This is a genomic window from Rhizobium yanglingense, from assembly GCF_977109285.1.
In genome coordinates this window covers 1-56,188 of the sequence record NZ_CDSAWY010000002.1, presented here as the reverse complement: position 1 = coordinate 56,188, position 56,188 = coordinate 1, and the positions used below count along the sequence as shown (strand labels likewise).

Here is a 56,188-nt window from a genome sequence, read left to right as displayed (position 1 = left end):
CAGATCGGTACGGAAGACATATCCGTCGGCCGTGCGCTCCTGAAGGATTCGCACCAGCCGCCGCATCATCCGCGGAAAGATGTCGATCGCATCATCCGGATCAGGCACGATGCCGGCATGCTCGTCGAAGAAAACCACAAGATCGATATCGGACGAATAGTTCAGTTCCGATGCGCCGAGCTTTCCCATCCCGAGCACGACCAGACCGGAACCTTCGCTCGGATTTTCGGCGTCCTTCAATTGCAGTTTGCCGGCCTCATGGGCAGACAGCAGCAGATGATCGATCGCGGCTTTGACCGAGGCTTCGGCCAGGGCACTCAGCCAGGCCGTCGTCTGCCGCCCGTCGAAGAGCCCGGCGAGATCGGCGAGAGCGACAAGAAGCGCCACTTTCCGCTTGATGGTCCGCAACCGGCTCATGACGGCAGATTCGGCAGGCGAAATCCCGTCTTCGGGCTTCCAGCAGTCGCGCGCCTCAGCAATCAGCACTTCGATCTGCGGCTCGACAGGCGATGAAATCGCAGCAGCGAGAATCGCATTGTCTATATTGGCAATCTCGCGAAGATAGGGCGAAAGCGTCAGTACCGCAGCGATGAAGTCGGATAGCGGACCACCGGCCTTCAGCAGTGCCGCGACGGCCGGTTCGTGTCCGCCGATATCCTGAAGGTCGGCGAGCGCCAGCTTGAGCTCGGATTGGTTCAGCGGTCGCAATAAACCGCCACCCACGTCCTTCAGGCTATGTGTCGATATCGTCAGCATTTCACCTCCCGGTGCGGCCGCGCCCGGAATCAGCGCTGCCATACGAGCCCCTAACCTAGGGTCACAATCCGGGGCGGCCAACCCTAAGCAGGCTTGACGGGGAAAATCACGCTGACGGTAAGGCCACGACCGTCTTCATTTTCCGGATCTGTATCGGAAAGCTCCAACGTGCCGCCATGCAGTTCCATCACTGCCTCGACCAGCGAAAGGCCAAGCCCCGTGCCGGGCTTCGACCGGCTCTCGTCAAGCCGCACGAAGCGCTTGACGACATCCTCGCGCTTGTCGGCGGGGATGCCCGGCCCGTGGTCGGCGACCGAAAGGCAAATGCCGTCAGGCCGGCGCAACAGCTTCAGGCTGATTTCACCGCCCTTGGCATCCCCGGAATATTTGATCGCGTTGTCGATCAGATTGAAGATCGCCTGGCCGATCAGTTCGCGGTTGCCTTGGATGGATATGCCGGGTTCGATGCTGGATGTCAGCACCAGTCCGGCCTCATCCGCAACCGGCTCGTAAAGTTCGGCGCTGTCGGCAACAATCGTCGAAAGCTCGATTGGCGACATCTCCGCGGCGACAGAACCCGCTTCCACGCGCGAGATCATCAGAAGCGCATCGAAGGTTCGGATCAGTTGATCGGATTCCGAGATGATCCCGTCCAGAGCCAGGCGGCGCTGATCCTCATTGGCCGTGTCAATCGCATCAGCGGCCTTGTTGCGCAGACGCGTCAGCGGCGTCTTGAGGTCGTGGGCAATGTTGTCGGAAACCTGCCGCAGGCCTTCGTTCAGCTTTTCGATGCGCTCCAGCATCGTGTTCAGCGAAACCGACAGGCGGTCGAACTCGTCGCCCGAACCGGCGACCGGCAAGCGCTGCGAGAGATCACCCGCCATGATCTTCTTGCTTGCGGCGGACATGCGATCGATCCGCTTCAGCGCGTTGCGGCCGATACCGAACCAGATGATGATGGCGCCGAGGCCCATGATGGCAAGCGCGATCATCAGCGCCTGGCGCACCAGCACGCGGAAGCGCTCGGGCTCGCCGAGATCGCGGCCGACGAGAATGCGCAGGCCGTTGTCGAGCACGAAGATATTGGCGATCGCCATGTGGCGGCGGTCGACCCCGCTATCGGCGTAGCGTTGATAGAAGAAGGGAACGGAGGTCCAACCGGATTCCTCAAAGACGCCCGGCTGCACCGAGGCGACGTTGCCCGCAAGGATATCGCCCGACGGGCCGGCGATGACATAAAGATTGGCGCCCGGCTGACGCGTGCGGCGCTCCATCGCGCGCAGCAGCGCGTTCATGCCCCCCAGATCATAAGCACGCCTGACCACATCGACTTCTTGCTGGACGGCCTCGCGGATCTGCCCGCTGAGCAGCCGCTGCGACATCGCCGTCACGTAGAAGACGAGCGTTGCGGCGCAGATTGCAAAAAGCAGGATATAAAGGGCCGAAAGGCGGACTGCGGTGGACTTGAAGAGAACCCAAAAACGGCTCATCCCTCGTCCTTGATCATGTATCCCGCACCGCGGATCGTTTTCAGCAGCGGCCGGCTGAAGTCCTTCTCGATCTTCGAGCGCAGGCGCGAGACATGCACGTCGATGACGTTCGTCTGCGGATCGAAATGATAATCCCAGACATGCTCGAGCAGCATGGTGCGCGTGACGACCTGCCCGGCATTCTTCATCAGATATTCGAGAAGGCGGAATTCGCGCGGCTGCAGCGGAATTTCCTTGCCGCCGCGCCGGACTTCATGGGAAAGCCGATCGAGTTCGAGGTCGCCGACGCGGTAGACCACGTCCTGCTCCGGCGTCCCCTTGCGACGGCCGAGTACTTCGACACGGGCGAGAAGCTCGCTGAACGCATAGGGCTTCGGCAGATAGTCGTCGCCGCCGGCGCGAAGGCCGGTCACGCGGTCATCGACCTGCCCCAGGGCGGAAAGAATGAGAAGCGGCGTATGGACGCCCTTGCGCCGCAACTCGCTGATGACGGAGAGCCCGTCGCGGCGCGGCAGCATGCGGTCGATGACGATCACGTCGTAGCTGTTTTCGGACCCCATGAAGAGCCCGCTTTCGCCGTCGCTTGCATGATCGGCGATGATGCCCGCCTCGCGAAAGGCCTTCGTGAGGTAGGCCGCGGCTTCGAGATCGTCTTCGATGATGAGAATCTTCATCCGGCCGACATTACCTGCCGGTTGCGTTTGGGCAAGGCTCAAAGCGTCATCCTGTTGCAGTGGGGTCATCGCCGTCGTCCTTGAAACGGATGGGGAAAGGGAGCCGCGCGGAGGTCGGATCGCGGCTCCCTTTTTTAGGCCAAGGTGGGAGGATCAGCCTTGGCCGTTGATCGGCAGCGCAACGAAGCGGCTGCCTTCCTGGGACTGGATCTGGAAGAGAGCCCGGGTGCGGCCGTCCTTCTTCGCCTGGTTCAGAACCTTGACGACATCATCGGCGTTCGAGACCTGCTGGTTGTTCACCGAGGTGATCTTTTCGCCTTGCTTGATGCCCTTGTCGGCAGCATCCGAATCCGCGTCGATGCCGGTGATCGTCAAGCCCTTGCCGTCATCGGAGGGGCCGACCGTCAAGCCGAGATCGGCAAGCGCCTTTTCGGATGCCGGTGCTTCAGGCTGCGGTGCCGGACCACCATTGTCGTCGTTGGAAGCGTCCTTCTGGTCAATCGGCAAGGTGCCGAGCTCAACGGTGAGGGACTGAGCCTTGCCGTCGCGCCAGACCGACACTTCGACCTTGCTGCCAGGCTGCATGGCGCCGATTCGGCGGCTGAGATCGCGGGCATCCTTGACCGTTTCGCCGTTGACGGCAGTGACGACGTCGCCTGCCTTCATGCCGGCCTTCTGGCCCGGCGTTCCATCCTGAGCCGAGACGACCAGCGCGCCGTTGGCTTCCGATAGGCCGAGCGAATCGGCGATGTCCTTGGTAACCGGCTGGATCTGTACGCCGAGATAGCCGCGCGAAACCGTACCGTCCTTCATCAGGTCGGCAACGACGTCCTTGGCGGTCGAAGCCGGGATCGCGAAGGCGATGCCGACGCTGCCGCCCGACGGCGAGAAGATCGCGGTGTTGATGCCGACCACCTGGCCACTGAGGTTGAAGGTCGGACCACCGGAGTTGCCGCGGTTCACGGCTGCGTCCACCTGCAGGTAGTCGTCATAAGGACCGGAGCCGATATCGCGGCCACGGGCCGAAATGATGCCTGCCGTTACCGTGCCGCCGAGACCGAACGGATTGCCGACCGCCACGACCCAGTCACCGACGCGGACATTGTTGTCGTCAGCCCAGTTGACATAGGTGAACTTGCGGCCCTTTCCGTCAACCTTGAGCACTGCGAGGTCCGTGCGCGGGTCCCTCCCGATCAGCTTGGCGTCTAACTCGGTCCCGTCGGTCATGACGGCAACGAAGGCCGAGCCGTCGGAAACGACGTGATTGTTGGTGACGACATAGCCGTCCTCGGAAATGAAGAAGCCGGAGCCCTGCGCGACTGGGCGCAGGCGGCCCTTGCCATCCGGCGGACCAAACCTTCTGTTCGGACCGCCCTGCGGACCGTTCGGGCCTTGTTCGCCGAACTGCCTGAAGAAGCGCTTCAGCGGGTGGTCGTCGGGAAGATCGTCGAAACCGCGGCCGTTGAAATCGAACGCGAAGCCGTCCGTGCTGTCGGAGGCCGCATTGATGCGGGATTCGACGCGCACGGAAACGACGGCCGGGGAAACGGCGTCGACGACATTCGCAAAGCTCGGGACCGACGGAGCTTGAACATTGACAGCTTCGGCGTAGGAGCGCGTGATCTCAAGCGGCACACCGGTTGCAAACACGGCGGCAGCGAGACCTGCGACAGTGGACGCCTTCAGCATCGTTTTGAGGGAGGGGGTCTTGAACATTTTAGGCACCTTCTCTTCTTCTTGTCTTCGTCCCGGCCAATGCCGGATCGGTCGATGGATGAAGATATAGGATGCCGCACCTTACTGCGAACTGTCCGCATAATGAAAAATTCGTAATGTAGGAATAAGCGCTCTATAAGTTTCAATGTCCGAGGCAGCCTCGACGGGTTGAGCGCCGTACTTCTTGCTCCCCTAGATATATTCATGATATCTTAAATATTCTTCCGATCCGGCGAGGATGCCTTGGGGCAAGGGTCATGCGATGAGGGTTGTCGGAACATCTGCGTTGGGTGTCTTGCTTGGGATCTCGCTCGCCTGGGCTGGTCCTCTGCACGATGCGGCAAGGGACGGCAATCGCGAACATGCCGGCCAGCTTATAGATCAGGGCGCGAATATCACCGAGCCGGATGCGGCAGGAGAGCCGCCTCTACTGATCGCAGCGCTTGCCGGAAACAAGGATATCGTCGCACTTCTGCTCGAAAGAGGCGCCGATATCGAGATCAGAAACAAGGGCGGTCTGACGGCGTTGCACGCGGCAGCCTATGGCGGGCACCTCGATGTCGTTGAACTGCTCGTATCGAAGGGTGCGCTGATCAATGATGAAAAGAACTTCTACCAAATGTCGCCGCTTCATGCTGCGGCCGAAGAAGGTCATGCCGATGTCGTCGCCTTTCTCGTCGCGCACAAGGCAAACATAGAGGCGAAGGAACGCAACGGCTACACGCCGTTGACGCAGGCCGGATGGCGATCCCACTGGGATGCCGCAGACCTACTGTTGAAAGCGGGCGCTGTTTGCCAGCAGGCCGACCTGGTCGGCGACTGGCTGTACGGCGAGTGCACGAAGCGGAAATAGCGCTTGCTGCATCTCATCGCCCGAACTGGGAGAATGGACACATGTCATATCGCAAGCAGACAGGCGGCACTGCCGCCTATATTATCGCTGGCGCCGCGATGCTCTTGGCGTTTGTGCAGCCGGCATCGGCGGAAGAGCCGGTGAATACCGGCTATTTCGGGGACGTGGCGATCAAGGGCTACGATCCGGTGGCCTATTTCACCGAGAACAAGGCCGTGGAAGGATCTCCGGTCTATTCGTATCGGTGGCTGGGTGCCGAATGGCATTTCACCAGTTCCGAAAACCGCGACCGCTTCATTGCCGAACCCGGAAAATATGCGCCTCAATACGGCGGCTATTGCGCTGACGGCGTTTCCTTCGGAACCGTCACAACCAATATCGACCCGAAGGCATGGCGGATCATCGATGGCAAGCTCTATCTGAGTTACGATCCCGGTGCCGCGGAAGGCTTCGAAAAGAAGCCGACCAAGGTCGTCGACTCCCAAAAGCACTGGTCGGAGGTGCAGAGCACCCTGATTTCCGACAAGGTGCGCAAGGACTGGCAGCATATGTCGGCCGAGTGAAATTCAGGGGGTCAGCGAGAAGAACTTCAGCGCCTGCGGGGTTACGTGAACATACTGGGCGCCGGCTTGTCCGGCGTCCTTGATTCTGTAAACCTGCCCGCACACCATGCGATCGAGAAAATAGCCGCCGAACCGCTCGCAGAGCCTGTTACCCTGCACCTCCACCGTGCCGGTGATGTTGGTATTGGCGCTGCGGTAGGCGGTATTGCCCGCCTTGTCGAAATACTGGACAAACACCGTTCCGTTTTTGTGTTTTCCGCTCCACGTCTTGTCGCTGATCAGGTTGCGCAAGGCGTCTGCATCAAGCTGATCAGCTTCCGAACCGACGAACCCAAACGGCCATTCCGGAATCCCGGCCGCACGCAATCCCGCTAGATGATGCTCCAGGTCGTCTTCGCGCCAGTAGTCGTAGAGATAGTTGTAGTAGGTAAGGTTGGCGTCCGGAAACAGTTCCAGAAGCTTGGCCTTTTCCTTCGCGCCGCGAACCCGGTCCCCTTCATACGCATAGGCTGCCGTCAGGTACTCGCGCGCCGGCTCCGCGTTGGGCAGCGCATCTCGCGCCGCCTCGATGAGCGGAATTGCACGCCTGTTGTCCCGCGCAGTGTAAAAGACGATTCCGGCCAGCAGCCGGAAGCTCGACGGTGGAGCGGGATCGAGCCGCAAAGCCCTTTCCATCTCAACCACCGCTTCTTCGTGACTTCCCGTATGGACGAGGATCAAAGCCAGGTTGCCGAAGGCCTCCGCACTGTTGGGCTGCACCTGTACCGCCCGGTTTGCCGAGTCCCGCGCCTCCGCGGCCCGACCGTCAACCAGCTGCAGCAGGGCGAGAACGGTGTGGGCGCGCGCATTGTCGGGGTCGAGCTTGAGCGCTTGTCCGGCCGCATCATAGGCGATCTTGCGCGCCACAGCCGCCGACCAGAGGAAGTTGTAGTCGTTGCGCCAGACGTCGACGGCAACGCGTGCAATGCCGGCATGCGCATCGGCAAAGTTCGGATCGAGATCGATCGCCTTTTGATAATAGGACAGCGTGCGCCGATAGGTTTCCACGTCGCTGTAGGCGAGGCCCTCCTGCTCCGCCCGCATGTAGTAATCGTAGGCTTCCAGATTGTCGCTCGGTATCCGCTCCAGCTGGGTGCGCTCGCCGTCGCTCAGTTCCACCGCGAGCGCGGAGATGATCTTGCCGGTGACGTCGTCCTGAATTGCGAATAGATCGGCATATTGGCGGTCGTAGCGCTCGGCCCAAACCGAAAGCCCGCTCAGCGCGTCGATCAGCTTGACGTTGATCCGCAGCCGCGGCCCCGCGCGCTGCAACGTGCCCTCGAGCACGTAGTGGACGCCGAGCTCGGCGGCGACATCCTGAATTTTTCCTGCACCGTTCTGAATGGCAAATACTGAATGCCTGGCGATGACGAAGAGCCCCGAAACCTTGGACAGCTCCGTGATCAGGTCGTCGGTCAGCCCCTGCGCCAGATGATCCTGCTCCGTATCACCGCTGACATTGATGAACGGCAAGACCGCCACCGAAGGTTTGTCCGGCAGGGGATAGGCGAAGCGCTCGACCAGCGTTGGCGTCAGGCCAAGCTCCCACGGCTGCCACCAGTAGGCTGTGAAAGCGGCCAAAAGCAGGACGGCAACGGCACCCGCTAGGCCGGCAGGCATCCTCAACAGACGCTTGAAGCTTTTCGGCGAAATCCGGGCTTTATTCGGATCCAGCACGACCCGGTAGACGCGGATCGGCTCGACGATGCTCTTCACTTTTTGCCTGCCAAGCGAGGTGTAGCCGACATCAAGCTTGGTTTTTACCTGATCGTAAGTCGTGCCGGAGATCGCAATCCCGCCCGGCTCGGCCAGCGCCTGTATGCGGTCCGCGATATTGACGCCATCACCCTGAATGTCGTCGCCCTCGACAATGATGTCTCCAAGGTTGACGCCGATGCGGAAATCGAGTCGCATCGCTCCATCGTCGGATGCTTTTCGCAATGCCTTCTCGCGCTGTACGTCTATTGCGCAATGCAAGGCATCGACAACGCTGTGAAATTCGACAAGCAGGCCGTCGCCCATGGTCTTCACCAGCCGGCCGTGATGTTCGGTGATCTTGGGCAGGATGATGTCGTCCATATCCGCCTGGAAGCAGCGGCGCGTGCCCTCTTCGTCGATCTGGCTCAAACGGCTGTAACCGGCGACGTCAGCGATCAGAATTGCTGCAAGACGGCGCTCCATGTCTTCCCCGCATGCTGCGATGGCTCCCGGGCGGGCATCTTACCGCAGGTTGATTGGCGAAGCCATTATGCTGTCAGGAAGATGCGGGCGTGATCACTTGCCAAGCAGTTCGTCGAGCTTTGCCTGCTCCTCCGCCGTCAGCGGGCTACCGGTGGGCTTTCCCGCACGCCGCCGCGCGAATACCAGCAGCGAGATGCCACCTACGATGATCAGGAACACTGGCGCGCCCCAAAGCAGCATGGTGCGGGTACTGAGCCGTGGCTTCAGCAGCACGAATTCGCCGTAGCGCGAAACGATATAGTTCAGCACCTCCTCGTCGGTGTCGCCATCGGTGATGCGCTCGCGCACCAGCAGCCTGAGGTCCTTGGCAAGGTCGGCATCGGAATCGTCGATCGACTGGTTCTGACAGACCATGCAGCGCAGTTCAGCCGACAACGCCCGGGCACGCACCTCGAGCGCCGGGTCGGCCAGCACCTCGTCGGGATTGACGGCAAAGGCTGGTGCTGCAGAAAGAAACAACGCGATGGCGAGGAGGATCGGCCGGATCATTCCGCCGCCTCCATGACCGGTTTTACCGGTTTTGCCTTGCGGCGGGGGGCGCCGACGCGCAGCCGCCGGTCGGAGAGCGACACGAAGCCACCCACCGCCATCAGCAGCGTCCCGCCCCAGATCAACAGGATGAACGGCTTCCACCAGATGCGCACGACGATGCCGCCGTCCCTGGTCGGATCGCCGAGCGACACGTAGAGCTGGCTTGCCCCGAAGGTGAGGATGCCGGCTTCCGTCGTCGGCATCTGGCGGGCGGCATAAAGGCGCTTCGCCGACCAGGTCTCGGCGACCTCGGCGCCGCCGCGCCGCACGGTAAAATGCCCGCGCTCCTCGCTGTAGTTCGGCCCTTTCGCCGGCTTGAGACCGTCGAAGGAAAGCGTGTAGCCACCAGCCTCGGTGGTCTCGCCCGGCTTCATCTCGAGCACATGCTCGGTCGAAAAGGCCGACACCGCAACGATGCCGATGACGCTGACGCCAAGTCCGGCATGGGCAAGTGCGGTGCCGAAGGCCGAGCGTGGCAGGCCTGTCAGCCGCTTCCAGGCGACATGCGCCTTCACCTTGCCGATGCCGGCGCGGTACCAGAGATCGGCAGCCGCACCTGCGACCAGGAACAGCCCGGCCGCCAGCCCGAGCACCGACAGCACCGGCCCGCCGTGCTCGATGTAGAAGACGGCGATCGCCGCGGCGAAGGCAACCCCTGCCACGACATAGAGCCGCTGCAGGACGCCCAGAAGGTCGCCGCGCTTCCAGGCAAGCAGCGGCCCGAACGGCACGGCGACGAGCAACGGTGCCATCAAGAGCCCGAAGGTCATGTTGAAGAACGGCGCGCCGACGGAGATCTTGTCGCCGGTGAGCGTCTCCAGAAGCAGCGGATAGAGTGTCCCGGTCAAGACGGTGCCGCAGGCAACCGTGAGGATCAGGTTGTTCAGCACCAAGGCGCCTTCGCGCGAGACCGGCGCAAACAGGCCGCCCGCACTCAAACGCGGTGCGCGAAACGCAAACAGCGACAGCGCCCCGCCGATGAAGAGCATGAGAATGCAAAGAATGAAGACGCCGCGGCTCGGGTCGCTGGCAAAGGCATGCACCGAGGTCAAGACGCCGGAGCGCACCAGGAAGGTGCCGAGCAGCGACAGCGAGAAGGTGAGGATTGCAAGCAGCACGGTCCAGATCTTCAGCGCCTCGCGCTTTTCCATCACCAGCGCCGAATGCAGCAGTGCGGTTCCGGCAAGCCAAGGCATGAAGGAGGCGTTTTCGACCGGATCCCAGAACCACCAGCCGCCCCAGCCGAGTTCGTAATAGGCCCAGTAGGAGCCCATGGCGATGCCGAGCGTCAGGAAGGTCCAGGCCGCCAGTGTCCAGGGCCTGACCCAGCGCGCCCAGGCAGCATCGATCCGGCCTTCCATCAAGGCGGCGACGGCAAAGGAGAAGCACACCGAAAAGCCGACATAACCGAGATAAAGCAGCGGCGGATGGATGGCGAGCCCGATATCCTGCAGCACCGGATTGAGGTCGCGGCCCTCGGCCGGTGCCGGATCGAGGCGGACGAACGGGTTGGAGGTCAACAGGATGAAGAGGATGAAGGCGGCGGAGATCCACGCCTGAACCGAAAGCACATTGGCCCTCAGCCTGTCCGGCAGATTGCGGCCGAAGAGCGCCACCAGGGCGCTGAACAGCGCAAGGATCAGCAGCCACAGCATCATCGAGCCTTCGTGATTGCCCCAGACGCCGGAATATTTGTAGATCAGCGGCACCAGCGAATGCGAGTTCTCCCAGACGTTCCGGACGGTAAAGTCGGAGACCACATGGGCATAGGTCAAAACGCCGAAGGAGAAGGTCACTAGCGCAAAGAGCACGATGGAGCCGAGCGGCGCGACATCCATCATCGCCTGGTCAAGCCTTCGCGCGCCGATTGCCGGCACCAGCGAAACAACGATCGCTGCCGCCAGGGCCAGGACAAGTGCGTAGTGACCGATCTCGATGATCATTGCGTACCCTCGCCTTCCTGCCACAGACCCTGCGCCTTCAGCCGGTCGGCAACGTCCTTCGGCATGTATTTCTCGTCGTGCTTGGCAAGCACGGTGTCGGCGATGAACTCCTGGCTGCCGGCCGCAAACCGGCCCTCGGTGACGACCCCCTGCCCTTCGCGGAACAAGTCGGGCAGGATGCCGGTATATTTGACCTTTACCGCATCGCCGCTGCCGTCGGTGACGGCAAATTCCACCGTCGAGCCTGCGCCGCGCACGACGCTGCCCTCGCCGACCAGCCCGCCGAGGCGGATGCGCGTCTCCGGCGCCACCGGTGTTTTGGCAAGATCGGCCGGCATGTAGAAATAGGCGACCGACTGGCTGAAGGCGAACATGACGAGCAGCACTGCGGCGAGGATGAAGCCCATGCCGCCGCCAATCACCGCCAGGCGCTTCTGCTTGCGCGTCATTGCGTTCCTCCTTCCGCCGCAATGCCGAGTTCGCGCGCCAGCGCCATCAGCTGCATGCCCTCGTCGCCGTCGGCAGGAAAGGCCCCCAGGGCGCGCTTCAGCGCGCTTGCGGCACGATCCTTGTCGTTCAAGACGGCATAGGAGCGGACAAGCCGCATCCAGCCCTCGAAATTGTTCGGGTCTGCAACAAGCTTCGCATCGAGGCTTTCCACCATGCCGCGGATCATCTGCTGCTGCTCACTACTGTTCATATCCTGCGCCGCTGCGACATCTTCCTCTGTTGGATTGCCCGGCGCCTTGCCGTCCGCCACCACCGGAGCGCCGCCGTTTTTGGCGATATGCTCGTTGACCAGCGGCAGCCATGGCGCATCGGCGGGCGAACCTTTCGCCAGCGCCTCGAAGGCCGCCTTCGCCTGCCCCGGTTGCCCCGCCTGCTCCAGGCTAAGCGCCACGTAGAACCTCGCACGCGGATTGTCAGGCTCGAGCGAAAGCGACTGCTCCAGCACCTTGCGCGTCTCCTCGGTCACGACACCGTTGGCGCCCGCCATCAGCGTTTCGGCCAGCCCGTTAAGACGGATCGGGCTCGGCCCGAGCAGCCGGATGGCATTGCGGTAGGCCTTCTCCGCATCGGCGATGCGCATTGCATTGTAATAGATCGGCGCCAGCACGTCCCAGCCCCTGCCGTCTTCCGGATCCTCCGCCAGATGCCGCTCCGCCTTCACAATCAGCATCGCCATGTCGTTGCCAGGTTCCGCCAGCCGATCCGCCAACGGCCGCGACGGCACATCAGGACGGCCGAGCGTGATGTAAAGACAGAGCCCGAGAACTGGCAGCAGCAGGAGAACGAAAGCCTCGCTGAAACGGTGCGTGCGAACGGGCTTGCGTTGCGTCTTCGGCTCGGCAGCCGAGACGGCAATCAGCCTGCGGCCGATTTCGGCCCGCGCATAATCCGCCTCGTCGGCCGAAATCAATCCGCCAGCCAAATCGCGATCGAGTTCGCGCAGCTGATCGCGGTAGACCGCCGCTTCGCCGGCACGGTCGTCGTCAGCCGCCTTCGCGCCGCGCAAAAGCGGATAAAGCAGGAAGGCGGCAACAGCCGCGGTCATCGTGGCCACCAGAATCCAGAACATCATACCGGCTCAAATACTTGAAGCGCGGGGCCATTCCAACTGGCAAAGTCGCAATGACGAAGATTTGAGGCGTTTGGCCGCAATATCAGCAGGACGTTATCTGCAGCACCGGCCGAAGTCAGCCGAGCGGCGACCAGCTTCCGTCACTGTTGCGGCAGGCCGCGCCACGCGTGACGGTGTCCTTGCTGTCCGCAGTCAGCGTATGCGTGTATTGACGGCAGTTCTGCGAACCCACCTGATAGGGTGCGGCCGCCACAACCTTACCGCTTACATTGCGCCCGCTCCAGACGACCGGCTGGCCGACGCCAGCGCCTTCGAGCGCCCGGTATTCGGCCTCGAGAGCCCGCTGCTTGTCGCTGTCGCTCAGCTGCACGCCGCTGCGGCCGGCGATTCCGCCCTGCAGCGCCGTGATGAACGCCGCCGATGCCGAAGGCCTGGAGGTCGTGCACGACGACAGCGCAACGGCAACAAGAAGCGAAGAAACGATCAAAACATTCGGTCGTAACATCATTCGGTCAAACCAGCATCGGGGTGTGAATCAGTGCCGCCAGATGCGCATCGCCCCATGTCGGCATTAAGGCAAAGCATGCTATGCAATTGCCTATGTCTTTGTGACATCAAGCAATTGCTCATGCAACATCCTTTGTGACGCCGGGCAGGATTAGCCGCGCCTTCAGGCCGCCCCACTCCCCGCGGGAGAGCTCGAGCCGGCCCTGATACTCGTTGGAAATCTCCGTGACGATCGAAAGCCCGAGGCCCGTTCCCGGCTTGCTCTCGTCCAATCGCCGCCCGCGCTTCAGCGCCTCGCGGATCTGGTCGGGCTCCAGTCCCGGTCCGTCGTCCTCGATGACAAGCTCCACCCAGTGCCGCCGCGCGCTTGCTTCGGCACCCTTCACATCCTCGGCCGCTTCGGCTGCGCTGAGCCGCACCTTTGTCGTGGCAAACCGCGACGCATTCTCCAAAAGGTTGCCGACGGTCTCTTCCAGATCCTGCTGCTCCATGGCAACCGCGAGGTTCTGCGGCGTCACGTTGAGCTCGAATTCCTTGTCGCCATTGAGCCGCCGCATCACGCGCACCAGCCGCTCCAGCGCAGGTTCCGCATCGGTTCGCGCCAGCACCGATTCGCGCTGTGCGGCGATGCGTGCCCGGTTGAGGTAGGATTGCACCTGGCCCTGCATCGCTTCTGCCTGGCTGCGCACCAGCTCGCCGTGCGAGCGCTCCAGCACCCTCGCCTCGTTAAGCAGAACCGCAATCGGCGTCTTCAGCGAATGCGCCAGGTTGCCGACCTGCATCCGGGCGCGCTCGACGATGCGCCGGTTGCTGTCGATCAGCGCATTCACCTCGTTGGCAAGCGGTAGGATTTCCCGCGGGAAATCGCCCTTCAGCAGTTCGCTCTCTCCCGCCCGGATGCGCTCCAGCGCCGCGCGCGCCTTGTCGAGCGGCTTCAGGCCGTAGAGAATGGCAAGCGCATTGACGATCAGGCTTCCGACCCCGAAGCCGGCCAGCGCCAGATAGAGACTGTGGGAGAAGTTGCTGACGTCGCTCTCGACGACCTCGACATTGCCCGACACCCTGAAGCGCGCAGCGCGTCCGTCCGTGTCAAGCACCACTTCGGTTTCCGCCACCTGCACGCGGTTTCCGGTCGCATCCGTCACCTGGTAATAGCGCTCGTAATTCTTGTCGAAGGGTGCTTCCAGCACGGAGGGAACAGGGATCGTCGCCGATCCCAGCGAAGGCGAAACCAGCGGCGCCGTCGTGTAGGTTCCGAGCGGCTCCACCACCCAGTACCAGCCGGTCCTCGGCTGGGCGAAGCGCAGGTCGCCGAGTTGGGGGCTGCCGCTCAGCGCGCCCTGATCGCCGATCGTCACGGAATTGATGACGTTGTAGAGCTGGGCGCGCAGCAGATCCTGGAAACCGCGCTCGGCGCTGCGGCGGTAAAGCGTGGAAATCAGCAGGCCGATAACCACAAGCGCCACGGTCGACCAGACGGTCGTCAGAAGGAGAACGCGTGCGGTGAGCGACTTAATGCGCATTGTTCGGCGCTTGGATGCGGTAGCCGAGACCGCGCACCGTTTCGATCAGGTCCACGCCCATCTTCTTGCGCAGGCGGCCGACGAATACCTCGATCGTATTGGAATCGCGATCGAAATCCTGGTCGTACATGTGCTCGACCAGCTCCGAGCGCGAGACCACCTCGCCCATATGATGCATCAGATAGGCAAGCAGCCGGTATTCGTGCGAGGTGAGCTTCAGCGTCACGCCGTTGACCATCGCCTTGGAGGTCTTGGTGTCGAGCCGCACCGGGCCGCAGACGATCTCGGACGAGGAATGCCCGGCCGCACGGCGGATCAGGGCGCGAATGCGCGCCAGCACTTCCTCGACATGGAAGGGCTTGGTCACGTAGTCATCGGCCCCGGCATCGATGCCTGCGACCTTGTCGCTCCAGCGGTCGCGGGCCGTCAGGATCAGAACCGGCACGCCGCGGCCCGCACCGCGCCACTTTTCAAGGACGGTGACGCCGTCCATCTCCGGCAGGCCGATGTCGAGGATGATCGCGTCATAAGGCTCGGTTTCACCGAGGAAATGTCCTTCCTCGCCGTCGAAGGCCTGATCAACGACATAGCCCGCCTCCTTCAGCGTATCGGCGAGCTGCCGGTTCAGATTGACATCGTCTTCGACTACCAGAATGCGCATCGGTCCGCTTTCACCTCAAGTGTATCACTGGTGTTTCATAGGCCGATTCCGCCTACATCGGAACCCTGACGGTCACCTTGCGTGGACGCTGGCCGTTGCCCTGGACGAGAACGGTGATGATGCAGGTGTTGCCTGATGGCTGCACGGAAAGAAGCTGCCCGCCCGTCTGCTCGACGACCTGCTCAGCCGCCGCGCTGCAATCGCCTGCGACGCGCACGATCAGATCGCGCGGTTCGTCCGGTGAGGGCGCCGATACCGCCAGCCCGGCGGCCAAAACTACGACGCTCAAGGGAGAGGCCATGTGCATGCTTCCAACGTAATTCCAACTTGGTCCGACTATGTACTCACGTGACCTGAATGGCAAATGAATGCCCTGTAACGCCGGATGTTTATAACAATTCTGGACTGTATTTTTCTTGAATTTCCACAGCCGAAAGACGAGAGGGCGGGATGCGTGAAAACACAGATGTCCCGCCCTGAGATTTCCTCAGCGAACGACCTGCCGGGCCGCCGGATGGCAGGTCCCGAAGGGATAGGCTGCCTGGTCTGCGCCGCCGTCAAGGATCGGGCAGCGCATTTGCCTCGGTCATGTCCATCGTCACGAAGGGAGAAAGGAAGACCTCAATGCCCGAGCCTTCAGATCGGCAAGCGCCAAGACCACACGCGCATCGTCCGGCGTCCCTTATAGGCCGGCCCACAGTCCGATCGGCTCATAACATAGGCTCGGCCCGCGAGACATCGCAGCGCGCAGCCTCCAAGGATGAGGGCGGAGTGATGAGCGTGGTTTTCCTTGCGCCCTTCATAAACGACTTGACGAAGGCCGACGATACAAAGCCACACCTCTTACCGGTCAGGCGAGGCGCCGTTCCGCAAATGGTTGCCGCGGCTTTCGCCGCACATGCGAAACTGCTATGCCCCATGTCCTCAGCTCTCAAATCCGTTTCAGCACGAATGTTCAAATTCCCCTTGCGCTCGGCGCAGACGATCGCCGTGCTTGCCGTCAGCCAGCTCATCGGCTGGGGCACCACCTTCGAGATGCTCGGCGTCATGGGCCGCGTCGTCGCGCCCGATCTCGGCCTGCCGAACGAAGTGGTCTTTGCCGGCCTCACCGTCATGATGGTCGTCAGCGCCATCGCCGGCCCCGCGACCGGCCGCTGGCTCGCGCGCTTTGGTGCAGCCCGCGTGCTTGCCGCATCGTCGGTCACCTTCGCGACGGGCCTGCTGATGCTTGCCGCCACGCATGGGGTCGTCCTCTATGCGGCTGCCTGGATCGTCATCGGCCTTGGCGGCGCGCTTGGCCTTTCAGCGCCCGCTTATACCGCCGTCGTCGAGCGAGAAGGCCTGAACGGCAAAAGGATCATCGCCATCCTCATGCTCTTCACCGGCCTGTCGGCAACGCTGTTCTGGCCGATCCTGACGCTGGTGACGGACGCCCATGGCTGGCGCATCGCCTTCATCTTCTCGGCGGCACTTCACATTTTCGTCTGCCTGCCGCTTCATCTTTTCGCCCTGCCGAAGCCCGCCGCAACGCACACGCAAGGCACTGCAGCGGATACCCCACCGATCGCGCTATCGCCGCGTGAGCGCCGCAAGGCCTTCCTGCTGCTTGCCACCTCGACGACGCTCGGCACCTTCATCAGCTTCGGCATTGCGCCCTCGCTGATCGAAATCTTCCGCCAGTCCGGCGCCTCGCCGGCGCTTGCCCTGCAGCTCGGTTCCGCCCGCGGCGTCATCGGCATTTCCGCCCGCGGGCTCGACATGCTGCTCGGCAAACGCGGCAACCCGATCCTCACCTCGGTCATGGGCATCAGCCTCATGCTGGTAAGCTTCCTCATGCTTTTGCTGTGCGGCACCTCGACGCCGCTGCTTGTCGCCTTCATCGTGATGTATGGCTTCGGCTCCGGCGTGCTTGCCGTTGCCCGTGCGCTGCTGCCGCTCGCCTTCTTCTCGCCCCGCGAATACGGCCTGCAAGCCGCCCGCCTCTCGCTGCCGCAAAACCTTGCCAACGCCATCGCCCCCGTCATATTCACCGCCACCCTCGACCGCGTCGGCACCGGACTGACGCTCACCATCTGCGCAGCGCTCGCCGCCCTCGCCATGGTCTTCGTTTTCATGCTGGCGGGAATGGTCAGATCGGCAAAGCAGCTGGTTCCGTCACAGCCCTGAACCGCGTCTCCGCTACGTGCAGCTTGGCCTTCGCCTCCCGGTGCGTGCGCGTCAGCCGTCTTTCGTCCGCCGCAAAGCCCCACGGCAGGAACGATCGGATGTCCATGGTGTTTTCCCTGAGGGTCTGCCGCCGTCCCTCTTCCCGTCTGCCACCACCTTCTGCTTGTGATCACGGGGAGAATATGCCGCGCCCTCTTACACGGCCGGCAGCCGGCGTGGGCCATGTCCCCTCGCCGCAGGCGGGTGAGGGGTGAGGGGCAAAATCCGGGTGAAGGGCGAAACTTCAAACGATCCGCAATCAAAGGCTTTCATAGTGAGGAGGCCCCGCAGGACCGTCGCAAACCGCCAATCGCAATCAGCCGAGCGGCTGCCTTACCGCTGTGTCAACATCGTAATCCGCCGCGATCCGCATTTCCCGGACCGGCCGCACGAGTTCGATCGAGCGCTGGTACTCAGGATGCGCCTTATAAGCTGCAAGTGCCGCCTCGTCGTCGAATTCGCCGTAGACCACCAGGTCGACATCGGTGCCGAGCTGGTCGGTCTTCACATTGGTGCCGATCTCCAAAAGCCGCGCATGCGGAATCGCCGTCAGCACCGAAAGCCCGACGCGCACCGTCTCCAGGTTTTCCGCGCTTGCGGTGAAGAAAACGATATGGCGGATCACCGGGGCACTCCTGATCTTCAACAAAGCCGCGCGATAGCACGCCCAAGCCACCCCTTCAACCGCTGCAGAATGCCCGGCGCCTCTTCGCGGCGCAGGGCCGCATGGAAGGTCCGGCCGTATTCGGCGAGCTTCTCGGCCCGGTCCGTGCCGTTGACGATGCGGCGTGCGTTTACCCAGTCTTCCTTTTCGGCGTTCAGGTGGTCGGCAAGCCTGTGCCCGGTGAAACTGCCAACCAGCATGCCCTCGATCAGGATCGTCACGGCGGCCGCCATCTCCATCGCACGGTCCGGCTCTGCGACGAGGTCGATGCCGATGATCGCACTCATCGCCTCGTAATTGCGCTTGTGGGTGAGCTGAACCAGTCCGCGGCCCAGCCAGCACTTTCCGTCCTCGTCCGGCTTCCAGTATACGGTCTTCACCCAGGAAAGCTTGCCTGCCGCATAGGCGCGGTCGAGAATCTCGATCGCCTTTGCGTCGCTGCCGGCCAGGGTCTCACGCACCGGCTGCATGGTGAAGGCCGTCTCGTGGAAAGCCGTCGCCAGGATGTAGGCCAGCCACCGCCAGTCCGCCTGCGGCATACGTTGCTCGAAGAAGTCGAGAATCGCCGTCATGCCCTCGACCTGCCCCTCGGAAAGGGGCCCTCTGAACAGGCTTTGCCGCACGGCATCGAAGAAGAATGTCCGGTCGATGTGGATAACCATGAAATCTGACCTGGTCCTAATCGATTAAAATAATTTCAATCGTTTAAAGCGTTTAAACCCCTGATTTACACCGCATTTGGCCTATGTCATGCGTTTCCCGTCGAAGCTCGCCGAAGGACAGGAGACCGAATGCAAACGCCCGCCAACAGCCAGCCTACCATTCCACAGCACCTCGTCGACCAGATGGAAAACGAGTGGCGCCAGATCCGCCCGGCGCGCGAAACGCAGCGCCCGGCGCCACAGCCGCCCAAGCAGCGATAAACCCATAAAACGCAAAAGGCGAGACGGCGGATCCTTCAAATCCCCCGCACCCTCGGCTCGCCGCCGCCGTCCAGGATCAGTGCCGTCAGCGCCAAGACGAGCGCATCCAGCCTGTCGGGCGAGCAGCCACCCGAAAGCCCGTCGACGCGCAGGGTAATCCTTGCCGCCGGCAGCCGTCACCAACTCCGTCGCCTCCTCGACCGTTTCCGGCCTTCCATATCCAATTGCTGCTCTTTGTCGCGCGACCAGTCGCGCCCGCCGCGCCGAGTTCCACGGCGATCCCGCGTCCGGAGCCGCGCGCGCTTCCGGCAACGAGTGCCGCCTTTCCCTTGGGGTCTGCTGCCACTTTCCCGACCTTCACGTTCGAAAGCTTCGCCGCCGCTTAGGACCTACCTCTTCGCCCGCTCGCCGTCGCCCACCGTCAGCGGCCAATCGACGATATAATCTTCCAGGTCGTCGGGATCGATCTCCGTCTCGCTGATCGTCCGCCCGCGGGCGGAAATGCCGGCCTGGTGAACGGTTTCAGGGTCGCCGGAAACCAGCCGATGCCACCAGTAAAGATCGCGCCCCTCGTTCACCAGCCGGTAGCCACAGGTCGGCGGCAGCCAGGCGATTTCCTGCACGTTCGCCTTCGTCAGCTGCACGCAGTCCGGCACGAAATCCCGCCGCTTCTCGTAGTTCGAGCAGCGGCAGCTTTGGCCGTCAAGGAGCTTGCAGGCAACGGAGGTGAAATAGACGTCGCCCGAATCCCACTCCTCCAGCTTGTTGAGGCAACAGAGCCCGCAGCCGTCGCAGAGGCTTTCCCATTCCTCGCTGTTCATTTCGTTCAGCGTTTTCCGCTTCCAGAAGGGTCGTTCGTTCATCATTCGTTTTCTTGCAACAGCGTCCGCAAATCCGCGTGAGACGCCTTCAATTCTCTTGTTATCGGCCGCCAAATCAATCAATTATTCAGCATGCTTCGTTTATCGAAGAGCGCAATGCCGAAGAATGGCTGTGCTCTGACGCCTGGCTCGCCAGCCGTCAAGCGCGATCGGGCGGGAATATAGAACGTGCAGGATCCGGACAATCCAGAAGAACGCCCGCGCAGGAGCCGGCACATCCTGCTGAAGATCGATTCATGGATCGATTCCACCCTCTGGAACGCCGGTTTCCGCTCCGCCGAGATCTGGGAAGACGTCACCATCTTTTTCCGCCGCTTCCGCGTGCGCGGCTGGAAGCGCTTAGTGTTCGAACTTAGCGGCGAAGCGTTGACGCTCGGCGCTGCCGGGTCGGTTCTCATGCTCCTCCTCGCCCAGCCTGCCTTCGAGGCTACCAAGGAAGATTGGCGCAATCGCGGCGATTTCGCCGTCACCTTCACCGACCGCTACGGCAATGTCATCGGCCACCGCGGCGTCATCCATCAGAATTCGGTGCCTATCGACGAATTGCCGGATTCGCTGATCAAGGCGGTGCTCGCCACCGAGGACCGCCGCTTCTTCGACCATTTCGGCATTGATTTCATCGGCCTGTTCCGCGCCATGAGCGAGAATGCCCGCGCCGGCGAAGTCGTCCAGGGCGGCTCGACGCTGACGCAGCAGCTTGCCAAGAACCTTTTCCTGTCCAACGAGCGCTCGATCGACCGCAAGATCACCGAAGCCTTCCTGGCGCTCTGGCTCGAAGCCAACCTGTCGAAGAAGGAGATCCTCTCCACCTATCTCGACCGCGCCTATATGGGCGGCGGCACCTTCGGTGCGGCGGCGGCCTCGCAGTTCTATTTCGGCAAGAACATCACCGATGTGAACCTCGCAGAATCGGCCATGCTTGCCGGCCTCTTCAAGGCGCCGGCGAAATATGCGCCCCACGTCAATTTGCCGGCGGCGCGCGCCCGTGCCAACGAAGTGCTTACCAATATCGTCCAGAGCGGATTGATGACCGAGGGCCAGGTGATTGCCGCCCGCCGCAGTCCGGCGACGATCGTCGACCGCAACGAGCAGGAATCGCCCGATTTCTTCCTCGACTGGGCCTTCGAGGAGGTCCAGCGTCTTGCCGCCCGCTTCCACCAGCATTCACTGATCGTGCGCACCACGATCGACATGGGTATCCAGAAGGCGGCGGAAGATGCAGTCGAGACGTCGCTGCGCGAATATGGCGAGTCCTTTCACGCCAAGCAGGGCGCGATGGTGATGCTTGAAAACGGCGGTGCGGTGCGCGCCATGGTCGGAGGGCGGGACTACGGCGAAAGCCAGTTCAACCGCGCGACGCGGGCGCTGCGCCAGCCGGGCTCCTCCTTCAAGGTCTATACCTATGCAGTGGCGATGGAGAGCGGCATGACCCCGCAGACTACCATCGTCGATGCGCCGATCTATTGGGGCAACTGGAGCCCGCACAACTACGCGAACCGCTATGCCGGCCGCGTCACGCTCGAAACGGCGATCGCGCAATCGATCAACACGATCCCGGTGCGGCTTGCCAAGGACAAGCTTGGCATCCAGCCGATCCGCGCCATGGCCAAGGCGATGGGCATCGAATCGCCGGTGCGCGACGACGTGACAATCCCGATCGGAACGTCGGAAGTCACCGTTCTCGACCAGGCGACGGCTTATGCGGTGTTTCCCGCGGGCGGCTATCAATCACGTCGCCACGGCATCGCCCAGATCCTCGATTACGGCGGCGACGTGCTCTACGATTTCGACCGCGACGAGCCGCCGGCAAACCGCGTGCTGTCGGAAAAAGCCGATGCCTACATGAACCAGATGCTGACCCGCATCCCCTATTTCGGCACCGCCCGCAAGGCAGCGCTCGACAACGGCATCCTCACCGGCGGCAAGACCGGCACGACGCAGGCCTATCGCGACGCCTGGTTCGTCGGCTTCACCGGCAACTACACCTGCGCCGTCTGGTTCGGCAATGACGACTACACCTCGACGAACAACATGACCGGCGGCTCGCTTCCCGCCATGACCTTCAAGCGCGCCATGGATTACGCCCACCAGGGCATCGTGCTGCGTCCCATCCCCGGCGTCGAAAACCCGGCGCCGCCGGCCAAAGACACCGCCAAGACCGCCGCCGCCAAACCCGAAGACAGCATCCCACAGCTCATCCGTCCCCGCATGCTCTCGGTGGAATCGACCAGGATCCTCAAAGACCTCGGCGAAAAGCTGAAATCCGCCCCGCCGCTCGAAGCGCAGAAGGTGGCGAGCGCGGGGTAGGTAAGTGCAAGACCGAAGGGTGGCTGCGTGTTCACCCCCACGAACCTCATTCCTGCGCTCGTCACAGGAGCCCAGCCACGGTGCGTCCGCGCGGCGAAGAGCCTCATTAGACCTTGCAGGCAATGCGAAATGTCGCCCAGTTCGGATGTCATCTCGCACCTGCCGTCCACAATGTCAGCGGTCCGTTCCGATGACACTGCGACAGCGTCTGCCGATGCATCTCCGTCGAGCTGCACCGGCTTCAAGAACTCCTCTCGAAGTCTTTCGCCCGGATGCGGATTGGGCAGCAAATCGGCGCTCGTCTTTTGGCGTGGCAGCTTCTCCTTCCTCCACACATCACCCCAATCCTCCACCGCGTATTCGGTCGAGCCCGCGCCCGCGCCATTCCACCCCGCCGGAATCAATGCTAACCCTTTCACCTGATTTGTTTCCAAGGGCATGCAGTGTTTCGATTCCCGCTTTTTATCGCAATCACGCTGATTGTCGCTTTCGGCGGCGGAATCGTGGTTTCGCTCTATGCGCTGAACGCGACGCAAGGGTTTGGCGCGATCAAGCTCGGCGCCTGGGAAGCCTTTCCCGAATTGCAGACGGCCGATGCCGATCCTTATGCGAAGTCCCACCGCGCCCGAGCCGGCAAGCTGCTTTATGGCAGCGCCGAGGGGCTGACGTTCACGGCGAGCGTCGACGACAGCGGCGAGCGGCTGAACGCGGCCTGCAGCTACCGCATCAGCGGCCAGACGCCGCCTGCCCGGCTGTGGACGCTGTTTACTTCGGACAACAGCGGCAATCCCGCCTCCATCCGTCCCGGGCTGCCGGCGGCGCTGAATTCCTGGACGATCCTGCGCCAGGCCGACAGCAGCTTCACGATCGACATTTCCGCCAATGCAAGACCGGGCAACTGGCTGGCGCTTCCCGCCGCCGGCACGTTCCGGCTGGTGCTGACGCTGTTCGACACGCCGACTGCCGGAAGTTCGGGCGTCATCGATCTCGCTATGCCGAGGCTTACGAAGATCGGATGCGGCAATGCTTAGGCTGATATTCTCAATCCTGACCGGCCTCTTCGGCGCCGCACTGCTGCATCTCGTCATCATTCTCGCGCTGCCGCACTACACCGGCAGGGACGCCCAGACGCGGGTGCTTGCTGAGGGCGATCAGAACCATTTCTATCTGCTCTCAGCACAAAACGACGACGCGGGGCTAGCAAACAGCGATCCTTTCCTGCGCACCGCCGTCTGCGCCTTCGATCTGGAAGACAACCCCGTCCGCTTCACGGCAAAAGGCAACGTGCCGTTCTGGTCGATCGCCGTCTATGACGGCGCCTCGAACGAAGTCTTCAGCATGAATGACAGAACGTCTGTGGGGGGAGCGCTGGATGTTCTCGTCGCAACCCCGATCCAGCTTACCGGTTTGCGCAAATCGCTGCCGGCGGAGCTGCAGCCGACCATTCTTGTCGAGATGAGCCACCCGCAAGGCTATGCGGTGCTCAGAACGCTTGCCCCGCAGGCAAGCTTCGATGAGGCAGCCAGAAGCTTCCTCGCGGGCGCCGGCTGTGAGGCCTATGCACCCGCCGACTGAGGCTTGGCCTCACTCGTTCTCCACGCGGTTCTCCACACGCGATGCGTGCTGCGCCGGGCGCTTCGGCATCTCCGGGAGGCGCTCGTAGCGTACGCCCGTGAACAGCAGAATCTGAGCCTTGACCGGCTCCTTTTCCTTGCGGCGTGGCACCTGTGGCCGCCGGTCCGCCAATGCGACTACTATGGCCATTCTCGTCTCCATGCACTGCCCGAGACGGATGAACGTGAGCGGATTTCACCCTGCCCGCCTGCACGGGCCAGCGCGTCCTGCGGTGCCGGATATTCCGGACCGAGGGCATTCGCGCCTTTCTCACGGCACCTATTCGAAATACCGTGAAGCGGAATCTTGACGACCGAAGCACTCAATCGCGCCGTTCCTATCCGAATTGAGACACACGATAGTTAACAGTTTACTAATATTGCAGGCTCGCGGCGTCTGCACGACACCGGTTATTAAACGCGCTTACCAACCGTTTGGTTTCAATCCGACGGGAGCAAAAACACGAATATAATTTAACAATGATTTCAATTACTTAAAATCACCACGTGGCGAAACTCCCGGAAAGGACGACTGTTGCATATTTGCGGCACAAAAAATATTTAATTGCAGCCGCCTCATTTGCGCGTATCGTGTTTTTGCCAGTCGAGTTTCAGGGCAACGGCCGGTTGGGAGACCATGTATGCTCTTGCCGCAAGAACGGAGGGCAGATGATGTCTTTGATGTTGAACTCGTCATATTCTCCGGAAGACCTCGATGTGCTGAGATGCGTATTGGACGCATGGTGCGCGGAAAAGCGGATCGATATCAAAAGCGCCGAAGCGCGATTTGCCGCCTCTGCCGCGCTCGATCTTTACCAGGCAGGCCATACCGATAGCGAAAAGCTGCTGACAGCCATGCGTTCGCACAAAGGCCTTTGAACTGCATCCTGAGGATGCGTCCGGGAGCGCCTTGCCGCTGCAAGGCGCTTTTTCATTGCGCTGGCGATCCTTCAATGCACGTTTTGCGTGCGTCATCGTCTCGCATTTGATTAAAATCTTCAGCAACCGTTAACCGTGCCGGTGTAGGATTTGTTCATCTTCGCATGGGTTGATGTGCGTTCCGCCAGCGCATGAAGGCCTGAGTTCCGCGTTTTCCAGGGTGTTCGTGTGCGTGACCGGTTTCGAGACCTAGAGGGCCCCCTGGCCATCCGGAAAAAGGATGTGGTATTGATGGCGACAGTCAGCAGCTTCGAAGGATTGGCGCATCCCACCCGATCCGAGCTGCGCCAGTTCGCCGAACTGTTCATGCCGCTTTTTCAGGCTTCTTCCGACGAGGCTCGCCGCCAGGCGGTTGCCGCACTTTCCCAGTGCAAGACCATACCATCAGCCGTTGCCCTCTTCGTCGGCAGCCAGCCGATCGCAATCGCCGCGCCGTTCCTGACGGCCTCGCAGGCGGTCGACGACGATACGTTGATCGTCATCGCCCGGTCGCAGGGAGCTGCCCACGCCCGGGCGATCGTCAGCCGCGACAGCCTTTCACCCAAGGTCATCGATGCGCTTGTGGCGCTGCGTCAGGCCGAGCCGCGACAGATTGCGCCAGCCGCCGTTGCCGAAGAGCCGGCAGAAGCGCATGCGCTCCCGCCGACCGCTGCCTCGATGGAGGCGGCCGATTTCGTCGAGCGCCTTGCCAGCGAAGAGGCGATGCGCGAAAGGATCAAGGGGCTGGCACGACATCTCGGACGCAATGACGGCAACCGCCTCGGCCTGCGCACGCTGTCCGACATCCAGGAGGCGCTGCTCGTCCGTTTTGCCCGCGCACGGGAGGCTGGGTCCTTCGCAACAGCGCTTGCCGACGCGCTTTCGGCCAGCCGCTGGCTTGCCGAGCGCATCATGCTCGATCTCTCCGGCCAGCAGCTCGCAACGACCCTGACCAGCCTCGGCATGGGCTTTCTCGACGCCGTTTTCGTGCTGGAGAGACTGTATCCGCATCTTTCCGAGCCGCAGCACAACGTGACTCGCGCCTGGATGGTGCTGGATGCGCTCGATCCGGACGAATGCCATCAGCGGGTCGAAGCCTGGCGTCGCGCCGACAGCTATACCTACAAGCCGGAAGACCAGGTGCCGGCAGAGCGAGCCGCCGCTTCCGCCCCGCGCGCCGTGCGCCAGGAGCCGCCGGTACGCGATATCCGCATCGTCGGCCGCCGGTAAGAACTTCAGAGGGGGTTCTTCCGCTCGTCGGCCAGCGGCACGATCTCCGCGACGTCGTCGGCTTCGAGCTCGACGATCCAGAGGTCCGGATCGAACTTCCGCTCGCGGTCGAGCAGTTCGCGCACCTTCTCGGCCTCCGCTTTGTCAAGCCTGATTTCAAAAAGACGCATGCCGCTCTCCTCCTCATCGAAGACGCTTTGCGGCGCAGGCGCGTAGAGCGTTTCGAGCCCGTCGCGGAAATGCTGGCGGATGAAGATGGCCCCCGCTTCCTCCGCCCCCTTCTTCTCAATAGCGGCGAAATCGCCCCTGGCGAAAACGCGGCGCAGGAGGGCGGAAACGAAGATGTCGGTGCGCAATCTCATGGGCGCGGTATAGACCGGCGGAGTGCGGGCGGCAACGCTAGACCTTTACCGCCAGCCTCAGCCCGCCCCAATGCCGCCCGCGGACGGTGATCGGCGCGGAGATGTCCTTCATCATCACGAAACTGCCGCCGCCCATGTCGCGGCGATAGGTCTGCACGAGGAAAGGCGCTGTGCTTTTTCCCGCGGCAAGGCCGACGCGATCGTTGAAGATGCGCCGGTTGCGGCAGTTGGCGGTGTTCCACACCGTATCGCCCGGCCGCTGGGGTTCGGAGAATTTCCGGTTGTGCGTCGGCAGATAGCCGTTCTCGTCGACCGCCGCGCAAAAGGCGATGCGCTCGTCGCAGACTGCGACAGGCTCCTGGATCGGCGGCAGCAGGCGGTCGGTGAGTTCCGTGAAAGCCGCCATGAGCTGCACCGGATCGGTTCCCGGGATCGGCCGGTACTGCCGGTTGAACAACGCCTCGAAGCCGATGCGGCCCTCGGCGACGGCATGTTCGAAGACGTCGGAAATCGCGGCGGCCACACCTTGCGCCTTGGCGATCCAGAGGCTGTCTGCCGTTTGCACACCGGCGCTCGCTGTCAACTGCACCAGTTTCTCGGAAAGGCCGACGACGCTGTCGACGCGCTTTGCAGCGTGCTGGAGCTTCACGTTGGAATTCAGCACTTCGGCCGACATCTCGCCGAGCTTGGCGACGAAACCGGCGCATTGCTGGTCGACAGCCTCGGTGGTCCTTGCCATGACCGTGGAGCTGTCGAGGATCTGGGTAATCACATGCTCCATCTTGGTGAATGCGCCACGCATCGCTTCGGACTTGTCCTTGACGCCGGCGGCACTTTCGCGCGCGCCGCTGCCTGCCGCCGAGAGACGGTCGATCCTGATGCGCAGCTCGTCCAGCGTTTCCTGGATGGAGCCAGTCGCCTTGGAGGTCTGCAGCGACAGCGCTCGGATTTCCGAGGCAACGACGGCAAAGCCCTTGCCCGCTTCGCCGGCACGTGCCGCTTCGATTGCGGCGTTGAGCGCCAAAAGGTTCGTCTGCCGCGCGATGGTGCTGATCTCTGCGGCAACCTTGTCGACATCGGCAAGCGATTTGGAGAAGGTATTGATTTCGGCGCTGATCTCCTCAGAGGACTCCACCATATGGCCGATCTCTTCGACCGAGCCCGACAGGCGGCCGGCCGATTCCTTCAGCATGTGCCGGGCCTCCGCTGCCGTCCGGTCCGTCTCGTTGAGCGACACGGCAACTGCCCGGTTCGTCTCGGCGATCGAAAGTGCTGTCCGCGTCACATCGTCGAATGCCGTCGCATGGCGCGCCGACATCGCCGCCATGTCCTGGATGGCGCCGGCGATATCGACGAGATCGATGCCGAGCGTGGACGCCTCTTCCGCGAGCCTGGAAAGAACATGCCGCAACGCCTCCGCGCTGTGCCCATGCGGCTCGTCGGCAACCTCCTCCACAGTCTTCAGCGCATACATGACCTCGGCTCCCCCAAGAAATTAGGAAAGCTTCAGGTAATATGGTTAATAAGTTGCAAACGAAGGCAGCGGCTTAGACTTAGGTTGTAAGGCGTATTCCGAATCGGGCAAGTATCCTAGTTCTTGCGCTGCGCATCCGGCTTTCTGGTGGTTGCCAAAAGCTCAGACCTCAGCGTCTCTGGATCGGTGATCTTGATCTTATAAAGATGGGCGAGCCAGATGCCGTCGGCAGCCAGGCGCGCGATCTTCAAGCGCGTATCGCCATCCGTCTCATTGTGGCGCTGCGCCCGTTCCTCGACCCAGCTTGCCATGAGATCGCGCAGATACGGATCCGTCAGCGCCGAAATCGTCAGCGGCGCCCACTGGCCGCCCTTGGCGCAGAGATTGTTTTGGAAGACCGAGTTTATGTAGGCGCGCGTAAAGGCGCCATAGGGCTCGGAGTCCTTGGCCATACGGGCATCGATATCGTCATCGATCGCTTCAAGGAGTTCCCCGAATACGGCGTCGATCAGGTCCTTCTTGCTCGGAAAATGATGGATGAAGCCGCCCTTGGTCACGCCCGCTGCGTCGGATACGGCCTGAACGGTCACGGAGGCAAGCCCTTCCCGCACGGCAAGTTTTGCCGCTTCATCTATCAGGGTCCGCTTGACCAGCTCCGGCTGTTTCCTGCGCCTGTACGAACTTTCCATCGTCTGTCTCTTGCCCCCCGGCACGCAATCAAGGCACGCAATCAGAGCGTGCCGCGCGATGGCAATGTGTGTCGCACAAAATAACATCTGTATTGCTTCGGGCAAATTCTTTTGAGAAGCTTGAGATCGTAACGCAACGGTGACAATGCGTGAGCTGGGCGTGAGGGCCGCGCGTCGGATGAGCGGGTCCAGACGGCCTGTACCCGCCAGGCCGGTTCATGTATCAGTCGAAGCCGGGGTGGAAAAATTTTAAGCGATGAGGGATCGTGAGTTCAAAAACTGGGGAAAATGTAAAGAGGCCGCGCGGGCGTCCTAAGAGCGTGGACACCGATCAGCGACGGGATGAGATAATCGGCGTGGGATGCGATGTCTTCATCGAATACGGATACATCAATACGACGGTTGATGTGATAGCGGCCAGATGCGGCATTTCCAAAAGAACCTTCTACGAGTTCTTCAACGGAAAAGCTGACCTTCTGCGGGATATACTGAAATCTCGAGGCGATTCCATTTTCTTCGTACCGGAAATTGATGACCAGCTTCCGTTGGAGGAACAGCTCGCCAGAATCTTCTTCATCGATGAAGACGGTGCGGCAGACGCGGCCGGCATGAATGACTACTTCATGATAGAAGTCGGCTGGGAAGCGGCGGAACACGTCGCGGAATTGCGGGACGATTTCAGCCTCGCGCGTGCAAAGCTCGCCGAGTGGCTCAGGCAGATGAAGCAGAAGGGCCGTATAACGGTTGCTGACGCAGACGCTGCAGCCACCATGCTGATCGGCATCGTCTTCGGAAGCTTGAGCATCGGCCGGGCGGAAATGGATTTGGAAGAACGCGCAAAACGGACCCGAGCCTACCTTCGTTCGAGCCTTATAATTTTCGCCAAGGGGCTGACCGCCTGAAATGAAGAAGAGCCCGGCTGGGATACCGGGCTCTTCCCTCGAAACTGATCAGAGGTCAAATTCAGATCAGCTTTATCGCGTTTGATTAGAAGTCGCGCTGCAGGCGGAAGAAGCCTTCGACCCAGTCCTGATCCGCCGCGTTGTCGTGATCGTCCGAAACATAGGTTGCAGTGAGCTTTGTGGAAAGGTTCTCTACGACCTTGTAATCGAGCGTAACGCCAGCGCGCAGCTCGCTACCGCTGTCCCAGCTGCCACTCGCGTCGGCATCGATGTTGTCGATGTACTGAACAGCAGGGGTGACCGTGAACTTGTCGGTTGCCTTGAGCGCGTACTGAGCAGCCACGGACCATTCGCCGGCGTCGTAGTAGCCGTTGAAGCCCTGATCGCCCAGACCGGTGGAATAGATACCGGCAACCGAAAGCGTGCCCGGGCCAACGTCAACGCCGACCTTTGCGAGGACGGCGCCTTCCTGGGCATCGGTGTCGTAAGCGCCGATAATCGCATAGGTGAAGCCGCCGACCTTGCCGCCGATGGAACCGTCGATACCGAGGTTGTTGGCATTTCCGCCCTCTGTCTGAACCAGTTCTTCGAGAGCGATACCGGCATAGAAGTCACCAGCGTCGTACTGGTAGCGGATGGAGTTCTGCTTCGTCGAACCGTCGAGGGTCGTCATGACGTCGGTTTCGCCCGAGAAGTCATCATCCCACCAGTTGGCGAACTTACCAACACGGAAGCCGGCGAGATCGATGTAAGCCTCGTCGATGCCAGTGCTGTCCTGAGAACTGCCGAACGTAGAAGATGCTCCAGCCGAACGAGCGTCGCTGTCAACTTCGTTCGGACGGAAATTGGATTCAAGAATGATCGCACTCGTCAGAACGCCGTATTCCGTATCACTCTTTGCGATGACGTTGATGTGCGCACGCGTGCGGGCATCCCAGTCCTCAGAGTCGTTGTTCTTGAATGCGTCGCCAGCACCGAAGCCAACGTCGAAACGGACGTAGCCGCCGATACTGGAGGCAGGTTTCGGTGCCCGGGATGTAGAAGTAGCCGGTGCCGTAAGCGTCGCAGACGCGGACGTACTCAACCGGTTCCGGTTCGGCAGCGACGATGGCGTCGGCGGCCTGAGCACCGGAAACTACTGCAAGGGCAGCAGCGGAGCCGAGAAGAAGGCTCTTAATGTTCATTTTTGTCTCCGTTCCAGAGGCCAACCCCAAGGTTGGCTCTTGCTAGCGCGATGGATGCGGTCCCCTGAAATTTCAGTCCGCCAGGAGTTGCCGGGGCAATTTGCTACGGCAACGCAACCTTTAGAACAGTCGATGCGCCAGCCCGTCAATTATTTAATAAACGTCTTCGTACCAAAAATATTCTAGAACCAGCGGACGTTGTATTTTTGCCACAAGGAGAGCTGCCAGAGCGACCGTTTCGCGGTCAAGATTGTGCTGCCCGGGCAAGCTAGAGAGGCCGCTGCGAGAGATTCCAACAAAGAAAGTCGAGCTCCACCGCCACGCAAAAATGGGGTGGTGAACAGCAGCCGGCAGTGCCATATCCGACGCTTCCGGTCAGGCGGCCGCTTTGCAGCGGCAACCTCTGACGAAGAGGTGGATGCACCCTTTGAGATAGCCAATAAGGCTCGATCTGTCCGGCAAGCCGCCACCTGCGGCCATGCAGGATGCCATTCCTCCAAACATCATCGAGATGAGCATCGTTGCCGCGTGGTCCGGGTCTTCGATGTCAAGCACGTGCTTTGCATCCTGGAACGACAGCCAGTCGGCGAGCTGCGCTATTGCTCTTTGGCCATTATAGTCCTGCGCCTCTCGCTGCAATCTCGGACCGGAGGGATAGAGCGCGCTGATGCATGCCATGATCTTACGCTCGGCTTCGACCGGATCGGCTTGATCAAGATGGAAGATCATCATCAGCGCATCTTCAGGGACCCGCGTTTCATCCAGCGGACGAGGAAGCTGCAGAAGTCCGCGCGGAGGGGCCACGCGCGAAGTGCTCCACTGAAGAGCAAAGCCCGTGATGTATTTTCGTGCTCGTGAATTCAATGATCGGGTGATAGAGGCGAACCGGGAAATATCGGAGTAGACAATCTCGAAAGTGAGGTCCTTCGACCCTCGAAGGAGCCGAAAAGTCTGATCGCCCCCTAAGTGAAATTCAGCCACGCTCGATTTGGCTATTGCCGGATAGAGCGACGAGAAATGGTCGAAAAGAACCTTGTAAAGCCGCGGGTTGTCCACGCTGCTCAGGGAGGCGATTGATTTATACATGGCGCGATCAGAAATATGTGTTTCGGATAGAGCGCTGCCGGAATCTTCAAACAACATTCGGGCTATCCCGGCAGGCAAATATCTTTGAGCTGGCCGGCCATGGGCCGTCGGCCAACAGTATCAGACAGGAAAAAGATACCATACGGCTGGTATCTTTCAAGCGAAGTTGACCACCGTCTCAAAACGTACCTCTTCGCCAACCAGCGGCCGATCACAAACAAAATTACATTTCGATATTGCCCTAACGAATTTCAAGGCCCTGCAGGCACATTGCCTTCGCAATTTTCTGCGGTGCGAAAGCCGGTCCGCCACGGTCAAAGCGCCCCAATTTCCTTCAGGTTTCGAGGCTCCGTCACGTTGGCTTCACACGCACGAGAGAACGGGACGCGACAACTCGCCGCAATTGGCGCGCACCAATCATCTGATCGATGGGCGTCGATGGGGGAGCCGGCGTGCCGGGCGTCTCGGATCGTTCAAGCAAACGACTCCGTGCCAGCGACCTTCTCGAACGTGCTGAACTGGAATTGCTGCACCGATCCCGATGGGGTCGTGTGCTCATGCCGGCGCGTTGCGGCAAGCTTGAACCCGCTGCCGAGAACATCCTGCAGGCCTTGCGCATCGTAGCGGGCGACCGGCAGGCCGCTGCATTTTTCCGGTCCGTCGGGCGCAAAGGTTCCGATTACGGCTTTGCCGCCATTCTTGAGCGCCTGCCCCAGCACCCGAACATAGGCCTTTTGGTCGGCCGCCTCCGTCAGGAAGTGAAAGGCGGCGCGATCGTGCCAGAGATCATACTGGCGGCCGGGCGTCCAGGCGGTCATGTCCGATACGATCCACTGCACACGCGTCGCATCTGTCAGTCGCGACTTCGCCGTCTCGATGGCTGCGGCAGACAGATCGAGGACGCTGATATGGGCCTGGCCGGATGCCACAAGAGCATCGACCAGCCGCGAGGCCCCGCCGCCGATGTCGATCACCGACATGTCCGGCGTCAGCCCGGCTTGACGCAGCAGAACCATCGACAGTTCCGGCGTATCCTCGTACCAACTGACTTCGCTCTCCGCCTTGGTCTTGTAGACAGTCTGCCAATGGGCTTGCCGGTCACTTGTGGACATACCCACTCCTTTTTGAGGAAGAAAGTTTACCAGATTTCGAGCGAGCATGCCGAAGGAAGCGTCAACCCCATCGCCAAGCTTGATCGGCCCGCATCCCAGCCTATCTTGCCTCTCCGTGAAGATGTCCGCAGTGCCGTTTCCCTGCAACGAAGGAAAATACGATGCCCACTTTGAGCAATGGCAGTGAGCTTAGCGTATGGGAAGACATCAACAACGAGAGCCCTGATGCAATCCTTTTCAGCATAACGGAAACGGACGGCGACGTCCTCGGACCGGGGGCCGCGCATACAGATTATCCGTACGGCTGGGTCGATCTTGCCTCGGTCGACGTGTTCGACGGCTTCTTTACCGTCACCACCTTCACCAATGACGGCAGGACCGAGATCTTCACGACGGTGGAAACTTTCGTCTTCGACAACGAAGGCCGCTATATCCGCTCGCTCTCCGACCAGGCGGCCTACCTTTCGACTGAGATTATCTCCGTCACTGCCGAAAGCCCCGACGACATGGTGGTGACATGGCAGGGCGCCAACGAATATTTCGGCGGCGAAAACACCCAGTACGGCCCGCACCAGATCATCCTGGAAGGCGGCGCGCTGCAGCCCGACTCCTTCGTCAACCATGCGCCCACCGCCGCCGACATGAGCTTCACGCTTTCTCCGGGCCAATCGCTCGACGACATCAAGTTCAGCGCGTCGGATGCCGATTTCGACCTGTTGAGCTTCGTCGTCGTGGACGGGCCGGACCATGGCACGCTGCAGCAGGAGACGCGATATGAAGCAGGCTACTATCCGTTTCATCAGGGCCAATATGTGGGCAGCCTGCACTATCACCAAGACTACCTGAACGGCAACCTCTTCGACTATTCTCCGTCGGCCGGCTTCACCGGCACCGACAGTTTCACGGTTTACGCCACCGACGGCCAGGGCAACAGCAATCTGGCGACGATCACCATCATGATCGTGCCGCCGGCCGAAGAGATCACGCTCACCGATGCGAAAGACGTCGCCAGCTATGAGGCGTACGATCACCCGGTTCTCGTCGCCGCGATGGACGGCAATGACCGGATCACCGGCAGCCGGTTCGACGATACCGTTGATGGCGGCGCTGGCAAGGACCGCCTGCGCGGCGGCGGCGGCGACGACACTCTCAACGGCGGAACCGGCCGCGACACACTGTCGGGCGGAGCGGGCGGCGACATCTTCGTCTTCGACACCGAGCCCGGCCGGGCGAATTGCGACAAAATCCTCGACTTCAGCTCCGCTGACGACGTCTTCCGGCTGGACAGTTCCGTGTTCGCCGGCGTCGTGGCGGGCGCGCTCGACCCTAGGGCCTTCGCGAAGGGCACAGCCGCGCTGGATGAGGACGACCACATCGTCTACGACACATGTTCCGGCCGCCTGCTCTTCGATTCCGACGGGAGCGGCCATGCGGCCGCGGTGGCGTTTGCGGCCGTGAGCCACGGCACATCGCTTGCCGCCGACGACTTCCATTTCTTCTAGGCGCGGCCCCAACCGGCTTTAGAACCGGCGCGCCGCCCGTTTGTTGCCACATACATACGGGCGCAGCTTCGTTGTCCGCGGGGACTCAGTGTCCGAAGTTCTTTAATTTATTCAATTAGTTATTAACCATATAGCAGACTGCAATTCCCATGCTGCATTGCATCATGATCTAAAACCACCTACCGTGGGCCTGGCGCCACGGGGAAAACGCCATGGGAAAACCATGTTCGAATAAGGATGTCAGATGCTTGATGCGCCAAAGTCTAAGCCGAAAGACCTCGAAGCCATTGCCCGCACAGGCGGGCCCCTTCGCCGCATGGCAGCGCGCGTACCAACCTATTTAACCGACCTCAAGGAAAATCCCGCCTGGCTGCCGATGTTCCTGCTGGCCCGCACGATGCCTTTCCGTCGTGCCCATTGGCTGACCGCCAGACCTATTCCGTCTTCGGCAACAGCACCGTCAATGTTTGGCGGGATCAAGGCGGAGAAGGCCGCTGCGGAATTGCGAAGAAATGGCATCTTCACCGGCCTCACTTTGCCGCCAGCCATCCAGGAGGAAATCGCCCGTTTTGCACGCGAGACGCCGTGTTTCGGCAATTTCGAGCGCAAGGTCGAGTTTCTCGCCGGAGAGCATGCCGAAGCCGAACGCCGGTTCGAGCGCACGATATTGAGCGGCCATCATTTCGAGCGGGTTCTGCAATGCAAGGCAGCCGTCGCCGTGCAGAAAGACCCGCTGCTCCTCAATATCGCGCGGCATTATCTCGGCGGCGAGGCGAAATTGATCACCACGCGGACATGGTGGAGTTTCCCGACGAAGTCTGCCTCGGAAGCCGATCTGAGCCGCGCCTCGTTCAAGTTCCACTTCGATCTCGACGACTGGCGGATGCTGAAATTCTTCTTCTATCTGTCCGACGTCGATGCGGATGCCGGTCCGCATGTCTATGTTCAAGGCAGCCACAACCGCCGCCGAATGAAGCATCAGTTGACGCTGCTTGTCGGACATTCGGCCGAGGACGTGCTTGGCTTTTACGGCAAGGAGAGCGCAGTTACGCTGACAGGAAAGGCGGGCACCGGCTTTGTCGAAGATCCCTTCGGCTTCCATATGGGAACGCTCGCCAAGCATACGCCGCGCCTGATGATGGAAGTCGGATTTGGCGTATCGAAGCCGTCAAAGCGCCGGTATCACGGCGAGCCGGTGATCAGATAGCCGTCCCTTGATTTCCGAAGCCGGCCCGGCTGGACCGGCTTCGGTGATTGGATGTTCCTCTTGGCAAAGCGGCCTGCCGTTGCACTTCAGGCCTCCGGGCAACCGTCCCGCAATTTACGCCATGTCGTGACGTTCAACTCCATCTCGCAGCGTGCGAGATACGACGCCCCGCCCACCCTGATGCAGGCAGTCTGGCCAAGCTCGTACCTCGTGCCATCCCGATTGCGGCAGGTGCAGCGCGAATCCGGGTGGGCCGCAGCGACGCTCGCTGCGGCCACGGCCAACGATAGCGTTGCAATCCATTTGGCGTGCCGGCGTTCCATCGACCGAGCATAGCGCAAATATTCGCAGTTGGCACGAAGCAGAGGTGGCTTCCTACCGCGCCGATCACTTGCCGCAAGATTCCCTCCCGGCTCAGCCTTGCCGTTCAAGCGCTCCCAGCGAAGGGAGAAGCTGGCAGAGCGCCGCAATTGCCCGGGAGCGGTCAGCGTATTGCGCCACGCTCGTGACAACGCCGGATCGCCTCGTCGAGCGCCGGGCGCAGAACGACGTCGTGAAGCGGTGCTGAAAGCGCCCTCAAACGACGCCCAGAGAATCCAGAGTCGTCGGAGCAAAGATGCACATTGGACGAGCTTTGATGCCAGCTCTCACCCAGCCTTAAATCGCGCCGATTTCCTTCAACTTCTTCAGGACCGCCTCGTTGGGCTCGCCGGTTTCCGGCAGGTTGTAGTGCTTTTGGAAGCGGCGGATGGCGGTGCGGGTTTGTTCGCCGGCGACACCGTCGACGCCGACATCGGCGTAGGCCATGTTGGAAAGGCCCTTCTGGATTTTCAGCACCAGATCGACATTGGTAAGCTCAGATGATGGGACCTGCTTCGGGCCGGCGGGCGCGGTCTTGATCCTGCTTTTCGGCGCTGCGGATGGCGGCGGCGACCCGGATCCTCGGCCGAGGCTTTCGAGGTCACATCCTCGCGCGGCTTCTCGGCGGGAACGGTCGAGGGGCCGATGGAATCGGTCTTGAGGGCGGCAAGCACATCCGGCGTCGCATCGCCGCTCGGCGGCATGCCGACGGTTTCCTCGAAGAAGAGGATCGCGGCGCTGGTGCGCGGGCCGATGATACTCGTCGGCCGTGCCGTTATAGAGGCCGCGGCGGATGAGCTCCTTCTGGATGTCCATGACCAGCTGACTGGGCTCTTGGCCGGGTGCTGCAGCCGGCGGCGTCGCATTGGTGGTCGAGGCAGCGCCCTCCTCGCCCGGACGTTCGATCTTGAAGGTCGTGACGTCGCCTGGGGTGCGGCTCTTCCACGGCCGGACGGCCGATCGAGAAGGGCGCTGGCACATCGCGGGTGCGAAAGAAGGGATGCGGATGCGTACCCGGCTGATACCAGAGTGCATTGGCGGCGACGAAGCTGAAGATCACGACAAAGGCGGTGGTCCCGCCTGCGACCGACGGATTGCGCGCAATGACGCCGCCCGAGCGCGGGATGCGCCCGTCATGCCCACGCCGCCGAGGGCGGCAGCCCCTGTGAGAAGCAGGCTCGGCTGCTGCCGGCCTCTCCTTCCCTTCGGCGATTTTCGCTTGCGCGCGGCCATCGAAAAGCCCCTCTTCCAGTCCGGCGACGTTCGTCGCCGCAATTTTCAGCCGCGGCGGGAAATCGACGGCCCCGTCCTTTTCCGCATGCGCGGCACCGGCGCCGGAACCATCCGCGGCAATCGAAATGGTGATGATCGTGCCATCGCCGGGAACGCTGGCAATCGCGAAGTGGCCGCCATGCAGTGCCACGAGGCCCTTCACCAGCGACAGGCCGAGGCCCGTGCCCTCGTAACGACGTGTATAATCGTTCTGCACCTGCATGAAGGGCTGGCCGAGCGATTCGAGCCTGTCGGCGGGAATGCCGATGCCGGTGTCGCTGACGCTGATCTGCAGGATGCCGTCCCGCACCGCCGCATCGACGTTGACGGCGCCGCCGGCATCGGTGAACTTCACGGCGTTACCGACGAGATTGATGAGGATCTGCTGGATGGCGCGCTGGTCGGCGACAACCTCGTCAAGGCCGCGCTGGATGCGGCTCGTCAGCGTCACACCCTTGCCCTTGGCCTGCAGCGCAAGCATCGCCTCGCAGGAGCGGATCGAGGCGCCGATATCGAACGGTTCGAGCAGCAGCTCATAGCGGCCGGCCTCGATCTTGCTCATGTCGAGCATGGTGTTGACGACGGAAAGCAGGTGCGCGCCGGAATCGCGTACCAGGGTCGACGTATTCGCGCTGGCGCTCATTGTCGAACTTGCCGAAATATTCGCCGAGCAGGATATCCGAGAAGCCGAGGATGGCATTCAGCGGCGTGCGCAGCTCATGGCTGACGGCGGCCAAGAAGCGCGACTTGGCATCGTTGGCGGTTTCAGCATCGGCCGCCCGGCTTTGGGCTTCCATGCGCAGCTGCTGTTCGACCGAGACGTCGCGGAGCTGGGCGACGACGGCCAGGAGCTCGCCGTCCTCATCGCGCCGCGCCGTCATGTCCATTCTCAGATGCGCAAACTGGCGAAGATCAAGGGAAACGCAGGGGCGGTCGAGGCGAAGGTCGACGCTGGCGCACTCCTCGCCCTGGCGCAGCCGGTCGAGCGCCTGCAGGACGAAGATGCGGTCGGAGACATGCACCTGCTCGATGAAGCCCCTGCCCTTCGGATCGCGCATCCAGGCGAGGAACTCGCGGCAGTCGCGGCCACCGGCGGTGGTGACGTTGCCTTGCGGATCGAGGAAGAGAACGAGGCCGGCGCTGTTTTCCAGGAAGAAGTCTTCCGCGGGCGCCGCGGCGACGGCCGACACAGCAGCGCTCTGGCGGGCAAGCGCGATGCTGCCCACGGCTGAAAAGAGGAAGGCAGCGCACACCGTCGCGACACCTGCAGGCAGTGCCACGGCCGGGCTGGTGACGAAGGAGAGGCCGAAGGGCGCAGCGATCAAGGCCGCGGAAGAGAGGAAGACGAGGCGGCGCAGGATCGCAAGCTCGCGCTCGGCAACAGCTTCGCCGCTTCCCGTGCGGGAAAGCCAGCCTGCCGCTGCTCGGTCCACGAGGGCTGCCGCCCGTCCGCCAATGTCACTCAATACGCGCACGCAATACCCGCCGAAAAGGCTCTTTACACAGTGCGGACAATAGGCCCCGGCGGCTTAAGGAAAGGATAAGGCAAAGCGGCCCTCCACAGCCCAAAAGCTCTAAAAATCCCATTTTGAGCCATCCGCAGGGCCCTTTGGTTTTTGTGGTTAATAGGGGGTAAGCGATGGATTTTCGCTCGCATTTCGGCTTTGTGTTAACCTTTGCGGCGCGCTCGGCCCTAGGGAATCCCTGCAATTCCAGGCAGCCCTTTGCGCTATGCTTAACCCCGATGGCTACAATTTGACTGAAATGCGCTCAGAATGCCTTTATTTAAAATTCGAATTAAATTTGCCGCAAATGCCGTCGAGTTTCGAAAAGTGGCATTCGCATTTCCCCGCTAGGGTGAAAGCACACCGGAAAACCGGGCCTGATTCGGCGAGAAGACCGGACGGGAAAAACAGGATGGGCAACGACAATGTGGCTTCTGATCAAAGGATCGTTCTGGTTCGGCCTTGTGCTAGTCCTCTTGCCGCTCTTCAGCTCGGAGAGCTCGACGCGGCTTGCCAACGACCCGCAAATCCAATTCTTCGACGCCTTCACCGCCGCAAGCGGCGCCTATGCAATATCTCACCGGCATGTGCAACGAGAAGCCGGAGGTCTGCGCCAAGGGCGCCGAAACGCTCACCGCCCTCGGCTACCGGGCCCGCGGAAGGCGCCCGCGTCGCTTATGAGCTGCTGGACAGCCAGTTCTCGGACGAGAAGGCACCGGCCCTTGCGGAGGCGACGCCGGCCGCACCGCTTACCGAAGCTCCCGTCGCAGCCGATGCTCCTTCCGCAAAAGAGCACCGGGCCGCCGCACTGAACCAGCCGATGCCCTACCGCCCGCCGGCGGAGGACGAATCGGTTTCCGACAAGGTCGTAACCGGCGCCATTCCCTTGCCGACACCGAAGCCGGTCCTTTAAGAGTTCCGCGGAGCTCTCCGCCCCAAGCTTGCACCGGCGATCCGCATGATACGCAGATGCCCGTGCCTGACGTGCCTGCCCTGTTTGATTTCAGCATTGCGCTGCGCCGTGAGGGTGCCCATCCTTCACGGCGTTTTTTCTATGCGTTCGAGGGATAGGCGGGCAGGCGACGAAGGTGCCTTTGATCTTGAGGCGACGAACAGGGCGGAAGGAACGATACCCTGAGCGGCGCGCCCCCCGCAATGCTGCCGAACTTCACCGACTATCCTTCGCGCCTGCTTCACGGCCTTGGCGCCCGCCGGCTTGTTGCGCTTTTGGTGTGCCATGGCGAAGCTGTTCTCTATCCACCAGTTCATTCGCAGCGATGGGCCGCTCCGGCAGAAGTGGTGCGGCCGACCCCATGGCGTTTACCGCCTGGCAGACGTTTTTCTTTTTAATGGTTCAAAAGCGGCGGCAGTTCACCTATATCACTCACAATAGTGAAAGGCCCGCTTATGGCATCTCTCGACGAGATCATCGACGACTTCTCCTTCCTTGACGACTGGGAGGACCGCTACCGCTATGTCATCGAACTCGGCAAGGGGCTGCCGGACCTGCCGGACGACAAGAAGACGTCCGCGAACAAGGTGATGGGCTGCGCCAGCCAGGTCTGGCTGGTGACGCATCCCGAGGCGGATCCTGAAAATCCGGTGCTGATCTTCGAGGGCGATTCCGACGCGCATATCGTGCGTGGCCTCGTCGCCATCGTGCTTGCCACCTATTCCGGCAAGAGGGCCTCGGAGATCGCGAGCCTCGATGCGTTCGATATCTTCTCGAAGATCGGCCTTGTCGAGAACCTGTCGTCGCAGCGCTCCAACGGGCTGAGGTCCATGGTGAACCGGATCCGGGAAGAAGCGCGGGTGAGGGTCGCGGCTTAAGCGCGCCGTCATTCGTTTGGCAGTACACTCGTCTCGCGTGGAAACAGCCTGATCAAGTGCGTCCGCTCCATCTGCAGCCGTGAACGGCCGGACATGATATTCTCTTCGAGACATAACGTGATGTCGCTTGCCAGAGCCTCAGGGATCTCGATGCCTCCGGCCTTGAGGAGCCGATGCTCCATCGCCGAAAGGGAGCCAACGGCACCATTGCAGCCGTCTGCGGAAAGTTCCGCCAGTCGTGTTCGGCGCTCGGCAGCATCGGCGGTTTGAATGCGCTCCCGCTCCTGATAGGCAGCGATCTGTCCCCACGCCAGATAGAAGAGCCGCGGAGGTGCAAAAGAACGCGATGAGAAGGCCGCTCCGCATGCGTCAGGCCTCCCGAACGGCATTGCAGTTGGCCGCAATCGGCATCTCGTGGGTGCCAGCTGCGAGATGCATCACGTAGCGCTCGGCGGCGTCAGCGAGGGCCAATGCAACCTCGCTCTGCAGCCACCCCGCGTTTGCGGCTTCAATCGCAATCTGCGTCGCCAGATGGTCGAAGAGGCAGGCGCACTCGTTCGCGCGCCGGGCATCGTCGACGTCGAAGGTGGGTGGCCCTATGTTCATGTTCAGTGGACGATCGCGGAAAGCGAGGACGGAAGGCCCTGAATGGCAAAACGGTGAAACGGCGGAACGCTAGGAGGCATGGCGACGACACGCTTTGCCTTGCCGAAGTGGCGGTCGAGTTCACTTGCAAGCTCGGCGGGCGAGGTCGTGCCTGCCTGGAACAACTGGATGAGCAGCCGTGCCGCAGCATTAAAAGTGCGAGGCTGATCGAAACGAATGTCGCCGGTATAGCCGGCATCGCTCAGCACCTGCTGCAGTATGCCAAGGTCCTCGCTGTTTAGGTATTTCATGATGACTTCGGAAGACATGCAGTCCTCCTTTCGGTCGGGGCTAGGGCATGACCGCCCTCAGACAGCAGCGCCCGTGAAATGGCTGCTGGAGGGCGGACAGTGCGCTTTCAGGGAATACAAAGCAAACGATATCTTTCGCACTTCCTTATATATAGTCAGGCGTTTCGCGGCGCCGGAACGAGACCGCTGCGCCATGCCCTCAGTCGCTTCAGACAATTGACCATGGATGTACTTGCACTGGTGTGAAAAGCGATGACGAGGAAGGTCCGTGCGATTTCGCCGGCCTTGTTTATTGCCTGCATTCTTCGGCGCGACGTATCCCGCCGGCCTTTCGAGCGACCTTGAGGGCGGAAACATGTTTGGTCCAGAAAATAGCCTCGAAGGGTCAATTCTAGGAATGCTCCATCGCTAAAGAGCAGTGCGCAGGCTTTGCCCATCGCTTGGAGGATTCTTCGGCAAGCGCGGCCAATGTGACCTTGCCAAATTTCGTAAGCAAAACGGCTTCCGCCTCATGCATCGCCCCGGCAAGCGAGGCGTTGACGGCCTGTTCGATAACGCACTTCGGATTGTCGCCCGCCAGTCCGATCGAGAAGAGTTGCGGCGCGCCCAAGGCGTTGTGGATGTCGAGCAGGGTGATCTCCCGCAAAGGGCGCGCCAGCATCCAGCCGCCGCCGTGCCCCTTCTCGGATCGGACATACCCCTGATCGCGCAGGCCGGCCATGGTTCGGCGCACGACAACGGCATTGGTGCCCAGCATCGCTGCAATGGTTTCGGATGTTGCGGCGCCTTCGTGGCGATCCATGTGAACAAGCACATGCAGCATGCGGGATAAGCGGGTGTCGTGTCTCATGGCCTGGTTCAGCTGGTTTGCGGATCACAGATGTAACAGATACATGATCATGCAACAATATTAGTTGCATGATCATTGACAAGCTATTTCACGTAACTTAACAAGTTTCATGACTCAACGTTCGGCTGTACCGCCGGGCGATGAACCGGAACGAAGGTGAGAGGATTATTTATGTATTTCGACGTCATCATCATCGGCGGCAGCTTTGCAGGCATTTCAGCGGCGCTGCCGCTCGCCCGTGCCAGACGGAAGATCCTGGTGATCGATGCCGGTGAGCGCCGCAATCGCTTTGCCGCAGTCTCGCACGGTTTTCTAGGGCAGGACGGCCGTGAACCCGGCCTGATCGTATCCGAGGCCCGTCACCAGCTCGAACGCTATCCGACTGTCCACTGGCTGAATGCCAAGGTACAAGCCGCAGAGAGGACCAGCAATGGATTTGCCATCGAAATCGATGGCAAGCCTATGAAGGAAGGCAGGCGTCTGATCCTGGCAGCAGGGGTTGCCGATCGACTGCCCGCCATTCCGGGCCTGCAGGAACGCTGGGGAAATCTGTCTTCCATTGCCCCTATTGCCATGGTTACGAACTGAACCAGGGGCGGATCGGCGTCATCGCATCCGGGGAACATTCCATGCATCATGCCCTAATGCTTCCTGACTGGGGCGAGACGACTTTTCACCGACGGTATCGTCGTCCCGAATGCCCATCAGGCGGCGCAGTTGTGTGCGCGCGCGAGTCAAGGTCGAGACGACACCAGTGCGCAAGATCGCAGGAGACCGTGCGGATGTTTGCCTGGACGATGGCAGGATTGTCGCAATGGACGGTTTGTTCACCCTGACGCGGACTTCAGTGCAAACTCCTTGGGCTGAGCAACTGGGCTGCGTGCTCGAAGAGGGGCCGCTCGGCCAGTTCATCAGGACGGATGCCTCAAAGCAGACGACCGCGAAGGGCATCTTCGCCTGCGGCGATGTAGCAAGGTCCGGCTCGGTGGCTCTCGCCGTTGGTGATGGGGCGCTGGCCGGAACGGCAGCCCATGAGTCGCTGATGTTCGGGAGTGATTGACGGCATTTTCATGTCCGCGGCATGAACAAGAAACGTTTCAAACCGGCATGCCGCGGGGCGGCACAGCACACTGCAACTGTTCGGGTCGTTAATTGCTTAATGACCAAACGCGCCCTTGTTGTCATCGACCTCTTCAGGCGCCCATCTTCATGCTGGCCACAATTGGGAGCCAGGCGACTTGCCGCCGGAAGCCGCAAGCAGCTTCGATGCCACCAGGACTTCGGTGCCTGCGAGGCCCGCCGAGCAAAACAACGTCGTTTGATCGTGCGCCTGGCGAACAGGCAGCCTGCCGCTGACGATCGCTGCCAAATCCACCAGGCGCACGGCATCGGGCGAACCCGTGCAGGAAGAATGGAGCCTTGTAGGCTTCTGTCTGCTCCAGAGAGTCGGTCGCGATAAGATGGGCGGCCGCGGCGATATCCAAGCCCAACTCATGCTCATCCACGGTCTTCGGACCGAGGGTGTTGATGTGAACGCCGGGCTTCAGCCAAGCTGCCTCCATCACCGGTGTTCGGCTCGTCGTTGCACAAATGACGACATCGGCCTCGCTTACAGCGCGCCGTGGGCGAATCCACGGGCTCCACGGGGATGCCTAAGCGCTGCTCCATCTCCGCTGAAAATGTGCGGCGGTTCTGTTCGTGGCGGCTATAGACGCGGACATGATCCAGCCTGCGGACAACTGCCGCGGCCTCCAACTGTGTCCGCGCCTGTTGCCCGCTTCCAATGACGCCTACCGTCCTGACGCCAGGCGATGACATATGACGAATGGCGATGCCGCCAATCGCGCCGGTTCGGATATTCCCCAACCGGCTGCCGACGACAAGGCCTTGAAGCTCTGCCGTTTCAGTCGACCAGACCCGCGACGACCTGTTCGTGGCGCAGCCCTTTGAATGTTTCATAAACCCTGAAGCCCGCAATGGAATCCTCGCCGATCGTGCCGCCGATGGTGAAGACAAGGTCGCCTTTGCCGCCAAATGACACGTTATGCCTGGGCGGCGAAATCAATACCCCTGCTGATCGCCCCGTCATTGCTTCCTCGATCGCCTCGATGGCGATCGGCATAGCCGTGCTTCGGTCCAGGTCGCTGTCGCTTAAAATGATGACCACCGGCGCCTCCTTGACTGACAGACTGCATCAAGTTCGCATCTCAACATAGATTGAGGTCAACAGGGATTTTACCGGTTCCGGCAATAATGCAGGCGCCAAATTCGATCAGGACGACCGGAAAGCATCAGGTGCAACTCTTTTTTGTTTTCAATTCGCCTTTTTCGCCACGGGCTGAATATACTGGGATTATTTTCCTCCATGTCCGCGCAAAGAAAAAGCCGGGCTTTGGGCCCGGCTTTCGCGCTTAGGAGCGTGCGAGGCTCAGCCGCGGCCGCGTTTGCGGCGCTGGCCGAGACCCATTTCCTTGGCGAGGCGCGAGCGCGCCTCGGCATAGGCGGGAGCGACCATCGGGTAATCGGCGGGGAGATCCCACTTCTCGCGGTACTCTTCCGGCGAGAGACTGTGATGGGTCATCAAATGGCGCTTGAGAGATTTTGAAGTTGCCGCCGCATTCCAGGCAGGTGATCTGATCATCCTGTACTGACTTCCGTACCGAAACGGCGGGCTTCTGCTTTTCGATGGTGGCTGCGGCGGGTTGCGGTGCAGACGTGTTGCTCAGTGCGGAATGCACGTCGGAAATCAAATTGGCCAGGTCACTCACCGGGACCACATGATTGCTGACATAAGCCGCTACGATATCGGCCGTCAGTTCTACCAGCAATTCCGGCCCGTTGCCGGTCGCGGTATCCGTCATATTCTGTTCTCCTGTTCGCATGCGTGGATGACCCTCTTTCGGAGGATCGCCTTCGTAGAGGCAAACAGTAAAAGGCCCAGACAGCGGCATCATGTCCTAAAACGCGAATCCACCCCCTAAATTCTTGAGACCGAAACCTGTTCTAATACTGCCCGAATACGAATCACAATCGCCGCACTCTTCGACCACAGCCTTCATTAGACATTCGAAATCAAAGCTAGAGATGGAATAGGCGAAACGATTCTAATTCGAAATCAGAACTCTACTTACACTTCAATTATCACTGTTTTACCGAAAGTCCAATTCTTATTTGCGGTTTTTCTACTTAAAAAGTTCAAAACACTAAGATTTTGCAAGCAAGGCTGCGGCTTTAGTTCACGATCGCGTGCATAACTTGCGTAAAGCGAGCTAAATCGCTGAAAATTATACTCTCATCGGCCTTCCATGTCGTCTCGAACCGAGAGTTCCCACAATTTATGCCCCGTTTCATGCGCCGCCTTGGCCAGGAGGTGCGCTGCGACCGGGGCGGTCAGCAGCAGAAAGACGACGCCTGCGAAAGCGCGCGCGAAAATTGCAAGTTCGCCGGAATAAAGGCCGGCAGCGAGCAGCAGCAGGCCGGAGCCGACGGAACCCGCTTTGGAGGCTGCATGCATACGCGAGTAAAGGTCCGGCAAACGGACGACGCCGATCGCCGCCGAGAGCGCGAAAAACGCACCGGCAAGCATCGTGAGGGCGGTTGCCGTGGCGACAACGTATTCCATCATCCCGTCTTTCCTTCCGTATCGCCCGGCGCCGGCGCCACTGCCTGTTCTTGCCCGGCCGGCGACGGCCCGGCTCCCGGCCCACGGCGCGACAGGACGAAGCGGGCGAAGGCAACCGTCGCGAGGAAGCCGACCAGGCTCAGTGCGATCGCGATATCGATGTAAAGCGCAAAGCGCGTCTTGACGGCGATCACCGCGATGAAGCCGATGGCAATGCCGGTCAGCGTATCGAGAGCGAGAATGCGGTCCGGCAGCGTCGGTCCGATGATCACGCGATAGGCGGTGAGCACGAAGGCGATCCCGAGGATCGCAAGCGTAACCGCGGCGGCGGCCGAAACAAGCGTAAACGGCGCGATCATCGGAAAGCCTCCATGATCTTGCGTTCGAAGCCGCTCGCAATGGCGCGCTTCGTCGCTTCCGGGTCGGCGCAGTCGAGCGCGTGGACATAAAGCGTCCTGCGGTCCTCCGAAACATCGACAGAGAGCGTGCCGGGCGTCAGCGTGATGAGATTGGCAAGCAGCGTGATCTCGAGATCACGATCGACGGTCAGCGGAAAGGCAAAGATGCCGGGCCGGATCTCCATCCTCGGCCGCAGCACCGTCCTCGCGACGGTCCAAGCCGAAAGCGCCAGTTCCTTCAGGAAAAGCAGCGCGAGTGACAGGACGAGGCGCGTGCGGTGAAGATAGCCCTTGCTGCCGGAAGGCTCGCGCACGATCGCCAAAGCGACGGCCCCGAGAACGAAGCCGAAGACAAGATTGTGCAGCGAGGCGCTGCCGGAAACGGCGACCCAGGCAATGGCAAGCAGCAGATTGACGAGGAAGGCGATCATTGCGCCGCTCCTTCCGGGAAGACAGAATGGATGTAGGCGCCCGGATCGGCCAGGCTTCCGGCGGCTGCCTGCGCCAGCGACAGCAACGGCTCCGGCAGGATGCCGAAACCGGTGACGAGTGCGGTCAGCGCCAGAAGCGGCAGCGCCGATTGCCAGCCGATCGCGACCGCCTCGACAAGGCGCCGGCGCCGGGCGCCAGTAGGCGAGCAGGAAGACGCGGCCGAAACAGATGGTCGTCAGGAACCCGCCGGCCAAAAGGGCAGCGGCAAGCCACCATGCGCCGATATCGAGCGAGGCCTTGACGAGGATGACCTTCGGCCAGAAGCCGGAAAACGGCGGCAGGCCGCAGGCGGCGAGGAAGAGGATGAGCGAGACGGCGGCAAACCAGCCGCACTCGCGATAGAGCCCGCCAAGCGCGCTGAGCTGGAAGCTGCCGCCGAGGCGGGCCGCCTGCCCCGCCAAGAGATAGAGTCCCATCATCAGCATGACGGAATGCAGCGCGTAGAAAACCGAGCCGCTGACGCCACCCGGCGTGCCGATTGCGATACCGGCAAGCATGTTGCCGATGCCGGAGATGACGACATAGCCGAGCATGCGGCGGATATCGGTCTGCGCCAGCGCGCCGAGTGCGCCTATGAGGACGGTTGCGGCGCCGACAAGCGCGATCATCAGGCTCAGCGCCTCGCGCTCCACCGGCAGCAGCATCACCACCACCCGGATCAACGCGTAGATGCCGACCTTGGTGAGCAGACTGGCAAAGAGCGCGGAGACGACGATGCGCGGCGTATGATAGGAAGCCGGCAGCCAGAAGTTTACCGGGAAAGCGGCGGCCTTCATGGCGAAGGCAAAAAGGAAGAGGGCCGCCAGCGTCATCAGCGGCGCGGTATCGCGCAGGCCCGCGACCTTCAGGGCGATGTCGGCCATGTTGAGCGTGCCGAAGATCGCGTAGAGGTAGCCGACCGCAATCAAAAAGAGCGTCGTGCCGATCAGGTTCAGCACCGCATATTTCATCGCACCGTCGATCTGCTCGCGCTCGGATCCGAGGATCAGCAGGCCGAAGGACGAGATCAGCAACACCTCGAACCAGACATAGAGGTTAAAAATGTCGCCGGTCGAGGAACACCCCGGACACGCCTGCCATCAGGAGCATCAGGAACGGGAAGAAGCCGAAGCGCCGCCCGCCCGCGTCGATGTCGGTGAGCGCATAGAGGCTGCCCGCAAGCGCCGCGATCGCGGCTGCAAGCGCCATCAGCGCGCCGAAGAGGTCGACGGTGAAGGCAATGCCGAAAGGCGGCAACCAGCGCCCCATCACCATCGTGACGGGGCCATCGTCGATCACCCGTTTCAACAACACCGTGTCGACCAGCACCAAGGCCGCCAGGCCGAGGACGGCGATCAACGCATGCAGGCGGACATGGGCGCGAAGCATCAGCATCAGCGCGCCGAGCACGATGCAAGTCACAACCGGCAAGAATCACCAGCCAATTGCCTGGGGGGACGGGTGCGGTGAGGAGCGCGGCGGAAAGGTCGGTGCCGATGGGGGCGGCCATTAAAAGCTTCCTCCTCTTCTCCCCAGCGGGGAGAAGTGCCGCGCGGAGCGAGGTGATGAGGGGGGCGGGCGGCGAGCGTCGGGAGCGCAAGCGACGGATACCATGTGCCGGGCCCACCCCCTCATCCGACCCTTCCGGGCCGCTTCTGCCCGCCGGGAAGAAGGGGGAATAGGCGGTAGCCCCAATGCAAAAAGCCAGCGCCACCAGCCGATTTCCCTCCCTGTAGGGGCGATGGCCGGCAGGACGGAGGGGGGTTATCATCCGCACCATCCTCATCTCAATACCCCACTGGCGGAAGCGGCGGATCGTCGGGCTCGGCGACGCGCATCTCGTCGGTGTTGTCCGTGCCGATGTCCTGATAGGCGCGGTAGGTCAGCACCAGCAGGAAGGCCAGGAAAGAGAAGGAGATCACGATCGCCGTCAGGATCAGGGCCTGCGGCAGCGGGTTGGCTGCACCGGCGGGCAGCGCGTCGAGGCCCGCCGGAATGATCGGCGGCACCTCGCGCGTCAGGCGGCCGGCGGTAAAGAGCAAGAGGTTCACGGCGTTTCCAAGGATCGCGATACCGAGCATGATGCGGATCGAGAATTTCGACAGCAGCAGGTAGATGGCGGCGGAAAAGAACAGGCCGACGAGGATCGCAAAAAGCGGCTCCATCACTCCACCTCCCTTTCCTCAAGGGCTAGCGCAATGGCGGTGATCGCGCCGACGACGACGAAATAGACGCCGATATCGAAGAGCATGACCGTCGAGAGCGGCACCTCGACGCCGAAGATTGAAGGATAGACCCACAGGCCGGTCATGAAGGGCACGGCAGCGGCGATCGAGACGCAGGCCGGCGACCGCCGACATCATCAACCCGGCACCGGCGATCGACAGCGGATGAAAGAGGATCGCCCGGCGCACAGCCGGCACGCCGGCCGCGATGCCGTAGATCGCCAGTGCCGAAGCGGCGATAAGCCCGCCGATGAAGCCGCCGCCCGGCTCGTTGTGGCCGCGCAGCAGGACGAAAACCGAAAAGAGCAGCATGAGCGCGACGAGGAAGGGGGCGATGGTGCGGAAGATGAGGGTGTTCATCGGGCTGGGCGCTCCGCTTGGCGGCGAGCGGCGGACGAGGCTACCTTCTTCGCCCATCAAGTCAGTCGATGGGGCACGCACGGACAACCGTACCTCATCACCCGCCCTGATCCTCGAAGGACCACCTCCACGTGCGCCACCCTGGCGATATGAATCCCGCTGAATGCGTGCGCTTTGCCACCAGCGCTCATCCCATACTCCCCTCATTCCTGTGCTTGTCGAAGGAATGTGGCCACGGCGCGTCTGCGCCGTGAATGAACCGCCTTTGGCACGGGAATGAGGGCGGTTGAGGCAATGCCGTCTCCAGACAACAGTACCAGGCGCTGCAAACCTGCCGGAATGGAAACCTTCGAGATGGAAACAAACGCCTTCACTCCGCCACCTCCACTCGATCCGGATCAGGCGCGACCAGCTTCCGCTCTCCCCCTGCCCGCATGCGGATCAGTGCGATGATGGCGAGGCCGGTGATCGCACGACGGCGATCTCGCCGAGGGTGTCGGTGCCCCGGAAATCGACGATGATGACGTTCACGACATTGGCGCCGTGGGCAATGGTTTTCGAATAGGTGTTGAAGAAATCCGTCAGCGCCGCATTGAACGGCTCCCTTCGTCGCCCGCATCAGGAGCAGCGCAAAGCCGAGGCCGCAGGCAAGCGCGATCGAGCCGTCGCCAAGGCGCTGACGCAGCGGACGCGGGTCGGTCGGCGAGAGGCGAAGCCTCGTCATGACGAGCGCCAGGATGACGACGGACAGCGTCTCGACCATGAACTGGGTGAAGGAAAGATCGGGCGCGCCGAACAGCAGGAAGATCAACGCCACGGAAAAGCCCTGGATGCCAAGCGAGATGATTGCCGTCAGCCGGTCGCGGGCGCAAAGCACTGCCGCAAGGCCGATCACGGCGAGCAGGAAGACCGCCCATTCATGGAGCTGGACGCCGCGCGGCCAGACGGGAAACGACGGCAGTTCGACCGTAAAGCAGCGGCGGCACGAGGAGTATCAAGGCGAGGCAGAGAAAGGTGCAGGTCACGTAGCATCTTCCAGCCGTCCCGGCTGGACGATGCGGGTGACGCGCCAGGCAAGGCGGACCAGCCCGGCGATGAAGACCTGATCGAAGCCGCGGTCCGGCCCGGCCCTGCAGCCTGCAGGAAGGTGCACCATCAGCGCCGCGGGCCAGCTCAATCTGCCAATAGACCGCAACGCCAAGGACCACGGTCGAATACGGAAAGCGCGAGCGGAAGGCCGAATATGCGGCATCGGCGAAATCGCAACGTCGATTGCATCGCCGGAATGGCCGAAGCCATCGGCGACGAGACGTAGTGATGCGCAATGCCGGAAAAGAGCGCGCTAGCAAGGCCCAACACTGCCAGAATGCCGGGACCGAGCCAGAGCAGGACGGGCGCCTCGTTCGGGATGTTTCGGGGTTTCGCCGCCTGACCGACGAAGGGCTTCAGGCCGACCGCAAAGGCAATTGCGAACATCAGCGCATTGCCGAAGATCGCGACTGCCGGTGAACACCAGCGAGCGCAGGTTGCCACCGGCGATCGCTGCGTAGATCTCCTCTGGGCGAGGAAGCCGAAGACGGGCGGAAGGCCGCCCATCGAGACGCTGCGGCGAGCATCGCAATCGCAAAGGTCAGCGGCATGGCGCTCATCAAACCACCGAGCTTCGTGATATCGCGGGTGCCCGTCTCGTGGTCGAGGACGCCCGCGATCATGAAGAGTGCGCCCTTAAAGAGCGAGTGCGCCACCAGGTAAAGCACCGCAGCTTCGATGGCGTATTCCGAACCGAAACCGGTAAGCAGGACGAGAAGGCCGAGCGAAGAAACCGTCGTATAGGCGAGCTTCAGCTTCAGGTCGGCATGGGCAATGGCGAGCGCCGAACCGGCAACCAGGGTGATGCCGCCGAAGAACGGCAGCAGGATCTCCCAGGCCGGTGTGCCGCCCATCACCGGGTTGAGCCGCATCAGGAGATACACCCCGGCCTTCACCATGGTTGCGGAATGCAGGTAGGCTGATACCGGCGTCGGCGCCTCCATGGCGTTCGGCAGCCAGAAGTGGAATGGAAACTGCGCCGATTTGGTAAAGGCGCCGCACAGCACGAGACCGAGCGTTGCCAGATAAAACGGGCTGCGCACCGCGACGACATCGCCGAAGGGCGAAAGCAGCGACATCTGCGTGACGCCGGTGATGTTCCAGAGAAAGAGCAGGCCGGCCAGCAGGCAAAGCCCGCCACCGCCCGTCACCCACCAGCGCTTGAAGTGCCGCCCGTCGTGCCGCCTCCCGCTCATGGTCGAAGCCGATCAGCAGGAAGGAGGTGATCGAGGTCAGCTCCCAGAAGATGAAGAACATCAGGAAACTGTCCGAAACGACGACGCCGAGCATCGCGCCCATGAACAGGAAGCAGAAAGGAGAAGAAACGCCCCTGCTGCGGATGTCCCTTCAGGTAGCCGCCGGCATAAAGCACGATCAGCGTGCCGATGCCGGTAATCAGCAGCGCAAAGGTGAGCGACAGGCCGTCGAGAAACCAAGAGAAGCTCAGATCGTAGAACTCGGCACCCAGGAATATCCGCCAGTCACCACCTCGCCGCGGGCGACGCCAGGTATGAAGCGGAGGAAGTGCAGGAACGAGCAGGAACGGCACGGCCGCCATGCACTGCCAGGCGCCGCTTGCGCCGAGCCGGCGAATGACGAAAGGGGAAAAGCAAGGCGCCGAGAAGCGGCAGGCACAAGGCCAAAAACGTCCAGACCAGTGACACCGGCCATGTCCCCTCCCTCATTGCCAGAAAGTGATGCGTTGTGCGCGAACTTAGGGTAATCGGCAAGCGCCCTCAAGCAATTTCGGCGGAAGGTTTGCAGGACGAATGATCGCAGGCGGGACCGATCAGTCCTGGCGGAGCGTAGCGGCAGACGCAAACATGTGAAACAGCAGGACAACCACCGTCAGCGGCCAGAGAATGCATGCCACCGCGCCTGCGAGGCGGGCCAACGTCCAACCATCGTGGTTGGCCGCAGCCCTCCCAGCAAAGTCATCGTCAGAAAGAGCACAGCCACAAGGCAATAGGCCCACGGCAGAACAAGCAGACGAACACGTCCATATCCCCCGCCTGGCATCAGCCGCCATGGCTGAAGAGTACGTTAACGGCGCGGTCGGGATCGAAACCATCAATTCGGATTAGCTACAGGCCGCGCATTTCACAGCCGACTGCCGATCGCCCTTACCTTGCCCTCTCCCCGAGGGCCTGTCAGCGACGCCGCAGCCTTTCCGCGAATCTCGCGGATGCACACTGGATGAGCCTTGTGCAGATATTTCGAAGGCCCCCCACAGAACATGATCGCCGGGCTAATCCGTCCTGTCTCGATCCCGCTTGTCTTGCGCCCCACATTCTGGCCGAGACCAGAGCTCGCCTCCCCGGCGCGAAAGGAGCATGCCTGATGTCCGACACCACGACCGCCAAAGTCCGCAAGACCGATGCAGAATGGAAAGAGCAGCTGACGCCGGAGCAGCTACCCGCATCACGCGCCAGCACGGCACTCGGAACCGCGCCCTTACCCGCCCCGACCGGGATAGCTTCGAGACCGGCCTCTACCGCTGCGTCGGCTGGAAATGCCGCGCCGCTCTTCCGCTCCGATACCAAATTCGATGCCGGCTGCGGCTGGCCGAGCGATTTCGAACCGGTCTCGCCGGATGGCGTGACAGTATGCATCGCGAACAGCTCCTACGGCATGGTGCGTACGGAGATCCGCTGCAGCAGATGCGATGCACATCTCGGCCACGTCTTCCCCTGATGGCCCGCCGCCGACGGGCCGGCGCTGATCCTGCATCAACGGACATTCGATGGCGTTCGAGCCGGGGAAGAGAGGCAACGCACCGGGGGCTCGATCACCACCGCCAGCGATCTTCCGGCAAGGGAAACGCATCCACCGCCGCGCCCTGTCACAGGGATCAGGGGCAGCGCAAGACAGCCATACGTCGTTTGCCGCTCCCTCGCCTGCGATTGAAGCGCCAAGAATGCCCGCCTGAACGCCGAGGGGTCACTTCGAAAACCCTGAGTTCCATGCAGGTGAGATCGAGCCAGCGGCCGAACTTGGTGCCGACCTCGGAGAAGGTGCCGACGATGCGGAAGCCGAGGCTTTCGTGCAGGCGGATCGAGGCGACGTTTTCCGACTCGATGCCGGCGATCATGACGTGAACGCCGTTCTCTTTGGCCTTCTCGATAAGCGCCTGCATCAAAAGCTTGCCGACGCCGCGGCGCGGCAGTCCTTGTGACATAGACGGAGTGCTCGGCCGTATGGCGATAGCCGTCGAAGGCCCGCCAGTCGCCGTAGGTGGCGTAGCCCGCGACCTGCCCCGCCTTTTCCGCGACGAGAACCGGAAAGCCCTCGCCTTGCGCGCCCGGAACCATTCCGCGCGGTTTTCGAGATCAACAAGGGTTTCGTTCCAGATCGCCGTCGCGTATTCGACGGCGTGGTTGTAGATGGCGCGGATCGCCGCAAGGATCGGCTTCGGTGGCCTCGCGCACGAGGACGGCGTCGGTCATGTCATGTCCATTCCGGTTCGTTCGGCCCAAGCGCATACGCCCGGCCTTCGGCGATGTAAACCGCGAATTGGCGCTGAAGAAGAACGATCAGAGCCTGCCAGCGCCGATGCTGAAGCAGGTGAGCACCGCCGAATAGTGTACCGCTGCGGCAGCAACCACGAAGCCATGCCAGATGGCGTTCTGGAAGCGCAGCTTTTCCCAGACGTGGAAGATCGACACCTGCCGAATAGATGATGCCGCCGATGACGATCAAAGAGCATCGAAGCGAAGGGAATGCGCGAGGCGACCGGCTCGGCAACCAGATGCCGCTCCAGCCCATGGCGAGATAGAGCAGGATCGTCAGCTCGCTCGTAGCGTCCCGGAAAGGCGCATTCGCAGCAGGATGCCGGCGGCCGCCATCGCCCAGATGGCGATCAGCATGGCGAAGAGCAGCGGGTCGTCGGCACCGCGTTCGAGGAAGGGCGTATAGGTCGCGGCGATCAGGATGAAGATCGCCGAATGATCGAGCCTGCGCAGGTACCATTTGGTGGGCGACACCGGCCAGGCATTGTAGGAAAAGGATATGCCGAGTGTCAGCACAAGGCCGATGCCGTAAATCCAGGCGGCCGCGATCTCGCCGTAGGTAGCTCCAGACCGTCGCATAGAAGATCAGCACGGTCGCACCCACGAGCGCAAGCGCCAGGCCGACGCCATGCACGATGCCGTCGGCGATCAGCTCGATATCTGTCGTAAGCCCAGCGAATGCCGTTGAACCCGCCCATTAATGCGCACCCATTCCTCGACCCTTACCGATGCTCTCACTGTAACGGCCGGCCGCGCAACGGCCCGGCAGCACCGTGCGCGGTAGAAAAACTTCATGAAACGCTTCGGTACCTTACCTGATCCACCAGCACCGAGCATTTGGCGTGGCGTACCACCCGGTCAGCGGTCGCACCGATGGAGTAGCTTCGAGAAGTCCGGAGACATGCGAGGCGATGATGATGAGGTCGGCGCGGCGCGCCTCGGCGGCGGCGAGTATGCCGTGCGCCGGCGGGCCGCGGCCGATCTCCACCTTCGCCCGGAGTCCCGGCTCCTTCAGCCGCAGCTGCTCCAGCTGCGCGCGTGCTCAGATCATCGATCGCATTGTCGATCAGTTCAGCCCGGTAGGTCGACGGCGATATAGGTCGGCACGTCCTGCACGACATTGAGCAGGATCATCTCACCGCCGGCATCAGAGCAGCGTCCTGGCCGCCTTGCGGGAATGCCCTTTCCCCCTCCTCGACCGTACCCATCTCGATAGGGACGATGATCTTCTTGTACATGGTTTCCTCCACAGCGGGCTTGCCTACCAAAAGAAGATAACGCGCGGTGGACAGGTTCAAGTGGGCACAAGCGATCGTCGACATTCGCTCAACGCTTCATCCTCAAAAACTGATCTTCTGTGAACAATCGGGATCCGCCATATAAACTACAACGTACAGCGGCTCGAGAGGACTTGAAGGCGAAATGGACCGGCGAACATTCCTCGAGCTTGCCGCAGGCAGCGCCTTCGGCTGCCACCGCCGGGGTGCGCCTTTCCTCTTCCATGGCAGGAGATCGACATATGACGACCGAAACCTCTTATGCGCTGACACGGCCTGCCTATGTCGGCCAGTCGCATCTGGTCGCCACCGACCTGCCGCTGGTCTCGAGCTTCTATCCAGTCCATGCTCGGCCTCACGGTGATCGAGAAGGCGCCGAGCGGCGAGGTGCTCGGCGTGAACCGGCTGCCACTCCTGACGCTGACGACGGACAGCAAGGCGCAGATCGCGCCGCGCAATGCGGCTCGCCCTTCGACACCGCCTTCCTGATGCCGAACCGCACTCGGGACTTGCCCGCTGGCCGCGCCATGCGGCCCATAACCACGTCCGCGCTCGACGGCGCCTCCGATCATCTCGTCGAGCGAAGCCATTCTATCTCTCCGATCCCGAAGGCAACGGCATCGAGATCTACGCCGACCGGTCCCGAGCACGAGGCCTGGAACTTCCACCAGGACGGCCAGGTCGAAACGGCAACGATCCGCCTCGATCTGCAGGCCCTCTACGTACAGTGCGCCCGAGGACGCCTGGGGGGCGGGGCACGGCCGACGGCACGCGCGATCGGGCATATCCACCTGCAGGTCGGCGACATTCCGCAAGCCGATGCGCTTCGATCGCGACGTCCTCGGCCTGAAGCCGACGGCGCGCTATCCCGGCGCGCAGCTTCTTCTGCAACTGGCGGCTGACCACCATCACATCGCCGCCGACATCCCGAACAGCCGCGGCGCCGGCACTCGCGCCGACGGTATCTGACCGGGCGCTTTCACGACTGCACGCTGCGCTTCAACGACAAGGCGGCGCTCGACAATGCGGTGGCGGCAATCGACCGGCTGGAGATCGAAGAGCGCAAAGCGCGACGGCGGCGTGTTCCTCAAGGATCCGTGGGGCATCGGGCCGACGCTTTCGGCTCGAGGCAACGGCCCCTCCCCCGATCCTGCTCGGAGCCGCCACGCCCGCGCCTCGAACACCA

The 56,188-nt window shown here is 61.8% G+C and carries 45 protein-coding genes and 17 pseudogenes (1 of these 62 cut by a window edge); 17 read left to right on the top strand and 45 right to left on the bottom strand.

The annotated features are described in order from the left end of the window. The 4 genes from ACW4PC_RS01370 to ACW4PC_RS01355 form a co-directional block, all read right to left on the bottom strand. On the bottom strand, positions 1-756 hold the start of the coding sequence (locus ACW4PC_RS01370; RefSeq protein WP_455872624.1) for a bifunctional [glutamine synthetase] adenylyltransferase/[glutamine synthetase]-adenylyl-L-tyrosine phosphorylase. Its footprint begins 2,199 nt before the window's first position; the window shows 756 of its 2,955 coding nt (coding positions 1-756); the start codon lies at positions 754-756; the stop codon falls past the left edge of the window. Between the two features lie 83 nt (positions 757-839). After that, positions 840-2,246: a sensor histidine kinase gene (locus ACW4PC_RS01365; protein WP_455872623.1), complete on the bottom strand. Its 1,407-nt coding sequence runs from the start codon at positions 2,244-2,246 to the stop codon at positions 840-842. After that, positions 2,243-2,920, bottom strand: a complete 678-nt coding sequence (locus tag ACW4PC_RS01360) for a response regulator transcription factor (RefSeq protein ID WP_194730100.1) — start codon at positions 2,918-2,920, stop codon at positions 2,243-2,245. Before ACW4PC_RS01360 ends, ACW4PC_RS01365 begins: the two co-directional genes overlap by 4 nt. Before the next feature lie 153 nt (positions 2,921-3,073). Continuing rightward, positions 3,074-4,636: a Do family serine endopeptidase gene (locus tag ACW4PC_RS01355; protein ID WP_455872622.1), complete on the bottom strand. Its 1,563-nt coding sequence runs from the start codon at positions 4,634-4,636 to the stop codon at positions 3,074-3,076. Between the two features lie 262 nt (positions 4,637-4,898). Between ACW4PC_RS01355 and ACW4PC_RS01350 the strand changes: the two genes are divergently transcribed. Then, on the top strand, positions 4,899-5,489 hold the full coding sequence (locus tag ACW4PC_RS01350) for an ankyrin repeat domain-containing protein (RefSeq protein WP_455872621.1): 591 nt from the start codon (positions 4,899-4,901) through the stop codon (positions 5,487-5,489). Positions 5,490-5,530: 41 nt separating this feature from the next. Then, the gene (locus ACW4PC_RS01345) at positions 5,531-6,052 is read left to right on the top strand and encodes a YHS domain-containing (seleno)protein (protein ID WP_455872620.1); all 522 of its coding nucleotides are present in this window, start codon (positions 5,531-5,533) and stop codon (positions 6,050-6,052) included. Positions 6,053-6,055: 3 nt separating this feature from the next. Here the strand turns inward: ACW4PC_RS01345 and ACW4PC_RS01340 are convergent, their stop codons facing one another. The 9 genes from ACW4PC_RS01340 to ACW4PC_RS01300 all read right to left on the bottom strand — a co-directional run bounded on the left by ACW4PC_RS01340 (position 6,056) and on the right by ACW4PC_RS01300 (position 15,380). Continuing rightward, complete coding sequence (locus ACW4PC_RS01340; RefSeq protein WP_455872619.1) at positions 6,056-8,272, bottom strand: adenylate/guanylate cyclase domain-containing protein; 2,217 nt, start codon at positions 8,270-8,272, stop codon at positions 6,056-6,058. 93 nt (positions 8,273-8,365) lie between these two features. After that, positions 8,366-8,821, bottom strand: a complete 456-nt coding sequence (locus ACW4PC_RS01335) for a cytochrome c-type biogenesis protein (protein WP_455872618.1) — start codon at positions 8,819-8,821, stop codon at positions 8,366-8,368. Further along, complete coding sequence (locus ACW4PC_RS01330) at positions 8,818-10,806, bottom strand: heme lyase CcmF/NrfE family subunit (protein ID WP_455872617.1); 1,989 nt, start codon at positions 10,804-10,806, stop codon at positions 8,818-8,820. Before ACW4PC_RS01330 ends, ACW4PC_RS01335 begins: the two co-directional genes overlap by 4 nt. Then, complete coding sequence (gene ccmE, locus ACW4PC_RS01325; RefSeq protein ID WP_455872616.1) at positions 10,803-11,255, bottom strand: cytochrome c maturation protein CcmE; 453 nt, start codon at positions 11,253-11,255, stop codon at positions 10,803-10,805. The genes ACW4PC_RS01330 and ccmE overlap by 4 nt, the downstream gene beginning before the upstream one ends. Then, positions 11,252-12,388 (bottom strand): c-type cytochrome biogenesis protein CcmI, encoded by a 1,137-nt coding sequence (gene ccmI, locus ACW4PC_RS01320; RefSeq protein ID WP_455872615.1) that lies wholly within the window; start codon positions 12,386-12,388, stop codon positions 11,252-11,254. Before ccmI ends, ccmE begins: the two co-directional genes overlap by 4 nt. Positions 12,389-12,503: 115 nt before the next feature. Next, positions 12,504-12,896 (bottom strand): membrane protein, encoded by a 393-nt coding sequence (locus ACW4PC_RS01315; RefSeq protein ID WP_039844357.1) that lies wholly within the window; start codon positions 12,894-12,896, stop codon positions 12,504-12,506. Between the two features lie 118 nt (positions 12,897-13,014). Beyond that, positions 13,015-14,418, bottom strand: coding sequence for a sensor histidine kinase (locus tag ACW4PC_RS01310; RefSeq protein ID WP_039844356.1), 1,404 nt, complete (start codon positions 14,416-14,418; stop codon positions 13,015-13,017). Beyond that, on the bottom strand, positions 14,408-15,079 hold the full coding sequence (locus ACW4PC_RS01305) for a response regulator transcription factor (protein ID WP_455872614.1): 672 nt from the start codon (positions 15,077-15,079) through the stop codon (positions 14,408-14,410). Before ACW4PC_RS01305 ends, ACW4PC_RS01310 begins: the two co-directional genes overlap by 11 nt. A 52-nt stretch (positions 15,080-15,131) precedes the next feature. After that, positions 15,132-15,380: a hypothetical protein gene (locus ACW4PC_RS01300; protein ID WP_039844354.1), complete on the bottom strand. Its 249-nt coding sequence runs from the start codon at positions 15,378-15,380 to the stop codon at positions 15,132-15,134. 650 nt (positions 15,381-16,030) lie between these two features. Between ACW4PC_RS01300 and ACW4PC_RS01295 the strand changes: the two genes are divergently transcribed. Continuing rightward, positions 16,031-17,245, top strand: coding sequence for an MFS transporter (locus ACW4PC_RS01295; RefSeq protein WP_455872613.1), 1,215 nt, complete (start codon positions 16,031-16,033; stop codon positions 17,243-17,245). On the opposite strand, the gene ACW4PC_RS01290 is transcribed toward ACW4PC_RS01295, so the two are convergent. The 3 genes from ACW4PC_RS01290 to ACW4PC_RS01280 form a co-directional block, all read right to left on the bottom strand. Beyond that, positions 17,208-17,351 carry a hypothetical protein gene (locus tag ACW4PC_RS01290; RefSeq protein ID WP_455872612.1) on the bottom strand — a complete coding sequence of 48 codons (144 nt, stop codon included), beginning with the start codon at positions 17,349-17,351 and terminating at the stop codon, positions 17,208-17,210. The genes ACW4PC_RS01295 and ACW4PC_RS01290 overlap by 38 nt on opposite strands. A gap of 249 nt (positions 17,352-17,600) precedes the next feature. After that, a complete protein-coding gene (locus ACW4PC_RS01285) occupies positions 17,601-17,909 on the bottom strand; it encodes a Dabb family protein (protein WP_455872611.1) in 309 nt (102 codons plus the stop codon). A gap of 17 nt (positions 17,910-17,926) precedes the next feature. Next, on the bottom strand, positions 17,927-18,610 hold the full coding sequence (locus ACW4PC_RS01280; protein ID WP_455872610.1) for a glycoside hydrolase family 19 protein: 684 nt from the start codon (positions 18,608-18,610) through the stop codon (positions 17,927-17,929). Between the two features lie 129 nt (positions 18,611-18,739). Between ACW4PC_RS01280 and ACW4PC_RS01275 the strand changes: the two genes are divergently transcribed. Further along, positions 18,740-18,871 (top strand): hypothetical protein, encoded by a 132-nt coding sequence (locus ACW4PC_RS01275; protein WP_257788097.1) that lies wholly within the window; start codon positions 18,740-18,742, stop codon positions 18,869-18,871. Positions 18,872-18,906: 35 nt separating this feature from the next. On the opposite strand, the pseudogene ACW4PC_RS01270 reads toward ACW4PC_RS01275, so the two are convergent. The 3 genes and pseudogenes from ACW4PC_RS01270 to ACW4PC_RS01260 all read right to left on the bottom strand — a co-directional run. Then, a pseudogene (locus tag ACW4PC_RS01270) lies at positions 18,907-19,014 on the bottom strand (large terminase); the annotation flags it as partial. A gap of 16 nt (positions 19,015-19,030) precedes the next feature. Next, a pseudogene (locus tag ACW4PC_RS01265) lies at positions 19,031-19,217 on the bottom strand (short-chain dehydrogenase); the annotation flags it as partial. A 43-nt stretch (positions 19,218-19,260) separates the two neighbouring features. Beyond that, positions 19,261-19,734: a YcgN family cysteine cluster protein gene (locus ACW4PC_RS01260; protein WP_455872926.1), complete on the bottom strand. Its 474-nt coding sequence runs from the start codon at positions 19,732-19,734 to the stop codon at positions 19,261-19,263. Positions 19,735-19,920: 186 nt separating this feature from the next. Here ACW4PC_RS01260 and ACW4PC_RS01255 point away from each other — a divergent pair, with 186 nt between their 5' ends. The 3 genes from ACW4PC_RS01255 (at position 19,921) to ACW4PC_RS01245 (ending at position 23,634) form a co-directional block, all read left to right on the top strand. Beyond that, positions 19,921-22,059, top strand: a complete 2,139-nt coding sequence (locus ACW4PC_RS01255; RefSeq protein WP_455872609.1) for a transglycosylase domain-containing protein — start codon at positions 19,921-19,923, stop codon at positions 22,057-22,059. A gap of 443 nt (positions 22,060-22,502) precedes the next feature. After that, positions 22,503-23,090 (top strand): DUF1214 domain-containing protein, encoded by a 588-nt coding sequence (locus ACW4PC_RS01250; protein ID WP_455872608.1) that lies wholly within the window; start codon positions 22,503-22,505, stop codon positions 23,088-23,090. Further along, positions 23,083-23,634, top strand: a complete 552-nt coding sequence (locus ACW4PC_RS01245) for a DUF1254 domain-containing protein (RefSeq protein ID WP_455872607.1) — start codon at positions 23,083-23,085, stop codon at positions 23,632-23,634. The genes ACW4PC_RS01250 and ACW4PC_RS01245 overlap by 8 nt, the downstream gene beginning before the upstream one ends. 9 nt (positions 23,635-23,643) lie before the next feature. Here the strand turns inward: ACW4PC_RS01245 and ACW4PC_RS01240 are convergent, their stop codons facing one another. Beyond that, complete coding sequence (locus ACW4PC_RS01240; protein ID WP_455872606.1) at positions 23,644-23,823, bottom strand: hypothetical protein; 180 nt, start codon at positions 23,821-23,823, stop codon at positions 23,644-23,646. 521 nt (positions 23,824-24,344) lie between these two features. Here ACW4PC_RS01240 and ACW4PC_RS01235 point away from each other — a divergent pair. Both ACW4PC_RS01235 and ACW4PC_RS01230 read left to right on the top strand, forming a co-directional pair. Further along, positions 24,345-24,551, top strand: coding sequence for a hypothetical protein (locus ACW4PC_RS01235; RefSeq protein ID WP_455872925.1), 207 nt, complete (start codon positions 24,345-24,347; stop codon positions 24,549-24,551). Positions 24,552-24,779: 228 nt separating this feature from the next. Continuing rightward, on the top strand, positions 24,780-25,820 hold the full coding sequence (locus tag ACW4PC_RS01230; protein WP_455872605.1) for a DUF2336 domain-containing protein: 1,041 nt from the start codon (positions 24,780-24,782) through the stop codon (positions 25,818-25,820). Between the two features lie 5 nt (positions 25,821-25,825). On the opposite strand, the gene ACW4PC_RS01225 is transcribed toward ACW4PC_RS01230, so the two are convergent. The 3 genes from ACW4PC_RS01225 to ACW4PC_RS01215 form a co-directional block, all read right to left on the bottom strand. Continuing rightward, positions 25,826-26,182, bottom strand: a complete 357-nt coding sequence (locus ACW4PC_RS01225) for a DUF1491 family protein (RefSeq protein ID WP_455872604.1) — start codon at positions 26,180-26,182, stop codon at positions 25,826-25,828. Between the two features lie 37 nt (positions 26,183-26,219). Beyond that, complete coding sequence (locus tag ACW4PC_RS01220; protein ID WP_455872603.1) at positions 26,220-27,656, bottom strand: methyl-accepting chemotaxis protein; 1,437 nt, start codon at positions 27,654-27,656, stop codon at positions 26,220-26,222. Positions 27,657-27,772: 116 nt separating this feature from the next. Then, complete coding sequence (locus tag ACW4PC_RS01215) at positions 27,773-28,345, bottom strand: TetR/AcrR family transcriptional regulator (protein ID WP_455872602.1); 573 nt, start codon at positions 28,343-28,345, stop codon at positions 27,773-27,775. 320 nt (positions 28,346-28,665) lie between these two features. Here ACW4PC_RS01215 and ACW4PC_RS01210 point away from each other — a divergent pair, with 320 nt between their 5' ends. Beyond that, a complete protein-coding gene (locus ACW4PC_RS01210; protein WP_455872601.1) occupies positions 28,666-29,247 on the top strand; it encodes a TetR/AcrR family transcriptional regulator in 582 nt (193 codons plus the stop codon). A gap of 85 nt (positions 29,248-29,332) precedes the next feature. Here ACW4PC_RS01210 and ACW4PC_RS01205 read toward each other — a convergent pair. From ACW4PC_RS01205 to ACW4PC_RS01195, 3 genes and pseudogenes are all read right to left on the bottom strand, one after another. Continuing rightward, a pseudogene (locus ACW4PC_RS01205) lies at positions 29,333-30,431 on the bottom strand (porin). A 375-nt stretch (positions 30,432-30,806) separates the two neighbouring features. Continuing rightward, the gene (locus tag ACW4PC_RS01200; protein ID WP_455872600.1) at positions 30,807-31,574 is read right to left on the bottom strand and encodes a TetR/AcrR family transcriptional regulator C-terminal domain-containing protein; all 768 of its coding nucleotides are present in this window, start codon (positions 31,572-31,574) and stop codon (positions 30,807-30,809) included. 416 nt (positions 31,575-31,990) lie between these two features. Continuing rightward, positions 31,991-32,629: a class I SAM-dependent methyltransferase gene (locus ACW4PC_RS01195; RefSeq protein WP_455872599.1), complete on the bottom strand. Its 639-nt coding sequence runs from the start codon at positions 32,627-32,629 to the stop codon at positions 31,991-31,993. Positions 32,630-32,790: 161 nt separating this feature from the next. On the opposite strand from ACW4PC_RS01195, the gene ACW4PC_RS01190 reads away from it, so the two are divergent. Together ACW4PC_RS01190 and ACW4PC_RS01185 are read left to right on the top strand one after the other, a co-directional pair. Beyond that, positions 32,791-34,131, top strand: a complete 1,341-nt coding sequence (locus ACW4PC_RS01190) for an Ig-like domain-containing protein (protein ID WP_455872598.1) — start codon at positions 32,791-32,793, stop codon at positions 34,129-34,131. Between the two features lie 244 nt (positions 34,132-34,375). Further along, positions 34,376-35,338: a hypothetical protein gene (locus tag ACW4PC_RS01185; protein ID WP_455872597.1), complete on the top strand. Its 963-nt coding sequence runs from the start codon at positions 34,376-34,378 to the stop codon at positions 35,336-35,338. Positions 35,339-35,424: 86 nt separating this feature from the next. On the opposite strand, the gene ACW4PC_RS01180 is transcribed toward ACW4PC_RS01185, so the two are convergent. The 3 genes and pseudogenes from ACW4PC_RS01180 to ACW4PC_RS01170 form a co-directional block, all read right to left on the bottom strand. Then, positions 35,425-35,661 carry a hypothetical protein gene (locus ACW4PC_RS01180; protein ID WP_455872924.1) on the bottom strand — a complete coding sequence of 79 codons (237 nt, stop codon included), beginning with the start codon at positions 35,659-35,661 and terminating at the stop codon, positions 35,425-35,427. Positions 35,662-35,995: 334 nt separating this feature from the next. Next, a pseudogene (locus tag ACW4PC_RS01175) lies at positions 35,996-36,931 on the bottom strand (peptidoglycan-binding domain-containing protein). Beyond that, positions 36,906-38,445, bottom strand: a pseudogene (locus ACW4PC_RS01170) (sensor histidine kinase); the annotation flags it as partial. The pseudogenes ACW4PC_RS01170 and ACW4PC_RS01175, both read right to left, overlap by 26 nt. A 455-nt stretch (positions 38,446-38,900) precedes the next feature. Between ACW4PC_RS01170 and ACW4PC_RS01165 the strand changes: the two are divergent. Beyond that, positions 38,901-39,388 (top strand): annotated as a pseudogene (locus ACW4PC_RS01165) (DUF5330 domain-containing protein). A 494-nt stretch (positions 39,389-39,882) separates the two neighbouring features. After that, complete coding sequence (locus tag ACW4PC_RS01160; RefSeq protein WP_455872596.1) at positions 39,883-40,305, top strand: SufE family protein; 423 nt, start codon at positions 39,883-39,885, stop codon at positions 40,303-40,305. Positions 40,306-40,313: 8 nt separating this feature from the next. On the opposite strand, the gene ACW4PC_RS01155 is transcribed toward ACW4PC_RS01160, so the two are convergent. From ACW4PC_RS01155 to ACW4PC_RS01140, 4 genes are all read right to left on the bottom strand, one after another. Then, the gene (locus ACW4PC_RS01155; protein ID WP_455872595.1) at positions 40,314-40,694 is read right to left on the bottom strand and encodes a hypothetical protein; all 381 of its coding nucleotides are present in this window, start codon (positions 40,692-40,694) and stop codon (positions 40,314-40,316) included. Then, positions 40,675-40,911 carry a hypothetical protein gene (locus ACW4PC_RS01150; RefSeq protein ID WP_455872594.1) on the bottom strand — a complete coding sequence of 79 codons (237 nt, stop codon included), beginning with the start codon at positions 40,909-40,911 and terminating at the stop codon, positions 40,675-40,677. The genes ACW4PC_RS01155 and ACW4PC_RS01150 overlap by 20 nt, the downstream gene beginning before the upstream one ends. 2 nt (positions 40,912-40,913) lie before the next feature. Then, positions 40,914-41,219, bottom strand: a complete 306-nt coding sequence (locus ACW4PC_RS01145; RefSeq protein ID WP_455872593.1) for a hypothetical protein — start codon at positions 41,217-41,219, stop codon at positions 40,914-40,916. Between the two features lie 373 nt (positions 41,220-41,592). Next, positions 41,593-42,051 (bottom strand): Rrf2 family transcriptional regulator, encoded by a 459-nt coding sequence (locus ACW4PC_RS01140; protein ID WP_455872592.1) that lies wholly within the window; start codon positions 42,049-42,051, stop codon positions 41,593-41,595. Positions 42,052-42,222: 171 nt separating this feature from the next. On the opposite strand from ACW4PC_RS01140, the pseudogene ACW4PC_RS01135 reads away from it, so the two are divergent. Next, a pseudogene (locus tag ACW4PC_RS01135) lies at positions 42,223-43,111 on the top strand (NAD(P)/FAD-dependent oxidoreductase). A gap of 147 nt (positions 43,112-43,258) precedes the next feature. Here ACW4PC_RS01135 and ACW4PC_RS01130 read toward each other — a convergent pair. The 9 genes and pseudogenes from ACW4PC_RS01130 to ACW4PC_RS01090 all read right to left on the bottom strand — a co-directional run bounded on the left by ACW4PC_RS01130 (position 43,259) and on the right by ACW4PC_RS01090 (position 51,887). Continuing rightward, positions 43,259-44,218, bottom strand: a pseudogene (locus ACW4PC_RS01130) (ornithine cyclodeaminase family protein). Between the two features lie 261 nt (positions 44,219-44,479). Beyond that, positions 44,480-44,912, bottom strand: a pseudogene (locus ACW4PC_RS01125) (MucR family transcriptional regulator). Positions 44,913-45,343: 431 nt separating this feature from the next. Further along, positions 45,344-45,676, bottom strand: coding sequence for a monovalent cation/H(+) antiporter subunit G (mnhG, locus tag ACW4PC_RS01120; RefSeq protein WP_455872591.1), 333 nt, complete (start codon positions 45,674-45,676; stop codon positions 45,344-45,346). Next, entirely contained in the window at positions 45,673-46,032 is a 360-nt protein-coding gene (locus ACW4PC_RS01115; RefSeq protein WP_455872590.1) for a cation:proton antiporter, read from the bottom strand. Before ACW4PC_RS01115 ends, mnhG begins: the two co-directional genes overlap by 4 nt. Next, entirely contained in the window at positions 46,029-46,502 is a 474-nt protein-coding gene (locus ACW4PC_RS01110; protein ID WP_455872589.1) for a Na+/H+ antiporter subunit E, read from the bottom strand. Before ACW4PC_RS01110 ends, ACW4PC_RS01115 begins: the two co-directional genes overlap by 4 nt. Continuing rightward, positions 46,499-48,052: pseudogene (locus ACW4PC_RS01105) on the bottom strand (Na+/H+ antiporter subunit D). The gene ACW4PC_RS01110 and the pseudogene ACW4PC_RS01105 overlap by 4 nt, the downstream one beginning before the upstream one ends. A gap of 277 nt (positions 48,053-48,329) precedes the next feature. Beyond that, entirely contained in the window at positions 48,330-48,707 is a 378-nt protein-coding gene (locus ACW4PC_RS01100) for a Na+/H+ antiporter subunit C (RefSeq protein WP_039844325.1), read from the bottom strand. Continuing rightward, positions 48,707-49,127, bottom strand: a pseudogene (locus tag ACW4PC_RS01095) (Na+/H+ antiporter subunit B). Before ACW4PC_RS01095 ends, ACW4PC_RS01100 begins: the two are co-directional and overlap by 1 nt. Before the next feature lie 370 nt (positions 49,128-49,497). Continuing rightward, positions 49,498-51,887: pseudogene (locus ACW4PC_RS01090) on the bottom strand (putative monovalent cation/H+ antiporter subunit A). 669 nt (positions 51,888-52,556) lie between these two features. Here ACW4PC_RS01090 and msrB point away from each other — a divergent pair. Next, positions 52,557-52,938, top strand: a pseudogene (gene msrB, locus ACW4PC_RS01085) (peptide-methionine (R)-S-oxide reductase MsrB). A gap of 129 nt (positions 52,939-53,067) precedes the next feature. On the opposite strand, the pseudogene ACW4PC_RS01080 reads toward msrB, so the two are convergent. The 3 pseudogenes from ACW4PC_RS01080 to ACW4PC_RS01070 form a co-directional block, all read right to left on the bottom strand. Further along, positions 53,068-53,662, bottom strand: a pseudogene (locus ACW4PC_RS01080) (N-acetyltransferase family protein). Positions 53,663-53,749: 87 nt separating this feature from the next. Continuing rightward, positions 53,750-54,423, bottom strand: a pseudogene (gene trhA / locus ACW4PC_RS01075) (PAQR family membrane homeostasis protein TrhA). A 93-nt stretch (positions 54,424-54,516) separates the two neighbouring features. Next, a pseudogene (locus ACW4PC_RS01070) lies at positions 54,517-54,963 on the bottom strand (universal stress protein). A 281-nt stretch (positions 54,964-55,244) separates the two neighbouring features. Between ACW4PC_RS01070 and ACW4PC_RS01065 the strand changes: the two are divergent. Beyond that, positions 55,245-56,127, top strand: a pseudogene (locus ACW4PC_RS01065) (VOC family protein); the annotation flags it as partial. Positions 56,128-56,188 lie beyond the last annotated feature (61 nt).

Excerpts from the sequence above, each read along its gene's own strand:
- ACW4PC_RS01365 (WP_455872623.1), bottom strand. The coding sequence starts at position 2,246 with ATGAGCCGTTTTTGGGTTCTCTTCAAGTCCACCGCAGTCCGCCTTTCG.
- ACW4PC_RS01360 (WP_194730100.1), bottom strand. The coding sequence starts at position 2,920 with ATGAAGATTCTCATCATCGAAGACGATCTCGAAGCCGCGGCCTACCTC.
- ACW4PC_RS01355 (WP_455872622.1), bottom strand. The coding sequence starts at position 4,636 with ATGTTCAAGACCCCCTCCCTCAAAACGATGCTGAAGGCGTCCACTGTC.
- ACW4PC_RS01350 (WP_455872621.1), top strand. The coding sequence starts at position 4,899 with ATGAGGGTTGTCGGAACATCTGCGTTGGGTGTCTTGCTTGGGATCTCG.
- ACW4PC_RS01345 (WP_455872620.1), top strand. The coding sequence starts at position 5,531 with ATGTCATATCGCAAGCAGACAGGCGGCACTGCCGCCTATATTATCGCT.
- ACW4PC_RS01340 (WP_455872619.1), bottom strand. The coding sequence starts at position 8,272 with ATGGAGCGCCGTCTTGCAGCAATTCTGATCGCTGACGTCGCCGGTTAC.
- ACW4PC_RS01335 (WP_455872618.1), bottom strand. The coding sequence starts at position 8,821 with ATGATCCGGCCGATCCTCCTCGCCATCGCGTTGTTTCTTTCTGCAGCA.
- ACW4PC_RS01330 (WP_455872617.1), bottom strand. The coding sequence starts at position 10,806 with ATGATCATCGAGATCGGTCACTACGCACTTGTCCTGGCCCTGGCGGCA.
- ccmE (WP_455872616.1), bottom strand. The coding sequence starts at position 11,255 with ATGACGCGCAAGCAGAAGCGCCTGGCGGTGATTGGCGGCGGCATGGGC.
- ccmI (WP_455872615.1), bottom strand. The coding sequence starts at position 12,388 with ATGATGTTCTGGATTCTGGTGGCCACGATGACCGCGGCTGTTGCCGCC.
- ACW4PC_RS01315 (WP_039844357.1), bottom strand. The coding sequence starts at position 12,896 with ATGATGTTACGACCGAATGTTTTGATCGTTTCTTCGCTTCTTGTTGCC.
- ACW4PC_RS01310 (WP_039844356.1), bottom strand. The coding sequence starts at position 14,418 with ATGCGCATTAAGTCGCTCACCGCACGCGTTCTCCTTCTGACGACCGTC.
- ACW4PC_RS01305 (WP_455872614.1), bottom strand. The coding sequence starts at position 15,079 with ATGCGCATTCTGGTAGTCGAAGACGATGTCAATCTGAACCGGCAGCTC.
- ACW4PC_RS01300 (WP_039844354.1), bottom strand. The coding sequence starts at position 15,380 with ATGGCCTCTCCCTTGAGCGTCGTAGTTTTGGCCGCCGGGCTGGCGGTA.
- ACW4PC_RS01295 (WP_455872613.1), top strand. The coding sequence starts at position 16,031 with ATGTTCAAATTCCCCTTGCGCTCGGCGCAGACGATCGCCGTGCTTGCC.
- ACW4PC_RS01290 (WP_455872612.1), bottom strand. The coding sequence starts at position 17,351 with ATGGACATCCGATCGTTCCTGCCGTGGGGCTTTGCGGCGGACGAAAGA.
- ACW4PC_RS01280 (WP_455872610.1), bottom strand. The coding sequence starts at position 18,610 with ATGGTTATCCACATCGACCGGACATTCTTCTTCGATGCCGTGCGGCAA.
- ACW4PC_RS01275 (WP_257788097.1), top strand. The coding sequence starts at position 18,740 with ATGCAAACGCCCGCCAACAGCCAGCCTACCATTCCACAGCACCTCGTC.
- ACW4PC_RS01260 (WP_455872926.1), bottom strand. The coding sequence starts at position 19,734 with ATGAACGAACGACCCTTCTGGAAGCGGAAAACGCTGAACGAAATGAAC.
- ACW4PC_RS01245 (WP_455872607.1), top strand. The coding sequence starts at position 23,083 with ATGCTTAGGCTGATATTCTCAATCCTGACCGGCCTCTTCGGCGCCGCA.
- ACW4PC_RS01240 (WP_455872606.1), bottom strand. The coding sequence starts at position 23,823 with ATGGCCATAGTAGTCGCATTGGCGGACCGGCGGCCACAGGTGCCACGC.
- ACW4PC_RS01235 (WP_455872925.1), top strand. The coding sequence starts at position 24,345 with ATGTCTTTGATGTTGAACTCGTCATATTCTCCGGAAGACCTCGATGTG.
- ACW4PC_RS01225 (WP_455872604.1), bottom strand. The coding sequence starts at position 26,182 with ATGAGATTGCGCACCGACATCTTCGTTTCCGCCCTCCTGCGCCGCGTT.
- ACW4PC_RS01220 (WP_455872603.1), bottom strand. The coding sequence starts at position 27,656 with ATGTATGCGCTGAAGACTGTGGAGGAGGTTGCCGACGAGCCGCATGGG.
- ACW4PC_RS01215 (WP_455872602.1), bottom strand. The coding sequence starts at position 28,345 with ATGGAAAGTTCGTACAGGCGCAGGAAACAGCCGGAGCTGGTCAAGCGG.
- ACW4PC_RS01200 (WP_455872600.1), bottom strand. The coding sequence starts at position 31,574 with ATGTTGTTTGAAGATTCCGGCAGCGCTCTATCCGAAACACATATTTCT.
- ACW4PC_RS01195 (WP_455872599.1), bottom strand. The coding sequence starts at position 32,629 with ATGTCCACAAGTGACCGGCAAGCCCATTGGCAGACTGTCTACAAGACC.
- ACW4PC_RS01190 (WP_455872598.1), top strand. The coding sequence starts at position 32,791 with ATGCCCACTTTGAGCAATGGCAGTGAGCTTAGCGTATGGGAAGACATC.
- ACW4PC_RS01185 (WP_455872597.1), top strand. The coding sequence starts at position 34,376 with ATGCTTGATGCGCCAAAGTCTAAGCCGAAAGACCTCGAAGCCATTGCC.
- ACW4PC_RS01180 (WP_455872924.1), bottom strand. The coding sequence starts at position 35,661 with ATGGAACGCCGGCACGCCAAATGGATTGCAACGCTATCGTTGGCCGTG.
- ACW4PC_RS01160 (WP_455872596.1), top strand. The coding sequence starts at position 39,883 with ATGGCATCTCTCGACGAGATCATCGACGACTTCTCCTTCCTTGACGAC.
- ACW4PC_RS01155 (WP_455872595.1), bottom strand. The coding sequence starts at position 40,694 with ATGCCGTTCGGGAGGCCTGACGCATGCGGAGCGGCCTTCTCATCGCGT.
- ACW4PC_RS01150 (WP_455872594.1), bottom strand. The coding sequence starts at position 40,911 with ATGAACATAGGGCCACCCACCTTCGACGTCGACGATGCCCGGCGCGCG.
- ACW4PC_RS01145 (WP_455872593.1), bottom strand. The coding sequence starts at position 41,219 with ATGTCTTCCGAAGTCATCATGAAATACCTAAACAGCGAGGACCTTGGC.
- ACW4PC_RS01140 (WP_455872592.1), bottom strand. The coding sequence starts at position 42,051 with ATGAGACACGACACCCGCTTATCCCGCATGCTGCATGTGCTTGTTCAC.
- mnhG (WP_455872591.1), bottom strand. The coding sequence starts at position 45,676 with ATGATGGAATACGTTGTCGCCACGGCAACCGCCCTCACGATGCTTGCC.
- ACW4PC_RS01115 (WP_455872590.1), bottom strand. The coding sequence starts at position 46,032 with ATGATCGCGCCGTTTACGCTTGTTTCGGCCGCCGCCGCGGTTACGCTT.
- ACW4PC_RS01110 (WP_455872589.1), bottom strand. The coding sequence starts at position 46,502 with ATGATCGCCTTCCTCGTCAATCTGCTGCTTGCCATTGCCTGGGTCGCC.
- ACW4PC_RS01100 (WP_039844325.1), bottom strand. The coding sequence starts at position 48,707 with ATGGAGCCGCTTTTTGCGATCCTCGTCGGCCTGTTCTTTTCCGCCGCC.